This window comes from Thermus sp. KWY1 (genome assembly GCF_057547025.1).
The window spans coordinates 194,643-245,782 of the sequence record NZ_BAAJPG010000023.1 but is presented as its reverse complement, the minus strand read 5'-3'; the positions used below and the strand labels follow the sequence as shown (position 1 = coordinate 245,782).

The window sequence follows — 51,140 nt, the reverse complement described above, 5'->3', positions numbered from 1 at the left end:
CGGGGCGTCCTTGCCCCGGTAAACCAGACGTCGCTTCAGCTCGGAAAGGGAAGGGGGCAGGAGGAAGATGAGGACCGCCTCCGGTACCTTCTTGCGCACCTGCAGGGCTCCCTGGACCTCGATCTCCAGGAGGACATCCTCCCCCCGGGCCAAGGCCCGCTCCACCGGAGCCTTGGGGGTACCGTACAGGTGCCCCACGTACTCGGCGTGCTCCAAGAACCCATCCTCCCGCAACAGGGCCTCAAAGGTGGCCCTGTCCACAAAGTAGTAGTCCACCCCATCCCGTTCCCCGGGACGCGGGGGACGGGTGGTCATGGAGATGGAGTAGAAGAGGCGGGTGCGCTCCAGCACCTTGGCCCGCACCGTGCCCTTCCCCACCCCGCTGGCCCCGGTCATGACGAAAAGGCGGCCCCCCATACCCCTCACCCCGGGAGGATACCAAAGCCACCTGGAGGAGGCAAGGATTTTTGTGACCTATAACACACTACCCGCGTGGTACACTTGGCCCCGTGGCCTGGTACGAGGGCGCTTTCTTCTACCAGATCTTTCCCGACCGCTACTTCCGGGCTGGCCCTTTCGGAAAGCCTGCCCCGGCGGGTCCTTTGGAACCCTGGGAAGCACCCCCCTCCCTCAGGGGCTTCAAGGGGGGAACCCTCTGGGGCATAGCGGAGAAAATCCCCTACCTCAAGGACCTGGGGGTGGAAGCCCTTTACCTGAACCCCGTCTTCGCCTCCACCGCCAACCACCGGTACCACACCACGGACTATTTCCAGGTGGATCCCCTCCTGGGGGGGAACATGGCCCTAAGGCACCTCCTGGAAGTCGCCCACGCCCACGGCATGCGGGTCATCCTGGACGGGGTCTTCAACCACACGGGTAGGGGCTTTTTTGCCTTCCAGCACCTTTTGGAAAACGGAGAACAAAGCCCCTACCGGGACTGGTACTACGTGAAGGGTTTTCCCCTAAACCCCTATAGCCGCCACCCCAACTACGAGGCCTGGTGGGGCAATCCTGAGCTTCCCAAGCTCCGGGTGGAAACCCCGGCGGTGCGGGAGTACCTCCTGGAGGTGGCGGAGCACTGGATCCGCTTCGGCGCGGACGGCTGGCGGCTGGACGTGCCCAACGAGATCCCCGACCCCGAGTTCTGGCGGGCCTTCCGCAGGAGGGTCAAGGGAGCCAACCCTGAGGCCTACATCGTGGGGGAGATCTGGGAGGAAGCCGACTTCTGGCTCCAGGGGGATATGTTCGACGCCACCATGAACTACCCCTTGAGCCGGGCCATCCTGGGCTTCGTGGGGGGAGAGGTCCTGGACCAGGAGCTATCCTCCCGCTCGGGCCTGGGGCGGATCGAACCCCTGCAGGCCCTGGCCTTCAGCCACCGCCTGGAAGGCCTCTTCAGCCGCTACCGCCCGGAGGTGGTGCGGGCCCAGATGAACCTCCTCACCTCCCACGACACCCCCCGCCTCCTCACCCTCCTTAGGGGAAGCGTGGAGCGGGCTAAGCTGGCCCTTTCCCTGCTTTTCCTCCTGCCCGGAAACCCCACGGTGTACTACGGGGAAGAGGTGGGGATGGAAGGAGGCCATGACCCGGAAAACCGGGCGGGCATGGTCTGGGACCCGGCCCGCTGGAAGGAGGAGATCCGCCAAACCGTGCGGCGTATGGCCCGCCTGCGCCAGGAACACCCCGAGCTCCGCACCGCCCCCTACCAGCGGGTCTATGCCGCAGACGGGCACCTGGCCTTCACCCGGGGGCCCTACCTGGTGGTGGTGAACGCCTTTTCCGAGCCTTTCCGCCAGGATTTTCCCCTGCATGGCGCCCTGCCTCGAGGGGCCCAGGCCGTGGACCTCCTCTCCGGGAAAACCTGCACCCCGGCAGGAGGACGCCTTTGCGGGCCCGAGCTTCCCCCCTTTTCCGTGGCCATCTGGGTGGAGGTCTAGGGCCAGGCTCCTTCAAAGCGCAGGAGCCAGGCCTTAAGCCCTTCCTGCCCGGCAAACCCCCCAAGCCGCCCGTCGGCGTGGATCACCCGGTGGGCAGGCACCAGGAGGAAAAAGGGCGAGGCCCGCATCCCCGCCCCCACCGCCCTCGGGGAAAGGCCAAGCTCCCGCGCCAGGCTCCCATAACTTTCCGTGCGCCCGTAGGGGATAAGGCGCACCCTCTCGTAAAGGGCCACCCGTTTGGGGGAAAACCCCGTGTAGTCCAGGGGGATGTCCAAAAAATCGGGCTTTTCCCCGGCAAAGTAGGCCAGCACCCGCTCCCGCACAGCTTCCGCCAAGGGGCCCCTGGCCTCGAGGCCCCGGGGGAAGAGGGTGGGCTCCAAACGCCGCACTCCCCCAGGGCTCACCTCGAGCCACAAAGGACCGATGGGCGTGGGAATCAACATGGCTCCTTAGCGGGGTCGGCCGAGGCTATCTTGTGGCCCAAGCCTCCTCGGGGTCCGAAATCCCACCCAGCAAAAGGTCGGAGAGGAAGGTGCCGGGGAAGTAATGCCCGAGGATCTCCCGGTACCCGTACCCTGCCTCCGCCATGCCCTTGGCCCCCCACTGGGAAAGCCCCACCCCGTGCCCTGCTCCCCGGCCCTCCGCCTGCCAGCCCCTAAACTCCACCAAGGCCGAAGGCAGGCCCAGGTTCCGCACCAGCCGCTGGGCCTCCGGGCCCTGCACCTCCACCCCCAAAAGCCGCAGGCGCCACACCCTTCCCGAGGCGCTTCGCTCCAGCACCACCGGGGAATCCCCAGGGGAGCCAGCCTGGGGCGTACGGCCCATGGCCCTCAAGGCCGCCGCCGCCCGCTCCGGGCTCACGGAAAGCTGCCACTGGCTTTTGGGACCCCGGGCGTAGGGGTCCGGCCTCGGCCGCAAATAGGGCAGGGCCTTCTGAAAGACCTCCTCGCTCCCTGCGGTCATACCCCCGGAGTCGGCGTGGTAGAGAGCGGAAATGGCCCTTCCCTGGTAGCTGAGGACCTTCCCCCGGGTACCCCTCACCGCCTCAGTATGCCTGGGGGTTTCCACGGCCAAGCCCAGGTAGACCTGGCAGATCTCGCTGGCGCAGAGGTCGTAAGGAGCCCGGGGATTCAAGCGGTTCACGGCGAAGGTGCGGGCCACCACCGCCTGGGCCTTTAAAGCCTCCTGGGGGAAGCCCTCGGGCATCTCGGCAGGGAGGACGCCGAGGAGGTAGTCCTCCAAAAGGACCTGGTTCACCACCCAAAGCCTCCCCCCCTGGGCAAGAAGGCGCACCCCACCCCTATAGGTGCGCCCATCAAGGCGGAAATAGGGTCCGGGAAACTCCCAAAAGGGCTGGAGCCTGCCCTCCACCCAGACCCCTTGGGCCTCCCCCCTGGCCCGCACGGTTCCCTGGCCCTCCGGCAGGAGAAGGGATACCTCCTGGCCCTCCGGCACCTCCTTAAGGAGCACCCTGAGGAGGAGGTCCTCCTTCTGGCCCCGGGAGGGCAGGAGCCAGACCAGCAAAAGGAGGCATGCCAGAAGGGCACCCTTTAACCCATGCGTCATATACTGCCCCCATCCTACCACCTAGCCCAAAACCAAGGTGGCCTTTCCCGAGATGGGTGCCTCCTGGAGCTTAAAGAGGGCCTCCGGGTGGCGCAAGGCGTACATGGCGAAGGGGTAGACCCGTTCCTGGGGCAGGCCTCGAGGCAAAAGGTGCCGCTTGAGGCGCTCCAGGTGATGCAGAAGGACCGCATCCCGCCCCATGCGGGCGCGAAGGAGCTTCTTCAAAAGCCTTTCCCCCTCCCCCTTCAGCCTCGCCTGGAAGCGGCGGAAAGGCCTTTCCAAGGTGGGCTCCAGGGCATGGGCCTTCTGGCCCAGGGCCTCCACCTCCTCCAAGAGGCGCAAAAGCTCGGCCTCGAGGCCCCTGAACCCTTCCAGCACCTCCTTGACAGCCTTAAGAAAGGCATCCTCCCCCCCATCCACAAACGCCCAGGGATCCAGGCGGTACCTCTCCACAATGCGGCGGATGGGAGGCTCCAAAACCACCGCCCTCAGGCGAAGGAAGAGGGCAGGCATGGGGATGCCGTAAAGGGCGTAGACCCCGGAAAGCTCGGCCACATACCGGAACTCGTTGGGACCCACCACGAAGCCCGCCGTGGGCAGAACCAGGTCCTGGAATACCGGCCTCAAGCCCGCTGCGGGGGTGAGGCGGCTGGGATCGGTCCTGAGGATCTCCAGAAGCTCCTTTTTGCCGTAGCGGCGCACCCCGTCGGTAAAGGCACCATCCTGGTAAAAAAGCAGTCTTCTCTGGTCTGTTTCTAAAAAAAGATTGGTGGCTCCTGGCTTGCGCTTCAAAGGAGGCTTGCCCCCCAAAGCGCGGATGCGCTCCGCCTCCTGGTTGATGGCCTGGGCGCTGGCCAGGGGGTCCTCCAACTCCCTTTCCAGGGCCTTTTGGAAAAGGGGGGCAAGCTCCGGGGCCATGGGGTCAAAGGGAATGAGGCCCCGCTCCCCCAGAAAGGCCAAGAGGGTGCGGGCGAAAAACTCGGACAGGGTTTCCCCCTCCAGGGCGTAGGCTACCCGGGCATCCCGGGACCAGGGGCCCAGAAACTCCCTCACCGCCTCTCGGTAAGGGGCAAAAGGAATCCGCCCTGCGGGAAGGGGCGGCAGGGGCAGGGACAGGGTACGCACCTCCTCCTCCAGGAGAAGGTGAAGGTGGCGCACCTCCTCCACATCGTGGTCCTGGGAAGCCACCCAGAAGAGGGAAGCCGCCCCCACCTTTTCCGCCAGGCCCAAGGCGGTGTGGGCCTTGTAGAAGGTCAGGGCCGGCCCTCCCAGAAGCCCTGCCTGCTGGCCCGTGACCACCGCCCCCTGCCCCAGGCCCTCGAGGGCCGCCAGGACCTCCCGTGGAGCCTGCAGACGCTTCAGGTAAGCGGTAAGCGCCGAAGAGAGTTGGGGATGTCCTTCCCGGCCCAAGCGCTCTTTGAGGACCTCTTCCCCCTGGGGTAGGCCCAAAAGCTGGGCCAGGACCTGGGCTTCCATGCTTCAAAGCCTAAAGCGCCTCGGCCAGGCGGGCAAGGGCCTGGGGTTCCCGGACCTCCACCCTCCGGTAGCCCAGGTCCACCACCCCCGAAAGGGCCCACTCCCCCAGGAGCTTGGTCACGGTCTCCCGGGTGGCCCCCACCATGCGGGCCAGGTCCTGGTGGGAAAAGGCCACCTCCCCCGCCTGGCTTAGCCTCAGGAGAAGCCGGGCCAAGCGCTGGCTCACGGAGAGGTGGCGCAGTTCCCAAAGCCGCTCCTCCGCCTCCTTCAGCCGGGCGTAGAGGGCCTCCAGGAGGAAGCGCTCCACCTCGGGAAAACGCGCCCGCACGGGGGCCAGGGCTTCCTGGGGGGCGAAGAGGAACTCGGCGTAGGTCAGGGCGGTGGCCCCCGAAGTGCGCCTTCCTCCCCCCACCAGGGCCTCCTCCCCAAAAAGCCCCCCAGGCCCCACCACCCCCAAGGTGGCGGGCTCCCCTTCCGCCGAGCGGGGTCCCTCCAGCCAGACAAGCCCTTCCCGCACCAGGTACACCCCGTCCGCCCGGTCCCCCAGGGCGTAGAGGGGGGTACCCCGCAAGACCCTCTTGGGCTGGAACACCCTGGCCATCTCCCGCCGGGCCTCGAGGGAAAGCTCCTGGAACATGCCCCGAGTTTACAAAAAGAGGGGGGCTTCGGAGGAAGGGATAAGCCCCCGGGCCTCGGCCTCAGCGAAGAGCCTCTCCACCGCCTTTTCCCCTTCCTCCCCCACGTCCTGGCTGAACCCGTTCACATAGGTGCGCACATGGGCCCAGATCACCTCCTCCGAAAGCTCCTGGGCATGGGCTTTCAAGTAGGGAAGGGTTTCCTCGGGATGGGCAAAGGCGTATTCCAGGCTCCGCCGCACCGCCTCGTCCAGGGCCTGGATGAGCTCCTTCCCCAGGTCCCGCCAGGCCAGGATGGCCCCCAAGGGAAGGGGCAGGCCCGTTTCCCCCTCCCACCACTCCCCCAGGTCCAGGACCTTGACCAGGCCGTACTCCGGGTAGGTGAAACGGCTTTCGTGGATGATGAGACCCGCCTCCACCTCCCCTTGGGCCACCAGGGGCATGATGCGGTCGTAGCGCACCTCCACCGGCTCAAACCCTTCCGCGTACAGGGAAAGGAGCAAAAAAGCCGTGGTGTTCCGCCCGGGGATGGCCACCCGGGCTCCCTTCAGGCTCCTCAAGGGCTTCTTGGCCACCACCAAAGGGCCCACCCCTCTTCCCAAGGCTCCCCCGCTCCTTAGGGCCACATACCGGTCCCGCACCCTCCCATAGGCGGCATAGGAGAGCTTGGTCAGGGGTAGCCTCCCCTCCAAAGCCCAGCGGTTCAGGGTTTCCACGTCCTCCAAAACCGCCTCCACCGGAAGGGGGCTTTCCACAAGGCCATGGGTGAGGGCGTAGAAGATGAAGGTGTCGTTGGGGCAGGGGGAGTAGCCCAGCTTCAGAACCGGCGCCTCCATGAACCCTACTGTACCCCCTTGAGGGCCCGTTTGAAGAGCTCGGGGGCGAAGGCCTTGAGGGCTCTCAAAAACCCCGTGGCCCCCCGGGCCCGCCCCGGGATCACGTAGACCGGAACCCCCAGGCGCTCCGCCTCGAGGCGCACGGGCTCGGAGAAGTCGTGGCCCACATAGCTGGAAACCACCATGAGGCCATGGGCCTTCTCCAGGCGGTTCTGGATACGCCTCAGGGCCTCCTTGCCCACCCCGGCGGTGTCCGCATCAAACCAGTCCACCTTGAGGCCCCGGGCCTCGAGGAGGGGAACCAGCCGGCTCCTGAGCTGGGTGTGCCCGCCCACCACCAGAAGGTGCTCCCCGTGGAACTGGGGCAGGCCCTCCTGCAGGAGCTCCTCCTTGGTCTCGGGCAGGGCCTTTGGGCTTTCCCCCAAGGCCTCCAGGCCCCGGCTCACCGCCTTAAGCTCCTCCAGGTAAAGGGTAAGGCTCTCGTCGTGGGGCCTCAGGAAGAGGAGGTTTCTTAAGACTTCCCGGGAAAGGTCCAGGTCCTTTTCCCGGTAGAGGGCTACCTCCAAGGCCTTCTGCCAGTGCTCCGCCGCCTTCCGCCAGTTGCCCTGGGCCTCGTAGTGCTCCGCCAGGTCAAAGAGCACCTCCAGGGCCTGGGGGTCAGCCTTCAGTTCCTCCAGCAAGAGCCTTTCCACCTCCTCCCCCCGCCCCTCGGCATACAGGGCTGCCAGGTACTGCCCCCGCACCTCCGAGGCCTCGGGGCTTTCCCGGAAACCACGGGAAAGCCGGTAGGCCAGGGCCAGAAGCTCCAGGGGGGGCTTGGGCGTGCGGCCCAGGGCCTGGTAGAGAAGGCTGAAGGCAGCCCAAGGACCCTCCAGCCTCTCCAGAAGGGCAAGGAGCCCCATGAGGTCCTCCTCGGCCACCTCGGAAAGCCCGGCATCCCGGGCCCGGGAGAGAAGCTCCCGGGCCAAGACCTCCTCTCCCCCCTTCAGGGCCTCCTGGGCCAGCTGGAACAGGTAGGGGGCAGGGTAGGCCCTCAAGGCGTGGGCCCGCTTGTGGTCCCCCAGGATCTCCTTAAGGGGCCGCCTGAGGGCCCTCTTCACCTGGGCCAGGTGGTGGTAGGCTAGACCCGCCACCTCCCCTTCCCCCCGCTCCGCCGCCCGCTCCAAAAGGCGCAGGGCCTCCAGGTGGCGCCCCTCCCGTTCCCGGAGCATCCCAAGAAGCAGCAAGGCCTCGGGGATCTCCGCCCGGGCCAGAGCCTCGGTGAGGTAGGGCTCCACCGGCTTTAAGTCCTCTAGAGGCCGCACCTCCAGAGGGGAGCGCACCCTCAGGGCCACCAGGGCAAGCCCCAAGAAGCCCTCGGCCTCGTCCAGATCCGCAAGCCTCCTGGCATACCGCTCCGCCCGGGCAAAAAGCCCCTGGATCAGGGCGGCCTTTAAGCCAAGCCGGAGCATCTCCCGGGTCAGGAGGGTTGGGGAAAGGTCCTCCACAAACTCCGCCCGGCGGCTTACCTCCGCCCACTCCCCTTCCCGGGCGAAGCGGCGCATGCGCTCGGTGATCCGCTCCAGGGCCTCCCGCACGTACCCTTCCGCCTCGGGCAGGCCCGATTCCACAAACTGCCTGAGGGCGTCCGCATACCGCCCCAGGCTCAGGTAGACCCGGCCCAGGTAGATCCGGTACCTTCCTCCCCTCCCGGCCAGGGCCTCGAGGCGGGGCCTGGCCCGCTCGTACTCCCCGAGCTCCACCAGCACCATGGCCCTCAGGTCCTCCGCCTCCTCGGAAAGGGCCCGCCTTAAGACCTCCTCCGCCTCGGCATAGCGGGAAAGGGCGAAAAGGGCCCGCCCCCTCAGGCAGGCCGCCTCCCCTTCCACTCCCTCGGGCAGATGGGCCAGCACCTCCGCATACCGCCCCGCGGCCAGAAGCTCCCGCACCTCGGAAAGATCCCCCTCAACCAGAACGGGAACCTGCAGGGGCGCCTCCTCAAGCTCCAGGGAAGCTTCCTCGTCCACCGCCAGGGACCAGGCCTCCTCTTTAACCTCCAGTGCCTCGGGCCTTCTCGCCAGCACCAGAAAGTACTCCCCTTCCCCCACCCGCTCCACCTGGTCAAACCCCAGGTGCTTCAGGCCTTCCTCCACACCTTCCGGGCTTTTGCCCAGGAAGGGTCCGTGGCCGTAGATCAAAAGCCCACCGGGCTTCAAAAGCCGGGCCAAAAGGGGAAGGCGATCAAAGAAGCCGAAGCGCTTCCAGAAGGAAGGAGCCTCGAGGCGGCTTTCCAGCTCCTGGTCCACAAAGCCCTCGGGGAACACGGAAAGGAGAAGCAGGGTGTCAAAGGGAGGAAGCTCCGCCTCCTCCGCCCAGGCCGCATGCCAGACAACCTCGGGCACTCGCTTTTTCCCAAGCTCCACGGCCTCCTCCACCCCGTCCAGGGCGTGGAAGGAAAGCTCGGGCCGCTTCCTTTGCAAATAGCCCACCAAGGCCCCGGTGAAGGCCCCCACCTCCAAAACCCGCCCCTCCAAGCGGGAAGGCACCTCCCGGGCGTAGAACTCCAAAAAGGGGAGGTGCATGCCGTAGACCAAGGCCTCCCCCTTGGGCACCTTGAGGATCTCCTGGTAGAAACTTCGCACCGCCTCCCTGCCGCCCCCCGAAAGGTAGGCCCGCCAGGCTTTGAGAACAGGCTCCCGCTTGGCGGGACTTCCCACCCGCTTGGCCAACTCGGCCTCAAAGCGCCCTGGGGAAACCGGCCCCAAGACGCCAAACCGCTCCTTCAGGTATAGCCTTAGCTCATCGGGCATTTGCCGGAAGTCTACCAAAGGGAGGGGGGGTTGGTCCAGCAGAAATCCCCCGCCCGGGCATAACCCCAAGCGGGGGGAACCCCAGCCCGCTAGGCGGGAACCTCCTCAGCGAAGAGGTCGGCGTAGCGCCGCTTGGCCCGCATGGGAGCCCGGTGGTAAACGTAGGAGGCCAGGAGGGGGAAGGCCAGGGTGGCCTCGGCAAAGACCATCTGGGAAAGGGCGGCGTCCACCTTGCCCCAGCTTTGGGCCTCGGAAAGGGTGGAGCCGGAAAGCCCCCCATCCCGCTCGTCGGCCACGGTGATCTGGATGGCGTACTTGTGCATCTCCACCTGGTGGCCCAAGACCTCCGCGGCCACCACGATGTCCTGGGCGAAGTTCTTGGGCACCCCACCCCCCAGCATCACCAGGCCCGTGGTGCCGGCTTTGAGCTTGATCTCGGTAAGCTCGCGGAAGTCGGCCACGGAGTCAATGGTCACGTGGGCCTTGGGGTTTTTCACCTGGTGGTAGACCAGGCCGAAGCCCGCGGAGGAGTCGGAGAAGGCCGGCACGAAGATGGGCACCCCCTCCTCGTAAGCAGCCCGGACGATGCTCTTCTCCCCCAGACCCCTTTCCGCCAGGTAGTGGCCCATGTGCCAGATGAACTCCCGGCTGGAGTAGGGCCTAGGCTCCAGGGAATCGGCGATCTCGGCGATGGTGTAGTCCGTGTGGCGGAGCTCCTCCTCGTCGATGTAGGTGTCGTAGATGCGGTCGATCCAAAGCCGCCTAAGGGTTTCGTCGTCAGCCTTGGGGTCCCCCTGGTAGTGGCGGTGGCCCAAGGCTTCAAAGAAGTCCTGGTCCACAATGTTGGCCCCGGTGGCCACGATGGCGTCCACCAGGCCCTTCCGGATGAGGTCGTGGATGATGAGGCCCTGGCCCGCGGAAACCAGGCTCCCCGCCAGGGTGAGGATGACGGCGGCGTCGTCCTCCAGCATCTTGAGGTAGATCTCCGCCGCCCGGTAAAGGTTCCGGGCCTGGAAGGCAGTCTTGCCCATGGCCTCGAGGATGGGCCCAGCGTCAAAGGCCTTGATGTCTATGGGAACCACGGGCGTAGAGAGGAGTTCTTTCTTCTCCATCCTTCTCCTTTCTACGCGGGGTGGGCGTCGGGCGGCTCCCCCCTTGTTCGCGCCCCCTGCCTTTAGGGCAGGACTTCCAGTATACCACCCCCGGCGATGGGGGGGTAGACCTCGAGGGGGCCCTCCACTTCCTCGTGGGGCTCCACCATCCTTCCACCCACCGCCAGAAGCCAGGCCTCCTCCAGGGGAATGCCCAGCTTCTCCAGGGCTTCCTTGGGCGTCTTGGCCTCCACCTCGAGGACTTCTCCAAACCGCCTAAGGTCCCCGTGAAGGACCACCTTCATCAGTATCCCTCCAAAACCACGTTCCTAAGGGGCTCACCCCGGAGGTACCGCCCCACCTGCTCCGCCAAAAACCGGGCCGCCCGGCGGTGGAAACCCTGGGAAAGCCCGGCCACATGCGGGGTGATGAGGACTCCGGGAGACTGCCAAAGAGGATGGTCGGAAGGCAGGGGCTCAGGGTCGGTGACATCCAAGGCCGCCCGAACCTTCCCCTCCCGTAGCGCCTCGAGGAGGGCTTCTGTGTCCACCACTGGCCCCCGGCCAGCATTCACCAAAAGGGCTCCCGGCTTCATCCAGGAAAGGAACTCCCGGCCCACCAGCCCCCGGGTTTCGGGGGTAAGGGGAAGGAGAACCACCACGGCATCCGCCTGGGGCAGAAGATGCGGGAGGTCCTGGGGAGTGTAGACCCCGGGACGGGCGTGCCTGGCCACGGGCAGCACCTCCACCCCAAAGGCCCTAAGCCTCTCCTCCACGGCTTTCCCAATGGAACCGTAGCCCAATAGAACCACCTTCTTGCCCTCGAGGTCGGCCAGCACCCTGGGAGCCCAGCGCCCTTCCCCCTGGGCCTGCAAAAAGGCAGGCAGGTCCTTAAGAAGGGCCAAAAGGCTCATCATCACCCACTCCGCCACGGGCACGTCGTGGATGCCCGAGCCATCGCAAAGCACCACCCCCTCGGGCACAAGGGGCAGGATCCAGTCCACCCCGGCGGAAAGGGTCTGGACCACCTTGACCTCTACTTGTTCCAGCACCCGCCGCACCACTGCCTCCTGGCCGAAAGGAGGCAGGAAGAAGTCCACCGCCTTGGGCCAAGGCTCGTCCAGGTAATGCACCTCCACCTCTTCGGGTAAAAGGGCGAAGACCTCTTCCCTAAGCCTTGGGCTCAAGATGCGCACGCTAGCCTTCCGGCTGACCACGGGTCACCTCCATGTACACATCCTCCCTTCCCTTAGGCCCCGGGCCCAGGCCCACCTGGCGGAAACCCGCCTTCTCAAAGGCCCGCCTGGCCCTAAGGTTATGGGCAAAGGTGCGGAGCTTTACCCGCGTAAGCCCCAAGGGACCGAAGGCGTAGGCCAAGGCCGCCCGCACCGCCTCCGTGCCGTAGCCCTGGCCCCAGCGGTCCTTCCGCCCGATGAGGATGCCCAAGGTGGCCTCCTCCGGGGTGAGGTCGTAAAGCTCGAGGGTGCCCAGATACTCTCCCCTCTCGTCCAGGATGACGAAGGCCAGGCGGTCCTTTCGGCGCATCTCTGCCAGGACGAAGCGCTTGAAAAGCCAGAAAGGCGAGCGCAAGGGGCTCGAGCCGTTCCACTCCGCCACCTCGGGGTCGCGGAAGGTCTCATAAAGCCCCTTCCACTCCTCCTCAGTGAGCCCCGCGCTAAAGGGCTTCAGGGTAACGCGGCCATAGCGGGGCCAGTCCACACGAATAGCCTAACGGAGGCTAGGGGTAAAGCCCCCTGAGGGCCCTGGCCTCGAGGACCCGGGTGGCGGCCACCACATAGGCCGCCGTGCGCAAGGGAATCTTCTTCTCCTGGCTCACCTGCCACACCGCCTCAAAGGCATTCCTAAGGACCCGCTCCAAACGAGCGTTGATTTCTTCCTCCGTCCAGAAGTAGGAGTTGAAGTCCTGCACCCACTCAAAGTAGCTCACCGTGACGCCCCCGGCGTTGGCGATGACATCGGGCACCACCAGGACCCCCTTCTCCAGGAGAATGTCATCGGCGGCCGGGGTGGTGGGGCCGTTGGCCCCCTCGGCGATGATCTTGGCCTGGATCCGCCAGGCGTTTTGCTCGGTGATCTGCTTTTCCAAAGCCGCAGGGATGAGAAACTCTGCGGGCACGGCCCAGAACTCCGGGTTGGGCAGGGGCTCGGCCTTGGGGTAACCCCGCACCCCCCCGAACTCCACCACGTGCTTGAGAAGGTCGTAGGGATCTATCCCCGCCTCGTTGTAGATGGTGCCCGTGTGGTCCTGGATGGCGATGATCCGGGCCCCGTGGTCGTGGAAGATGCGGGCAGCGGCGTTCCCCACGTTGCCGAAGCCCTGGAGGATGACCCGGCTTCCCTCTATGGGAAGGCCTATCTTCTCCGCCGCCGCCCTGGCGGTGACGAACACCCCCCGGCCCGTGGCGTCCCGCCTTCCCAAGGAACCCCCCAGGGCGATGGGCTTCCCCGTCACCACCCCCGGCACCGTGCGGCCCACGTTCATGGAAAAGGTGTCCATCATCCAGGCCATCTCCCGCTCCCCGGTGTTCACATCGGGAGCAGGGATGTCCCGATCCGGGCCCAAAAGGATCCCGATCTCCGAGGTGTAGCGGCGGGTCAGGCGCTCCAGCTCCCCCGGGGAAAGCTTCTTGGGGTCCACCCGGATGCCCCCCTTGCCGCCCCCATAGGGCAGGCCCACGGCGGCATTCTTAATGGTCATCCAGGCGGCCAAGGCCATCACCTCGGAAAGGGTCACCTCGGGGTGGTAGCGCACTCCCCCCTTGGCCGGCCCCCGGGCGGTGTTGTGGTGGACCCGGTAACCCTCAAAGTAGGCCACGGTGCCGTCGTCCAGATGGATGGGCACATCCACGATCAGGATCCGCTTGGGCCTCTTAAGGCTCTCCGCCAAAGGGGCATACCGCCCCAGGTAGGGGACCACCCGGTCCACCTGCTCCACGAAGATCTCCCAAGGACCGCCGTCCTTGCCCAGGTAGGAAAGGGGTTCGCTCTTCATAGACACTCCTCTTAGGGGTAGACGCCTCTTAGCCGCGTGGCCTCGTTCACCCGTTCCAAGGCCAGGGCCATGGCCCCGGTGCGCAGGTCGGTGGAAAGAACCTCGGCCCGATCGCACACCTCAGCCACCGCCTTGGCCACGCTTTTAGCGAAGCTTTGCCGCACTTCCTCCTCGCTCCAGAAGAACATGTTGAGGTCCTGCACCCATTCCAGATAGCCCGCCAGAAGCCCCCCGCCCCCCGTGAGGAGGTCCGGCACCACCAGGACTCCCTTGCCCAGGAGGTAGGCCTCCCCCTCGGGGGTCAGGCCGAAGTTGGCGGCCTCCAGCACCACCTGGGCCCGCACCGCCTTGGCTGTGTCCCCGTTCAAAGCCCCCTCGAGGGCCGCCAGGACCAGGTAGTCCACATCCAAGGCGAAAAGCTCCTCCGGGGCAAGGTCGTAGCGGGGAAGTTCCCCCGTGGCCTCGTAGTGGCGCAGGACCTCGGCCACCTCGAGGCCCTCTTCCTGGTACATGGCCCCCCGGGCCGTGGATACCGCCACCACCTTCAAGCCCATCCCTTCGGCATGCAAGGCGAAACTGCCTCCCACCTGGCCGAAGCCCTGCACCGCCACCCTGGCCCCTTCCAGGGGAAGCCCCCGGCGCCCGGCAAGCTCCTTGAGCACCAGGGCCACCCCAAGCCCAGCGGCATCGTCCCGGCCCTCGCTCCCCCCAAGGGCATGGGGCTTGCCCGTCACCACCCCCGGCACCGTGGAGCCCACGGTCATGGAGTAGGTGTCCATGATCCAGGCCATCACCTGCTGGTCGGTCCCCAGGTCGGGGCCCAAGATGTCGATGTCGGGCCCGATCAGGTTGACCAGCTCGGCGGTGTAACGGCGCACGAGCCGCTCGAGCTCCCTCCGGGAAAGGAGCCTGGGGTCGGCGGCAATCCCCCCCGCCGCCCCGCCAAAGGGCAGATCGTAAACGGCAGCCTTCAAGGTCATCCAGGCGGCCAGGCCCGCCGTCTGGCCCAGGGTTACCTTGGGATGGATCCTCACCCCCCCCTTAGCGGGCCCCCGGGCGATATCGTGCACCACCCGATAGCCCTGGAAAACCCGCACCTTCCCGTCGTCCATGACCACGGGCAGGGAAACCGTGACCAGGCGCTTGGGGTGAGCCAGGTACTCCACCGTGGTGGGGTGGATCGCCGCCACCCTTAAGGTCTTTTCCAATCGCTCCAGGAAGGCCTCCCAGAGGCCTGGGTCCTCCGGGGACCTGTATGCGGGAATAGCCATAGCCTCACCGGAGGGGATTATACCCTGCTCGGGGAGGGACGGCTGCCCCACCCGGCTCCAGGTTCCAAGAAGTCAGGAAAGGCGCTCGGCTTCCTTTAAGGCCAGGGCCTCGAGGGCCTCCTTGTAGGGGGAGGGAGGAAGGGGCTTGAGGGCCGCGGCGGCCAGAAGCGCCCTCTCCCGGATACGCCTTTCCACCTCCTCCGCCACCCCGCTTTCCCAAGCCAGCATGCGCAGGCGGTCCAGATCCCCTTCACGCCTTCCCTTACGCCTCAGAACCTCCCGCACCTCGGGAAAGCGCTCCATGAGAAGAAGGGTGACCAACGTGGCCTTTCCCTCCCGCACATCCCCCCCCACCGGTTTGCCCAAGGCCTCGGGGGTGCCCATGAGGTCCAGGTAATCGTCCCGCATCTGGAAGGCCTGGCCATAGTAAAGGCCAAAGCGGGCCAAGGCCTCCCGCACCTCCCCATCCACCCCCTTGAGGAGGGCGGGGCCTTCCGTGCTGAGTTCCATAAGCACCGCCGTTTTGGCGGTGATGATGCGCTCGTAGTTCTCCAGGGAGTAGTCCTCCAGGGCCGCCACCTGGAACTGCAACACCTCCCCTTCGCTCAAGGTCTTGGCCACCTGGGCGAAGCGCTCCACCAGCTCCATCCTCCCGGTCCTGGCGATCACATGGAGGAGCCGGGAAAGCAGGAAGTCCCCCGACAACACGGAAACCGCATTCCCGTACCGGCGAAACGCCGCCTCCTTGCCCCGGCGGGTTTCCGCATCGTCGATGAGGTCATCGTGGAGAAGCGTGGCGGAGTGCAGAAGCTCCACCGCCAAGGCCAGCTCCATCTCGAAGGGAGCGCCCCCGATGGCCCTCGAGGCCAGAAAGACCAAGCGGGGGCGGATGCGCTTGCCCCCCGCCGTCACCAGGTCCTGATGAATCACGCGCACGAAGAGGACGTCGGAGGCAATCAGCTCGGAGAGAGCCTCCTCAAACCGGTTAAGGGGGGCCTCGAGGTCGGGAAGAACCACCACGCCCCCCAGTATAGCCTTCGATGAGAGAGCAAAGTCCAGGCTAGGCTATTGGCCCCTTAAGGGGTACTTAATCTGGTACTCCTGGACCCAGGAAATCTCCTTTCCATTAGAGGTCCGGGCATGCCAAGTAACCTGATAGCGCCAATTCAAGGGTGCTCCCTGGGCCAGATGCTCTTGTGCAACCCTTCCATCCAAGCTGAACGTAAACGGATCGGACTTGGTTGTTTCGTACACAAAGTTTCCGCCGCCAACTTCTTTCCGTCCTGGCGGAATTCTTATGCCTACAGTCCCACTTCCCAGCGACTCTCCCGGGAAAACCTCGTTACCCGCATCATCTAATACCGTGTACTCATAACTCTCCAGGAATCCTTCCGGGGCCCCTGGTGCCACCTGAACGTAAGCCTTGTTGACCACAATGATTATTTGGCCTGTCTGATCAACCTCATAACCCAACTGGGCGGGCTCCAAATACACCTGGTAGCTTTGGAAGGCTGGCTTAAAAATCACATCTGAACACGCGGACAGCGCCAGCGCCCCAACCAATCCGACAAGAAGTCTCATACCCCTCATAGTCTCACCCCATCATTTCCTCGCGCCACTTGGGATTCAGTATAGCAAAGCTAAGCCTAGCTAGGCCCGCCAGGAAGTCCACGTTCTCCACCGCCACCTCCTTGGGCACCTCCAGCACCGTGGGAGCGAAGTTCAGGATGCCCTTGATCCCCGCGGCCACCAAGCGATCGGCTGCCTCCTGGGCTGCCTCCCGGGGCACGGTGAGAAGGGCGATCTCTATGCGGCCGGGCACCCTTTGGGGAAGCAGATCCATGGGCTCCACCACCCCGTCCCTCACCCGGCGGCCGATTTTCTCGGGATCCACGTCGAAGAATCCCCGTAGCTCAAAGCTTTCTCCAAACCCGGGGTAATCGGCCAAAGCGCTACCCAGACGGCCCATACCCACGATGCACAAGCCCCACTTTCGGTTCAGGCCCAGGATGTGGCGGAGTTCCCGCTTGAGCACGGGCACCGTGTAGCCCACCCCCCGGGTGCCGTAGGAACCGAAGTAGGAAAGGTCCTTCCGCACCTGAAACGCCGTGACCTGGGCTTCCTCCGCCAGCTGCTCGGAGCTGGTGCGGTGAACCCCTTTGGCCTCCAGCTCCTCCAGAATGCGCAGGTACGTGACCAACCGGCTGATGGCTGCACTGGGAACCTTCATCGCACCTCCAAGGCCTCGAGGCCCAAGGCCTGCACCTTGGCCTTGACGGCCTCCTTTTCCCCCTCGGCCACCGGGCCCACCCGCACCCGGTAGACCCCATCCTTCACCAGAACCACGGGCAGGCCCACTTCCCTGAGCTTCGCGGCCAGGGCCAGGGCGTTTTCCTCCTTCTGGAAAGCTCCCACCTGGAGGTAAAGGGTGCCCGAGGCCGGCGGGGCCGCTCCCTGGCCGCGGTACACCTGAGCCCCGTAGGCGGCCAAGGCCTCCGCTACCCGTTTGGCCTCGGCCTCGGTGGCGTAAGGACCCACCACCACCCGGGTCAGGTTTCCCGAAGGCTCCAGGCGAGCCGGGTACCCCTTCTGGGCCAGCTCCTGACGAAGCCTGGCCGCGTTTTCCGGATTGGCAAAAGCCCCCACCGCCACCCGGTAGGTTCCCCCCGGCGCAGGTGCCGAAGGAGCAGGTTCGCTTGGAGGGGATCCTCCAGGCGAGGCTGTGGGTTTTTCCTGGGGTGCTGGCTTGGACTCCGCTGGAGCCTGGGGTAGGGGGAGCACGGTGACCACGGGTTCAGGGGCCGGTTTGGCCTCAGGGGAGGGTGCCTGGGGAGCAGGCTCCACCTTGGGAGGCTGGACCGGGGAAGGAGGGGGCGAGGAGGTGACCGAAGGCCCGGGCATGGGCGAGGCACTCTCCCTTGGCCGGGCAAAGGGATTGATGCCGGTCAGGTAAAGGACAATGCCCGCCGCCACCAGAGCGATGAGAAGAAAAATGAGGAAGTCCAGCCAGTTTTCCCGTAGCCAGCGCATTCTACCTCCGAAGCAGGGCCCGCGCCTCCCTCGAGCCCAGGGCCGCCGCCTGGTTCAAGGCCCGCTCGGCTTCTGCCTCCCGGCCCAGGCCCCTTAAGGCCAGACCCAGGTTGTACCAGGCTGCCGCCTGCCTGGGGGCTCTTCCCAGCACCTCCCTGAGGACCAGTTCCGCCTCCCCGAAGCGCCCCAGGGCCACCAAGGCTGCTGCCAGGTTCACCCCCACCCCTGGATCGCGGCCGGACTCGTAAAGGGGGCGCAGGAGGGCCAAGGCCTCCTCCAAGCGGCCCATCTCCAGCAACAACGTGCCCCTAAGGGCCTGGGCCTCCGGAGTGGTAAGCCCCTCGAGGAGCTTCAAAGCCTCCTCCTTCCGGCCCAAGGCGTAGGCAGCCTGGGCCTTGAGGAAGCTCCCCGGAGGTCCTGCCTCCTCCGCATACCGGTAGGCGTTCTTATAGTCCTTAAGCCGCAGGTAGGCCGCCGCCAGGGCCAAGGCCACCTGGGGCTCGGGGCTGGCCCGGTAGGCGGAAAGCAGGTACCCCAAGGCCCCCTTGGCATCCCCCGCCTCGAGGCGGGCTTGCCCCAGGAGGTAGGCGGCCTCCCAAAGGGAAGGATCCAGGGCGTAGGCCTCCTTAAGCAGGGGCTCCGGGCGGGAGGAAAGAAGGGCCTTGCGCAGAAGGAGTCTCGCCCTAGCCTTCCCCTCCACCGCCTTAAGACCCCGGTCCAGCTCCCTCAGGGCCCTTTCCTTCAAGCCCTCCTCCGCCAGGATGCGGGCCAGCAGGTCCCAGCCCTCGGCCGACCTGGGTTCCCGGTTGAGAAGCCCATAGAGCACCGGCACCGCCTCGGCCCGGGCCCCTGCGGCGTAAAGGGCCTGGGCCAGGGCCAGGTGGTAGGCGGGGCTCCGCTCCGGGGTAAGCCCTTTGCGCAAAACCTCTGCTGCCTCCTTGGCCTGGCCTGCCTCGGCGAGGGCGCTGGCCCACCCCAGGTAGGCTTCCTCCGTGGGGGAAAGCTCCGCCGCCTTGGCAAAGGCCTCCGCTGCCTCCTTAGGCTTTCCCAGGCGCAGGTACACCTGGCCCAGGTTGTAATGGCCCTCGTAACGGTCGGGGAAAACCCGGACCATCTGGTCAAAGGCGAAGCGGGCCTCCTCGAGGCGGCCCAAGCGGAAGAGGCTCACCCCAAGGCCCAGATGGGCCTCGAAGCGGCTATAGTCCTGGGCCAAAACCTCCTCATAGGCCAGGACGGCTTGAGCATACTCCCCGGCCTTGAACAGCGATTCCGCCCGTTCCAAGGAGGTCTGCGCCAAAGCCAGACCCAGCCCCAGGAGAAGGGTGAGGGCTTTGGGAAAAGGTCTCGTCATAAGGGCCTCCAAACCCGTCGTTGCCTTAAGCATAGCACAGCTCCAGGGGAAGGGTCTTTGTTATTCTAAGGGCGTGGGTCCTGCGTTGGGCAAGGCCCTGGACCTGGACGCCCCCCGGGTCTTGGTCCTGAACGCCGCCTACGAGGTCTTGGGGCTTGCCAGCATCAAGCGAAGCGTCCTCCTGGTGCTTTCCGGGGGGGCGGAGATGCTCTCGGAAAGCGGGCGCTACCTGCACACTCCCTCCACCCGGATCCCGGTCCCCAGCATCATCCGCTTGAAGCGCCTGGTGCGGCGGGGGCCAAGCCGCATCCCCCTAAACCGCCGCAACATCCTGAGGCGGGACCGCTACACCTGCCAGTACTGCGGCCGCCAGGGAGGGGAGCTCACCGTGGACCACGTGCTTCCCAGAAGCCGGGGAGGCAGGAGCACCTGGGAGAACCTGGTGGCCGCCTGCCGCTCCTGCAACCTGAAGAAGGGGGACCGCACCCCCGAGGAGGCGGGGATGCGCCTGCTAAAGCCTCCCCGGGCGCCCAAGGCGCCCCTTTTTCTTTCCGACCTGAAGGAGGTCCCCGAGGACTGGCAGCCCTACCTTCAAGCCTGGTTGTCCTAACCCCTAGCGCCGCACCGTGAGGACCACGGCCAAAAGCACCAAGCCTGCCCCCAGGTAGGCCCAGAGGGAAAGCACCTCCCTAAAGAGGAGGAAGGCGAACAGGTTGGCCACCACGGGCTCGAGGGTAGCCACCACGCTGGCCCGGGTGGCGGGAAGGCGCTTCAACCCTGCGTAGTAGGCCAGATAGGCCCCGTATGTGGAAAATACCCCCAAAAAGAGCAAGGCTTCCATGGCCCTTGGGCTCAAGGGAGCAAACTCCACCCAGGGCAGAAGCCCCAAGGCCCCCACGGGCAGGGCGTAGAGGAAGAGGGTGGGGGTGGCGTAGCGGGGAAGGTAGAGCTTGCCGAAGATGTAGTAAAGCGCATAGGTGAAGCCGGAAAGGAGCCCAAAGAAAAGGGCAAGGGAGAGGACCCTTACCCCGCTTCCCCCTCCCACGCCCATAAGCCCCACCCCCAGCAGGGTCAGGGCCACCGCCAAAAGGCCGGTGCGGTCCAGGGGCTCCTTCAGGACCACCAGGGAAAGGAGGGCCACCCAGGCCGGGGCCGTGTACAGGAGGACGGAGGCCAAGGCCGCCCCCCCGTAGACCACCGCCAGCTGATAGGAACCGTAGAAGAGGGAAACCCCCACCAGGCCGAAAAGAAGGAGGGGCAAGGCATCCCGCCTTTCCACCCTGACCTGGCGCAGGAGCAAGGCGTGCAGGCCGAAGAAGACCCAGGCAATGCCTGCCCGGAAGAAGGCCACGGCCAGGGGAGTAAGCCCCTCCTGAAAGGCCAGGCGGCTTACGGGGCCGATGAGACCCCAAAGGAAGGCAGCCAGGAGCAGGTACAGGTAGCCCATGGGGAAGAGTGTATAATCCCCCCAGTGCCCTATGGAGGCTGACCTATGAGCGCGCGTACCCTTTTTGCCCTCCTTGTCCTCCTTCTTTTGGTCCTCTTCTCCTGGCTCAACTGGGGGGAGATCACCAAGCCCACCTCCCTTTCCCTGGGCCTCACCCGGGTGGAAGCTCCCTTGGGCCTGGTTCTGGTGGTGGCCCTGGGGGTGGTTTCCCTCCTCTACCTCATCTTCACCATCGGCCTGGAAACCGCCGCCCTTTTGGAGGTGCGGCGCTACGCCCGGGAGCTTCTCCATTACAAGAAGCTGGCCGAGGAGGCGGAGCAGAGCCGATACACCGAGCTTAGAGGCTACCTGGAGGCGGAGTTCAAGCGCCTGGCGGAGGCGGAGAAGGAGGAGATCCGGGCCCTCGAGGCCCGCCTGGCGGAAACCCTGGAAAAGCACGGGAACACCCTGGCCGCCTACATCGGCGAGCTGGAAGACCAGCTCCTCAGGCTCCTTCAGGGGCGGGGAGGAGAGAACACGTAAGCGCCGGCACCCCATCCCGGGGCCCGACGCTTAGGGGCATCCTTCCCTTTTTTCGGCGCTCCTACTCCACCAGCTCCACCAGGGCCAAGGGCGCCCCATCCCCCCGCCGGCGTTCCGCCAGCTTGAGCACCCGGGTGTACCCTCCGGCCCGGTTCTGGTACTTGGGGGCGATCTCATCGAAGAGCTTCCGCACCAGCTTCACGTCCTGCAGGTCCCTCAGCACCAGGCGGCGGGCGTGCAGGTCCCCCCGCTTGGCCAGGTGGATGAGGTGGTCCACGAAGCCGGTGAGCTCCTTGGCCTTGGGCACGGTGGTGGTGATGCGACCGTGGATGAGAAGGCTTTTGGCCTGGTTGCGGTAAAGGGCCAGGCGGTGGGAAGAGTGACGGTTCAGCTTTCTTCCAGACTTCAGGTGGCGCATGGTCTCACTCCTTTAGGGCGAATCCCTTTTTGGCCAAAGCCTCGCGGATCTCCTCGAGGCTCCTTTCCCCGATGCCGGGGATGTTCTTAAGGTCCTTGAGGTTCAAGGCCAAAAGCGCCCGCACCGACTCGATCCCCTCCTCCTTGAGGCTGTGGAGAACGCGGGTGGAAAGGCCAAGCTCCTCCAGGGGCAGGTCCAGGTCCTCCTCCCCTTCCGCACGCTCCACAGAAGCGGGTTCCGGGGCAGGGAGGGCGGTGGCCTGTGGGTTGGCGAAATAGGAAAGGTGCTCCTTGAGGATCTCCACCGCCTGGTTCAAGGCCTCCAAGGGGGTGACGGAGCCATCCGTCCAGATCCGCAGGGTCAGCTTGTCCAGGTCGGTGCGCTGGCCAAGCCGGGTATCCTCCACCTGGAAGGCCACCCGGCGCACGGGGGAGAAGATGGCGTCCACGGGGATGGAGTTGATGCGGTCCTTGATGCCGTGGCGCTCGGCGGGCACGTACCCCACACCCCGATCCACCCGCACCTCCATGTAAAGCTTGCCCCCCTTGTCCAAGGTGGCGATGGTGAGGTCCGGGTTCAGGATCTCCGCATCGGGGGGCACCACGAAATCCCCCGCCTTGACCACCTTGGGCCCTTCCGCCTTCAGGACCAGGGTGGTGGTCTGCATCTTGGGGTCCAGGAAGCGCACCACCAGCTCCTTGAGGTTCAGTATGATCTCCACCACGTCCTCCTTGACCCCAGGAATGGTGGAGAACTCGTGAAGGACATCCTCAATGTAGACGCTGGTGACCGCGGTCCCGGGAATGGAGGAAAGGAGAATCCGCCTCAAGGGGTTGCCCAGGGTGACGCCGAATCCCCGCTCCAGGGGCTCCAGGACAAACTCCCCGTACTCCCGCCCCTGGGTACGCACCGTGAAGACCGGGGCTTTCAGCTTGCTCTCTAACATAGACCTCCTTGCCGGCAACACATGGGCCCGGTCCAGCCGGGCCCCTTTAGGGCTACCTGGAGTAGAACTCCACCACCAGCTGCTCGTTCACGGGAAGCGCCAGGTCCTCCCGATCGGGCAGGCGCAGGAACTTACCCTTCATCCCCTCCACATCCAAGGAGAGCCAGGGGCCCACCTTGCGGCCCTTCATGGCCTCGAGGTTCTCCCGGATGAAGGCCAGGTTGCGGCTACCCTCGGCGATGGCGATCTCATCCCCAGGCTTCACCCGGTAGGCGGGAAGGTCCACCCGGCGGCCGTTCACGGTGATGTGGCCGTGGCGCACCATCTGCCGCGCCTGGCGGCGGCTGGCGGCGAAGCCCAGCCGGTAGACCACGTTGTCCAAGCGGGACTCCAAAAGCCCCAGGAAGACAGTACCCGTAACCCCCTTCTTGCGGCTGGCCTCCTCAAAGAGGTTGCGGAACTGGGTTTCGGAGATCCCGTAGATGCGGCGGAGCTTCTGCTTCTCCCTCAGGCGCACCGCGTAGTCGGAAGGGCGGCGGGTGCGCTTCTGCCCGTGCTGCCCCGGAGGGTAGGGGCGGCGCTCCATGGCGCACTTGGGGCTGTAGCAACGCTCCCCCTTCAGGTAGAGCTTGACTCCTTCCCGGCGGCAAAGACGGCAAACTGGACCAATGTAACGACCCATCTTCTCCTACTCCTTATGAAGCCTTGCGGAACTTCTTCTTAGGCCGGCAGCCGTTGTGGGGCACAGGGGTGTCGTCCACGATGGACTTCACCTGCAAGCCCGAGGCCTGGAGGGCCCTGATGGCCTGCTCCCGGCCTGCCCCGGTGCCGCGCACGATCACGTCCACGCTCTGCATGCCGTAGGCCATGGCCTTCTTGGCCGCATCCATGGCCGCCAGCTGGGCCGCATACGGGGTGCCCTTGCGGCTTCCCTTGTAGCCGATGACCCCACCCGAGGACCAGGTGATGGGGTTGCCGTCCGGGTCGGTGATGGTGACGATGGTGTTGTTGTAGGAGGCGTGGATGTACGCCTTCCCACTGGCCACCTGTCGTTTGACTTTCTTCTTGGTCGCTTTTCTGGCCATACTCTCCCTCAGCTTTAGGAGTATCCACTGGCCCTAGAACTACTTCCTAGGGGCTTTCTTCTTGCCCGCCACGGTCTTGCGGGGACCCTTGCGGGTACGGGCATTGGTGCGGGTGCGCTGCCCCCTCACCGGCAATCCACGGCGGTGGCGGAGGCCCCGGTAGCAGCCGATATCCATGAGGCGCTTGATGTTGGCGGCCACCTCAGCCCTGAGCTCACCTTCCAGCTTCCAGGTGTTCTCCACGTACTCCCGAAGGCGCACCACCTCCGCCTCGGTGAGGTCCTTCACCCGGGTCGCCGGATTGATGCCCGTCTTCTCCAGAGCCTCCTTGGCCCGGGCCGGCCCCACCCCGTAGATGTAGGTGAGGGCCACGTCCACCCGCTTGTTCCTAGGAATCTCCACACCTGCAATCCTCGCCACGTTCCCTCCTTACCCTTGCCGCTGCTTGTGCTTGGGGTTCTCGCAGATCACGTACACCCGGCCGTGCCGGCGCACCACCTTGCACTTCTCGCACATCTTTTTAACCGATGCCCGTACCTTCATCTCGCCTCCTACTTCCTGTACACGATGCGGCCCCGCGTGGGGTCGTAGGGGGTAATCTCCACCACCACCCGGTCCCCGGGCAGGATGCGGATGTAGTGCATGCGCATCTTGCCCGAGATGTAGGCCAGGATCTCCGGTCCCGAGTCCAGCTTTACCCGAAACGTGGTGTTGGGCAAAGCCTCGGTAACCACGCCTTCCGCCCGAATGGTGTCCTTCTCCTTCGCCATACCCCTCCTACCGCGCCCGCACCAGGGAAACCCCGGTGAGAAGCTCCGGGCCCTCCTCCGTCACCAAGACGGTGTTCTCGTAGTGGGCGGCGAGGTTGCCAGGTCCGGCGCTCGCCGTCCAGCCATCTTCCAATATTACCACAGAAGCCGGGCGTAGGGTGACCATGGGCTCGAGGGCCAGGGTCATGCCAGGCCGGATCTTGGGGCCCGTTCCCGGTTTGCCGAAGTTGGGCAGCTGCGGGTCCTCGTGGATCTCCCGCCCCACCCCGTGCCCCACGAACTCCCGCACCACCCCATACCCACGGCTTTCCAGAAACGTCTGCACCGCATGAGCCACATCCCCGATGCGGTAGCCGGGCCTAAGGTACTTCATCCCCTCCCAGAAGGCGGCCTCGGTATCCTGGATGAGCCTTTCCGCCTCCGGGGAAACCCTGCCCACGGGAAAGGTGCGGGCCATGTCGGCGGCAAACCCCCCGTAGATGAGGCCCACGTCCACGGAAAGGATATCCCCTTCCTTCAGGGGCTCCTCCGAGGGGATGCCGTGGACCACCACCTCGTTCACCGAGGTGCACAGGGTGGCGGGAAACCCGTAAAGGCCCAGGAAGGCTGGCTTGGCCTTGCGCTTTTTTATGGCCTCGTAGGCGATCCGGTCCAGCTCCTTGGTGGTGATGCCGGGCTCCACATGCCGGCCCACCTCCTCCACCACCTCGGTGAGGAGGGCCCCCGCCTCCCGCATGCGCTCAATCTCCCATGGACTCTTCAGCTTGATGGCCATCAGATTCCCAGGGCTGCCCGGATGCGGGCGTAGACCTCATCGGGTGTACCCAGGCCGTCCACCCGCCTCAAGGCACCCGTTTTTTCATAATACTGCACCAAGGGCTCGGTTTTCTCCCGGTAGACCCGGAGCCGGTGCCGGATGGTCTCCTCGTTGTCGTCCGAGCGCCCCTCGAGCTCCGCCCGCTTGAGCATCCGGGCGATGAGCTCCTCCTCCGGCACCTCCACCAGCACCACCCCAAGGAGCCGGGTCCCGGTAGCCTGAAGCAGGTGGTCCAGGGCCTCCGCCTGGGCCAGGGTGCGGGGAAAGCCGTCGAAGATCACCCGCTCCGAAAGCTCCTCCCGGATAAGGGCCAGGATGAGCTCATCCGGAACCAGGTCCCCCCGGTCCATTATGGGCTTCACCTGCTGCCCCAGGGGCGTGCCCCGGGCCACATGGTCCCGCAGGATGTCCCCGGTGGAGAGTTTCTTAAAGCCCAGCTCCTCCGCCAGCCTGGCCGCCTGGGTGCCCTTTCCCGCCCCCGGCGGCCCCAAGAAGATCACCGCTTCCCCCATCCTCCCTCCTAGCGCGTGCGGCCGCGGATGCGGCCCTTGGAAAGGAACCCCTCGTAGTTCCTCAGCATCAGCTGGCTCTCAATCTGCCGCAAGGTATCCAGGGCCACGCCCACCACGATGAGAAGGCCAATACCGGAAAAAGCGATGCTCTTCACCCCGGTGAGGTTCTGGATGATCTGGGGCAACGCCGCCACCAGGCCCAGGAAGAGGGCCCCCCAGAGGGTCAGGCGGGAAACGATATGCTCCAAGAACTTCACCGTGGGCTCGCCTGGGCGGATGCCCGGGATGAACCCCCCGTATTCCCGGAGGCTTTCCGCAATCCGCTTGGGATCAAACTGGACCGCGGTGTAGACGTAGGTGAAAAGGACGATGAGCACCACCTCGATGAGGAGGCCGGAGATCCGGGTGGGGTTGAAGAAGTTGGCGATGGCCTGGAGCACCTGGTTGTCCTGGAAGGGGGCGGTGAGGAAGATGGGGATCTGCAAAATGGCGGCGGCAAAGACGATGGGGATGACGCCGGCAGCGTTCAGCTTGATGGGGATGTAGGTGGCCTGCCCCCCGTAGACCCTCCTGCCCACCACCTTCCTGGCGTACTGGACGGGAATGCGCCTTTCCGCCTGCTGCACCGCCGCCATCCCGGCGAAGGCCAAGACGATAAAGGCCAGGAAAAAGAGGAAGGCCACCAGGTTGACCTCCCCGGTGCGAATAAGGCCAGCGGTGCGGAAAAGTTGCGGCAACCAGTCCACCACGATCCCCGAAAAGATGATCATGCTGGTGCCGTTGCCGATGCCGTACTCGGTGATACGCTCCGCCATCCAGAGAAGGAGGGCGATGCCCGCCACCTGGGTGACCACCACCACCAGCCAGAAGAAGGGACCGGGTGCCCAGCCGGGCAGCAGGAAACGCCCCCCCTCCGCCCCCAGGAAGGCGGTGGCCAGAAAGAAACCCTGGAAAGCCCCCAGAGCGATGCCGCCGATGCGGGTGTACTGGTTGATGATGCGGCGGCCCTCCTCACCCTCCTTGGAAAGCTTCTCCAGCGTGGGAATCACATTGACCAAAAGCTGCATGATGATGGCAGCGGTGATGTAGGGCATGATTCCCAGGGCGAAGATGGAGAAGCGCTCAAAGTTACCGCCCGAAAAGAGGTTGATGATGCCGAAAACCCCTCCCTGGGTGGTGCGCAGGAACTCCTGGATCTTGTCCAGGTCCACCCCCGGGGTGGGGATAAAGGCCCCCAGGCGGTAGGCGGCCAACACCAGCAGGGTGAAGAGGATCCGCTGGCGCAGTTCGGGAATGGCCAGGGCGCTCCGGAAGGCCTTAAGCATCCTAAGCCTCCTTGGGTGCTTGCCCTTCGGGCAAGGGAGCCAGAAGGACGGCCTCGCCGCCCGCAGCCTTCAGCTTCTCCAGGGCGGTCTTGGAAAAGGCGTGGGCCACCACCCTAAGGGGCTTGGCCTCCCCTTCTCCCAGCACCTTAAGCCGGTAGCCCTTCTTCAGGATTCCAGCCTGGACCAGCACCTCCGGGGTCACCTCCCCGTCGAAGCGGGCCAGGTCCCTCAGGTTCACCCCCTGGTACTTGGGCCTCTTAATCTCCCCGGGCACCTGTCCCTGCATGCCCCGCTTGGGCAGGCGCATCAGGGTGGTGGAGCGCCCCCCCTCAAAGCGGCGGGGATCCTTGAGGCCACCGGAGCGGGACTTCTGCCCCTTGTGACCCCGGGTGGCCGTCTTGCCGTGGCCGGAGCCAGGGCCCCGCCCCACCCGCTTCCGCCTCTTGTTGGCCCCAGGATTGGGTTTTAGATCGGTAAGCTTCATTCCAGCACCTCCACCCGCACAAGGTGGGCCACCTTCTTGATGTTGCCCAGTATGGCGGGATGGTCCTCGAGGACCTTTTCCCTGTGGAGCTTGGTCAGCCCCAGGGCTTTCAAGGCCGCCTTCTGGTCCTTGGGATAGCCGATGGGGCTCTTCACCAGCTTAACCTTGAGCTTGGCCATCACTCCTCCCCACCCTTCCGCAGGCGCTCCACATCCTGCTTGGTCTTAAGCTGCCTGAGGGCCTCCATGGTGGCGTAGGCGATGTTGATGGGGTTGCGGCTCCCCAGCTCCTTGGTGAGGATATCCGTGATCCCCGCAAGCTCCAGGATGGCCCGGGGCACTGCCCCCGCAATCACCCCCGTGCCCGGGGCTGCGGGCTTCAGGAGGATCTTGGAGGCCCCGTACTCCACCTCGATCTCGTGGGGAATGGTGCCGTTTTGGATGGGCACCTCCACCATGTTGCGACGGGCGTAGTACCCCGCCTTCTGCACCGCCAGGGGCACCTCCTTGGCCTTGCCCAGGCCCAGGCCCACCCGGCCCTGCCGGTCACCCACCACCACCAAGGCCCCGAAGCGGAAGCGGCGGCCACCCTGGTAGGTCTTGGCGGTGCGCCGCACCAGGATCATCTTCTCTTCAAAGTCGGTCTCGGGCATGCTTCCTCCTCGCTAAGCGACCTAGAACTCCAGGCCCCCTTCTCTGGCCCCTTCCGCCAGAGCCTTTACCCGGCCGTGGTACTTGTAGGGGCCACGGTCAAAAGCCACCTTGGTGATCCCCAACGCCTTGGCCTTCTCCGCCAGGGCCCGCCCCACCTGCCGGGCCACCTCGGTCTTGTTGCCCTTCAGCTTCAGGGCCAGGCTGGACTCGGCCACCAGGGTATGGCCCTTCTCGTCATCGATGATCTGGGCGTAGATGTGGTTAAGGCTCCGGAAGACGGACAGGCGGAGCCGGCCCGTGCGCTTGATGCGGTTACGCACCCGGAACTTGCGGCGTTCGTATACGGTAAGCCGTGCCATGGTTCCCCCTACTTCTTGGCCCCGGCCTTGCCGGGCTTAAGGCGGACGGGCTCGCCCGCGTAGTAAATGCCCTTCTCGTGGTAGGCGCTGGGCTTCTTGATGGCGCGCAGGTTGGCGGCCACCTGGCCCACCTTCTGCTTGTCTATGCCCAGAACGCGGATCTTGGTGGGCTCGGGCACCTCGAAGGTGATGCCCTCCGGGGGCTCCACCACCACGGGGTGGCTAAAGCCCACGGTGAGCTCCACCGCCCGTCCCGCAAGCCGGGCCCGGTAGCCGATACCCTTGATGAGGAGCTCCTTCACGTACCCCTCGGAAACCCCCTTGATGGCGTTGGCGATGAGGGTCCGGGTGAGGCCGTGCAGGCTCTTGTGCCGGCGCTCATCCGAGGGCCGCTCCACCCGCACCACCCCTCCGTCCACCACCACCCGCATCTCCGGGGAGATGGGCACGGAAAGTTCGCCCTTGGGGCCTTTCACCTTGACGAGCCCCGGGGTCACCTCCACAGTGACCCCCTTGGGCAAGGGAATGGGAAGCCGGCCAATCCTAGACATCACCACACCTCGCAGATAAGCTCCCCGCCCACGCCCAGACGCCGGGCCTCCCGGTCGGTAAGGACGCCCTTGGGCGTGGACAGGATGGCAATCCCCAGGCCGCGGCGCACCCGGGGAATCTCCTTGACCCCCACGTACACCCGTCGCCCAGGACGGCTGATGCGACGGATGTGGTTGATGACCTGTTCGGGCCGGGGATCAGGTCCCTGGCGCCTGGGCCCATACTTGAGGTGGATGCGCAAAACAGGCTTGCCGTCCACCTCCACCCGCTCGTACCCCTTGATGAAGCCCTCCCGCGCCAGGATCTTGAGGATCTCCTCCTTGAAGCGGGAGGCGGGTACCTCGGTGCTCTCCTTGTAGACCCGGGTGGCGTTCCGAATCCGGGTCAGCATGTCGGCAATGGGGTCCGTCAACATTTCCTCTCTCCTTTTACCTCACTCCTGGACCATGCGGTCTCGAGGGAACCCCCTCGACCGGCCACGGCCTACCAGCTGGCCTTCTTCACCCCGGGAAGCTGCCCCTTGTGGGCCAGCTCCCTAAGGCAAATCCGGCAGAGCCCGAAGTAGCGGTACACGCTCCTGGCCCTCCCACAGCGCACGCAACGGGTGTAGGCCCGCACCTTGAACTTGGGGGTACGCTTGGCCTTTTCGATCAACGCTTTTCTCGCCATGCTCGCCTCACTTGCGGAAGGGGAAGCCCAGAAGCTCCAAAAGGGCCCTGGCCTCCTCGTCGGTCCGGGCGGTGGTCACCACCGCGATGTCCATTCCCCGAAGGGCGTCCACCATATCGTAGGTGATCTCCGGGAAGATGAGCTGCTCCCTCAACCCCAGGTTGTAGTTGCCGCGGCCGTCAAAGCTGTTCGGGTTCACCCCCCGGAAGTCGCGGATGCGGGGAAGGGCCACGGAAAGGAGCTTCTCCAGGAAGATCCACATCCGGTCGCCGCGCAGGGTAACCCTGAGGCCGATGGGCATCCCCTTGCGGAGCTTGAAGTTGGAGATGGACTTCTTGGCCCGGGTTATGGCCGGCTTCTGGCCGGTGATGAGGGCAAGCTCCTGGGAAGCCTTCTCCAGGATGCGGGCATCCTCCTTGGCCTCCCCCAGCCCCTGGTTGATCACCACCTTCTCCAGCCGAGGCACCTCCCAGATGTTCTGGTAGCCGAAGCGGCGGATGAGCTCGGGCCGTACCTCCTCGTAGTACTTTTTCTTCAGCGCAACCTCTAGCGGCATCTTATCCCTCCACGTCCAAAGCCCCGCCGCACTTGGCGCACACCCGGATCTTGCGGCCGTTTTCCAGGAGCTTCTTCCGCACCCGGGTGGGCTTGCCGCACGCGGGGCAGATGGGGCGCACCTTGGAGGCATGCAGGGGAGCTTCCTGCTCCACAAAGCCACCCTGGGGGTGCTGGGGGCTCACCCGCACCGCCTTCTTAACGATGTTCACCCCCTCCACGATGACCGCCCCCTTCTTGGGCAGCACGGCCTTCACCTTGCCCACCTGGCCCTTGTACTTGCCGGAGGCCACCAGAACCGTGTCCCCCTTCTTCACATGTAGCTTGACCTGCATCAGAGCACCTCCGGAGCCAGGGAGACGATCTTCATGAAGCCCTTTTCCCGGAGCTCCCGTGCCACGGGGCCGAAGACGCGGGTGCCCCGGGGCTCTAGCTGGTTGTTGATGATGACGGCGGCGTTGTCGTCAAAGCGGATGGCGGAGCCATCGGGGCGCTTGACCTCCTTTTTGGTGCGCACCACCACCGCCTTCACCACGTCGCCTTCCTTCACCGCCCCCCGGGGGATGGCCTCCTTGACGCTGGCCACGATGATGTCCCCCACGGTGGCGTACTTGGCGTTGGAGCCCTTAAGCACGCGGATGCACATGATCTTGCGGGCCCCGGTGTTGTCGGCCACCTCCAGGTAGGTCTGGGGCTGGATCATGCCTTACCTCCCCGCTTGGAAAGGCTGGCGTAGTTCTGCCTACGCACCAGGTACTTCTCCACCAGGTCCAGCCTGCCCCCCTCCACCAGGCGCAAGACCCTAAAGCGCTTGCGCTTGGAGATGGGGCGGGACTCGATGATCTCCACCACGTCCCCCACCTTGTACTTCCCCTCGGGGTCGTGGGCCAGGTACTTTTTGGAGCGCTTGATCACCTTGCCGTAGAGGGGGTGGGGAAACTGGCGCTCCACCAGTACCGAAACGGTCTTCTGCATCTTGTCGCTCACCACCACCCCGGTCAGCACCTTCTTAGGCATTGGCTCTCCTCCTCTCGTTCAGGATCGTGAGGAGCCGGGCGATGAGGCGCCGGGTCTCCCGGATCCTGTGGTTCTGGGAGAGCTGGCCGATGGAGGCCTGGAAGCGAAGCTCCATCAGCTCCCGCTTCTTCTCCCGAACCAGCTTCTCGATCTCACTGGGAGAGAGCTTGCGGATCTCACTGGGCTTCATCGTAGGCGTCCCTCCTCACGATCTTGGTCTTGATGGGAAGCTTGTGGCCGGCGATGCGCAAGGCCTCGAGGGCCTGCTCCTCGGTGACGCCCGCCACCTCGAACATCACCCGGCCCGGCTTCACCACCGCCACATACCCTTCCACGTTGCCTTTACCCTTACCCATCCGCACCTCGAGGGGCTTCTTGGTGTAGGGCTTGTCGGGGAAGATGCGGATGAAGATCTTGCCCCCGCGGCGGAAATGGCGCACCATGGCCACACGGGCCGCCTCAATCTGCTGGGAGGTGATCCAGGCGGGCTCCATGGCCACCAGGCCGAAGTCCCCGAAGGCCACGTAATCACCCCCCTTGGCCGCCCCCTTCATGCGACCCCGGTGCTGCTTGCGGTACTTCATGCGCCTGGGCATCAACATGGCCTATTCCTCCTTCTTCACGCGCACCGCTGGGCGGCGGCGGCGGGGCTTTTCCTCCGCCCTCGGCCCCTCGGGGCGGGCCTTGGGCTTCTGTCCGCCGATCACCTCGCCCAGGAACACGTAGGCCTTGACCCCCAGCACCCCGTAGGTGGTGCGGGCCAAAGCGAAGCCGTAGTCTATGTTAGCACGAAGGGTGTGAAGGGGCACCCGGCCCTCGGCGGCCCACTCCGTGCGGGCCTGCTCGGCGCCGCCGATGCGGCCGGAGACGATCACCTTGGCTCCCTTGGCCCCCGCCTCCATGACCCGCTGCACTGCCTGCTTGATGGCCCGCCGCACGGCAAAGCGGCGCTCGATCTGCTCCGCCACCCGCTGGGCCACCAAAGGAGCGGAGAGGTTGGGGTTGTGGATCTCCTGGACGTTCAGGGCCACGTTCTTGCCGGTGAGCTGGGAAAGGGTGTCCCTCAGGACCTTGATCTTCTCCCCGCCCCGGCCGATGACCACACCCGGCTTGGCCACGTGCACGGTCACGGCCACGTTGTCCGCGGCCCGTTCGATGTCGATGCGGGCCAAACCAGCCGGGTAGAGCTCCTTGGTGAGGACCTCGCGGATCTTCTGGTCCTCCACCAGGAGGTGGCGGTACTGCTTCTTGCCCGCATACCAGCGGGACTCCCAGTCCCGGGTGATACCGAGCCTGAACCCAATGGGGTGGATCTTATTTCCCATGTTTCTCTCCCAAGATCACGGTGATGTGGCTGGTCCTCTTCTTGATGATGTCCGCCCGGCCCCGGGCCCGGGGAAGCACCCTTTTCAAAGCGGGCCCCTCGTCCACAAAGGCCGCCTTCACGAAAAGCCGGTCCTCCAGCATGTCGTGGTTGTTGACCGCATTGGCGGCGGCGGACTCCAGCACCTTGGCCACGTAATAGGCCCCCCGCTTAGGGGTGTAGCGCAGGATGGCGCGGGCCTCCTCGAGGCTCTTCCCCCGGATCAGGTCCACCACCAACCGGACCTTCCTGGGGGAGATGCGCACGTAACGGGCAATGGCTTTCGCTTCCATGGCTACTTCTTCTTGGTGGCCTTAGCCTCTTTCCCGTGCCCCCGGTAGGTGCGGGTGGGGGCAAACTCTCCCAGCTTGTGCCCCACCATGTTCTCGGTGATGTAGACGGGCACATGCTGCTTGCCGTTGTAGACCGCAATGGTATGGCCCACCATCTCGGGAACGATGGTGGAGCGGCGGCTCCAGGTCTTGATGAGCCGCTTTTCCCCCTTGGCGTTGAGCTCCAGCACCTTCTCCAAGAGGTGGTCATCTACGAAAACGCCCTTCTTCAAGCTACGCGGCATGGCTCACCTCACTTCTTGCGGCGGGCGATGATGAAGCGGCTCGAGGGCTTCCGCCGCTTCCTGGTCTTAAGCCCCTTGGTCTGCCAGCCCCAAGGGGAGGCCGGGGGACGGCCCCTGGGTGCCCGGCCCTCACCACCGCCGTGGGGGTGGTCCACCGGGTTCATGGCGGCGCCGCGCACATGGGGCTTGCGGCCCAACCAGCGGGTGCGCCCCGCCTTGCCCAGGACGATGTTCTTGTGGTCGGCGTTGCCCACGGTCCCGATGGTGGCGTAGCACTCCCCGTGCACCTTCCTAAGCTCCCCCGAGGGCAGGCGCAGGATCACGTAATCCCCTTCCCGGCCCTGGATCTGGGTGCTGGTGCCGGCAGAGCGGGCCAGCTTGGCCCCCTTCTTGGGCTCCAGCTCCACCGCATGGACCACGGTGCCCACGGGGATGAAGCGGAGGGGAAGGGCGTTGCCCACCTGGATGGGAGCATCCGGCCCCGCCACCACCTGCTGGCCCACCTGCAGGCCCTCGGGAGCGATGATGTAGCGCTTCTCCCCGTCGGCGTAGTGCAGAAGGGCGATACGGGCGGAGCGGTTGGGGTCGTACTCTATGGCCGCCACCTTGGCGGGGATGCCCGCCTTATCCCAGCGCTTGAAGTCGATGATGCGGTAAAGCCGCTTGTGGCCGCCCCCCCGGAAGCGCACGGTGATGCGGCCCTGGTTGTTGCGCCCTCCCGTCTTCTTCAGGGGCTTGACCAAGGACTTCTCCGGCTCGGTCTTGGTGATCTCGGAGAAGTCCGCCACCGTCATGAAACGGCGGCTTGGGGTGTAGGGTTTGAACTTCTTAACAGCCATCCTCTATGCCTCCCTTGCCGGATCGGGGCCGGGCCCCCCTCCCGGCTTAGGTTTAGATGAGGCCCTCCAGGGCCTCGATCTTCTGCCCGGCGGCCACCTGCACGATGGCCTTCTTGCGGTCGGGGCGCTTGCCCAGGTAGCGGCCCAGGCGCTTCTTCTTGCCCCGCACCGTCATGGTGTTCACCCCCACCACCTTGACCTTAAAGGCCGCCTCCACGGCGTTTTTGATCTCCGTCTTGGTGGCCTTGGGGTGGACCCAGAAGGTGTACTTGCCCTCGGCGAAGCCGGCGTAAGCCTTTTCGGAAAGCACCGGGGCCAGGATCACGTCAAAGGCGGTCTTCATGCCTCACCCCCCATGCGGGCCTGGAAGGCCTCCCAAGCCGCCAGGTCCATGACCAGGCGCTCGGTGCGCAGGATGTCGTAGACGTTTAACCCCTCCGGCGCCAGGGTCACCACCCAAGGGAGGTTCCGGGCAGACCGGCGCACCAGCTCGCTGGCCGTCACCAGGAGCACGCTTTCCGAGCCGTCTAGCCCCGCACCCTTAGCCCAGGCCAGAAACTCCTTGGTCTTGCCGTTAACCCCGGCGAAGTCCTCCACCAGAAGGAGCTTACCCTCCTTGGCTCGATCGGCCACGGCCATGGCCAACCCCGCCTGCCGCACCTTCTTGGGCAGGGTGTAGCTGTAGTCCCGGGGCTTGGGTCCGAAGACCGTACCCCCGCCCACGAAGATGGGGGCGCCGATGTCCCCGTGGCGGGCCCGCCCGGTGTGCTTCTGGGGATAGATCTTGCGGCTGGAGTAAGCCACCTCGCCCCGGGTCTTGGTGCTGGCCGTCCCCCGGCGCCTTTTCGCCAGCTGCCAGCGCACCACCTCCCATAGGAGATGGGGGTTAACCTCCTGGGGGAGATCGGCGGCAAGCTCCCGCTTGCCGGAAGAGGAGAGAACAGGAATCTGGTACACCATGCCCTCCTTTACTTGGCCACCTTCTTGGTCTGGCGCACCAGCACCAGGCCCCCGTTGGGTCCCGGCACGGCCCCCTTGACCAAGAGGAGGTTCTCCTCGGGGATGACGTCCACCACCTCGAGGTTCATCACCGTGACCCGCTCGGCCCCGTAGCGGCCGGCCATCTTCTTGCCCTTGTAGACCCGGCCCGGAGTCTTGCGGTTCCCGATGGACCCGGGGTGGCGGTGGATCTTGTGGGCGCCGTGGGAATCGGGGCCGCCAGCGAAGTTCCAGCGCTTCATCACCCCCGCCGTGCCCCGGCCCTTGGAGGTGCCGGTCACGTCCACCCGCTCGCCAGCCTTAAAGATTTCCACGGTCACCACGTCGCCCTCAGGGTTGAAGTCGCGGATCTCCTTCAGGATGCGCACCGGACCCACCCCGGCCCGGGCGAAATGCCCCTTCATGGGCCGGTTGACCCGCTTGGGATTCTGGGGCAGGAACCCCAGCTGGACGGCCGTGTACCCGTCCTTCTCCGGGGTCCGCCGCTGGACCACAGGGCAGGGCCCAGCCAGGATCACGGTGACGGGAATGGCCCGGTCCTCCCGGTAAATCCGGGTCATGCCCACCTTCATGCCCAGGATGCCCTTCATTTGCCACCCCCCACGGTCTTGATCTCAATCTCCACCCCGGTGGGCAGGTCTAAGGACATGAGGCTCTCGATGGTCTTGCGGTTGGGGTTCAGGATGTCCACCAGGCGGTGGTGGGTGCGAAGCTCAAAGTGCTCCCGGGAGTCCTTGTGCTTGAAAGGACCCCGGATCACGGTGAAGCGCCGCACCCGGGTGGGCAGGGGCACGGGACCCGAGACCTGGGCCCCGGAGCGCCGGGCGGCCTCCACGATCTTCTGGGCCGAGGCGTCCAGGGTCTTGTGGTCAAAGCCCCGTAGCTTGATGCGGATCTTGGGCATGCTTCACCTCACTCCAGGATCTTGGTGACCACGCCGGCGCCCACGGTCCGCCCACCCTCACGAATGGCAAACCGCAATCCCTCCTCCAGCGCCACCGGCTTGATCAGCTCCACCGTAAACGTCACGTTGTCCCCCGGCATCACCATCTCCACCCCAGAGGGCAACTCCACCACCCCCGTCACATCCGTCGTCCGAAAGTAAAACTGCGGACGGTACCCAGAAAAAAACCCCGTGTGCCGCCCGCCCTCCTCCTTCTTCAAGATGTACACCGAGGCCTCAAACTTCGTGTGCGGCGTAATGCTCCCGGGCTTCGCCAGCACCTGGCCCCGCTCCACTTCCTCCCGGCTTACACCCCGGAGCAACAAACCCACGTTGTCCCCAGCAATCCCCTCCTGCAGCGTCTTACGGTGCATCTCCACACCCGTCACCACCGTCTTCCGCGTCTCAGGAGCCAAACCCACAATCTCCACCTCGTCCCCAACCTTCACCTTCCCACGCTCAATACGACCCGTGGCCACCGTCCCACGACCCGTGATCGTAAACACGTCCTCCACCGGCATCAAGAACGGCTTGTCCACGTCCCGCACCGGCGTGGGAATGTACTCGTCAATCGCGTCCAACAACTCCCAAATCTTATCCACCCACTCGTTCTCCCCACGCTTCGTCTGGGGGTTCTTGTGCATCTGCTCCAGCGCCAGCAGCGCGCTCCCACGGATCACCGGAACCTCGTCCCCAGGAAATTCGTACTGGTTCAGGAGGTCCCGCACCTCCATCTCCACCAGGTCCAGAAGTTCCGGGTCGTCCACCATGTCCACCTTGTTCATGAACACCACGATGTACGGCACCCCCACCTGGCGAGCCAGCAAAATGTGCTCCCGCGTCTGCGGCATCGGTCCGTCCGCCGCCGACACCACCAGAATCGCCCCGTCCATCTGTGCCGCACCCGTGATCATGTTCTTGATGTAGTCCGCGTGCCCAGGGCAATCCACGTGCGAATAGTGCCGCTTCGCCGTCTCGTATTCCACATGCGCCGTGTTGATGGTAATCCCCCGCGCACGCTCCTCCGGCGCCTTGTCAATCTCCCCGTAGTCCTTCACCTCCACGTTCGGGTTCTCCGCCGCCGCCACAAACGTCAAAGCCGCCGTCAGCGTCGTCTTCCCGTGGTCCACGTGCCCAATCGTCCCCACGTTCACGTGAGGCTTCGTACGGATAAACTCGCCCTTGGCCATCTTCGCTCTCCTTTCCGTATGCGGGGCAGGCCCGAAGGCCCACCCCCAGGCATTCCTACTGACCCTTGATGAGCTTCTCCTGCACCTGCTTGGGGACTTCCTGGTAGTGGTCGAAGAACATGACGAAGGAGCCCCGGCCCTGCGTCTTGGAGCGCAGGTCGGTGGCGTAGCCGAACATCTCCGCCAGGGGCACGTAGGCCCGGATCACCTGGGCGTTCCCCCTGGGCTCCATGCCCAGGATCTGGCCCCGGCGGGAGTTCAGGTCGCCGATCACGTCGCCCATGTACTCCTCGGGGGTGGTGACCTCCACCCGCATGATGGGCTCGAGGATCACCGGGTCCCCCTTCTGCACCGCCTCCTTGATGGCCATGGAGCCGGCGATCTTGAAGGCCATCTCGCTGGAGTCCACCTCGTGGTAGGAGCCGTCGTAGAGGGTCACCTTCACGTCCACCACGGGAAAGCCGATCAGGGGGCCCGACTGCATGGCCTCCTCAATCCCCTTCTGCACCGCAGGGATGTACTCCTTGGGGATCACCCCGCCCACGATGGCGTTGACGAACTCAAAGCCGCTACCCCGGGGCAAAGGCTCGGCCTTGATCTTCACGTGGCCGTACTGACCGCGGCCACCGGTCTGGCGGATGAACTTACCCTCCACGTCCACGGGTCGGGTGATGGTCTCGCGGTAGGCCACCTGGGGCTTGCCCACGTGGGCGTCCACCTTGAACTCCCGCTTCAGGCGGTCCACGATGATCTCCAGGTGGAGCTCGCCCATCCCGGAGATGATGGTCTGGCCGGTCTCGGGGTGGGTGGAGACGCGGAAGGTGGGGTCCTCCTCCGCCAGGCGGGCCAGGGCCTGGGAAAGCTTGTCCTGGTCCGCTTTGGTCTTGGGCTCGATGGCCACGTCGATGACCGGTTCGGGCACCTCAATGGACTCCAGGACGATGCGCGGGGCATCCTCGCCCACCAGGGTGTCCCCGGTGATGGTTTCCTTGAGGCCCACCACCGCCCCAAGGTCGCCGGCTTTGAGCTCCTCCACCTCCTCGCGGTGGTTGGCGTGCATCCTGAGAAGCCGGGCCACCCGCTCCTTGCGGCCTTTGGTGGTGTTGTAGACATAGGAGCCCGAGGTGAGGGTGCCGGAGTAAACCCGGATGAAGGTGAGGCGGCCCACGTAGGGATCGGCCATGATCTTGAAGGCCAAGGCCGCCAGGGGGCCGTCGGGGTCGGGGTAGATCTCCACCTCCTCCCCTTCGGGGGTGGTGCCGCGAATGGGGGGGATGTCCAAGGGGGAGGGCAGGTAATCCACCACCGCATCCAGGAGAAGCTGGACCCCTTTGTTCTTCAAAGCGGATCCCAGGAACACGGGGGTAATCTGGATGGCGATGGTGCCCTTGCGGATGGCCGCCACCAGCTCCTCCTCGGTGGGCTCCTCGCCCTCGAGGTACTTGAGCATCACGTTCTCATCGAAGTCGGCGGCCACCTCGATGAGCTTCTCGTGGTACTCCCGGGCCTGGGGCAGGTACTCCTCGGGGATGGGAACCTCGCGGATATCCGTGCCCAGGTCGTTGCCGTAGGTGTAGGCCTTCATCCGGAGCACGTCAATGATCCCCGAGAAGGTATCCTCCCGGCCAATGGGAAGCTGCATCACCACCGGCCTGGCCCCCAGGCGCTCCTGCATGGTGCGGATCACCAGCCAGAGGTCGGCCCCCGTCTTGTCCATCTTGTTGGCGAAGGCGATGCGGGGAACCTTGTACTTCTCCGCCTGGCGCCAGACGGTCTCGGACTGGGGCTCCACCCCCTGGCTGGAGTCGAAGACCACGATGGCCCCGTCCAGAACCCGCATGGAGCGCTCCACCTCGATGGTGAAGTCCACGTGGCCCGGGGTATCGATGATGTTGATGCGGTGGTCCTTCCAGAAGCAGGTGGTCACGGCGGCGGTGATGGTGATGCCCCGCTCCCGCTCCTGCTCCATGAAGTCCATGGTGGCCGCACCCTCGTGCACCTCACCGATCTTGTGGATCTTGCCGGTGTAGTAAAGGATGCGCTCCGTGGTGGTGGTCTTACCGGCATCGATATGGGCGGCGATGCCGATGTTGCGGAGCCTCTTTAGGTCGTACTCTACCTTAACCGCCATGGCTTACCACCGGTAGTGGGCGTAGGCGCGGTTGGCCTCGGCCATGCGCTCCACGTCCTCCTTCTTCTTGACCGCTCCGCCCTTGCCCTCGGCCGCATCCATGAGTTCATGGGCGATGCGCACGGCAGCCCCCCGCTCGGAACGGGCGTTGGCCGCCTGGACCAGCCAGCGCAGGGCCAAGGACTGCTGCCTCCTGGGGGAGACCTCCATGGGCACCTGGTAGTTGGCCCCACCCACGCGGCGGGAACGCACCTCCATCCGGGGCTTCACGTTCTCCACCGCCTGCTTAAAGACCTTCAAAGGCTCCTGCCCGGTCTTCTCCTGGATGATGCGGCAGGCATCGTAGAAGATGCGGGCGGCCAGGTTCTTCTTGCCATCCCGCATGATCTTGTTGATGAAGGCCGACACCACCACATCCCCGTAGACCAGGTCGGGCTGGAGTTGGCGTACCTCTGCTCTTCTTCTCCGTGCCATAGCTCACCTACTTCTTCTTGGCCGGAGCCGCGCCCTTGGTCTCCTTGGGCTTCTTGGTTCCGTACTTGGAGCGGCTCTTCTTGCGGTCCTTCACGCCCTGGGTGTCGTAGACCCCGCGCACGATGTGGTAGCGCACACCCGGCAGGTCCTTCACACGGCCACCCCGGATGAGGACCACGGAGTGCTCCTGCAGGTTGTGCCCCTCGCCGGGAATGTAGGCGGTCACCTCGTACCCGGAGGTAAGGCGCACCTTGGCCACCTTACGCAAGGCGGAGTTGGGCTTCTTGGGGGTTACGGTGCGCACCACGGTGCACACCCCCCGGCGGAAGGGCGAGCCCTTCAAGGCCGGAACCTTGCTCTTCTTCTGGACCTTCTCGCGGCCCTTTCTGACCAGCTGGTTGATCGTCGGCAGTGCCACCACTCCCTTCTTCTTGGACTTGCCCCCGTGTTCTCAAGATCCACCCGGGGGAAGCGCCTTCCCCCGACGTTCGCCCACACAGGGCAGCACCCTCAGGACCAGGGGGCTGGCCCTGAGGGCCCTCAACTTGACTAGTGTACAGGGCAAGAGGCATTTTGGCAAGCGAGGCAAAGGAAAACCCCGCCAGCCGGCGGGGCTTAAAGGGATGGGCTTGGCCTGGAGCCGGTGGCCGGATTCGAACCGGCGGCCTACCGCTTACGAGGCGGTTGCTCTACCGCTGAGCTACACCGGCCCGCCCTAAAGAGTCTAGGGCAGGAGGCTCTTTTTGGCAACTACCTGAGCACCACCCCGGGCTGGACCCTTAGGGCCCGGAAGAGGGGCAAAAGGGCGGAAAGGAAGGTGGCGACCAGGCTTGCGCCGCTCACCAGAAGGAAGTCGGAAAGGCGCATCTCCACGGGCAGGTGGGTGAGGAAGTAAAGCTCCCCGGGAAGGTCCAGCGGGCGCAAGGAGAGGTAAAGGGAAAGGAGATAGCCAAGGAGGTTTCCTAAAAGAACGCCTCCCGCGCCCAAAAAGACCCCCTCGAGGGCAAAGACCAAGCCCACGGTGAGCCTCGAGGCGCCCATGGCCCGAAGGAGGGCGATCTCCGGGGTCTTCTCCACCACCTTGAGCACCAGAAGGTTGGCCACCCCCAGGGCGGCCACCGCCACAATCAGGAAGATCAGGATGCCCAGGACCCGCTTCTGCAGGGAAAGCTGCTCCAAAAGGGTGCGCTGGGTGTCCTGCCAGGCCTGGGGGAAAAAGCGGGTGCCGGCAAGGGCCACCCCTATCTCCTTGGCCCGCCAGGGGTCCTTAAGGTGCACCTGGTACCCCTGGGCCCGTATGCCGGAAAGCCTCTCCACCGTTTTCAGATCCACGAAGGCATAGGCGGAGTCCAGGAGGTAGTTGCCCGTGCGAAAGGTGCCCAAGACCTTAAGCTCCACCCGCTCCTGGGTAGCGGACAGAGCGTAAAGCCGATCCCCCACAAAGGCCCCTAAGGATTGCTGCAAGGCCGAGCCCAGGTAGATGCCCCCGGGTTCCAGCCTTAAGCCCAGCTCCGGATAAAGGGCTTCCCCACCCTGGCCCAGGCCCACCAGGGTGGCGAAGTCCACCCCCGGGCCCCTGGCGCCCTCCGCCGGGCGGGTTAAAAGGGCCTTGGTGGCGGCGAAGGGGGCGTAGGCTTCCACCTCCGGGTGTTCCCGTGTGGGAAAGGGGGGAAGCTCCTCGCTCAGGCTGAAGAGGACCAGGTGGGGGTAGGCCTTCAAGGTGGCCCGCACCAGGCCGCTGACAAAGCCATTGGTGAGGGAGAGGGCGGTGAGGAGGACCGCCACCCCCACCCCCACCCCCAAAAGGGCCAGCCCCGTCTGCAGGGGTCTACGCCGAAGGTGGGCCAGGGCCAGGAAGAAGGCGAAGCGCACGCCCTAAGGATAAGGAAACTCTTGGCCTTTAGCGCCTGGGGTACTCCACCACCTCGAGGCTCACCACCCTGCGGCCAAAGCGCAGGGCTGTGGCCCGGTCGGGAAGCCAGACGTCCACCTTCTCCCGCATCCTGGGGTGCATCACGTCGGCCACCACGAAGATGCGGTCCCGGAAAAGGTAGTCAAACTGCCCGCGGCCCCGGCCGTACACGGAACCCAGGTCCTTAAGGCGCACCTTGGTGCCATAGGGCAGAACCTTGAGGAGGTCCGGGCTCACCGCCAGGACCCCCAGGCGGGTACGTATGCCGGTGGCGGTGATGAAGGGGGTGGAGTCGGTCTCCCGCACGCTGGAAGTGTAGGCGGTGGCCTCGAGGACCATGGTCTTCTGGCCCGCCATCTGGGCCCAGGCCCCGGCAACGGCCAGGGCGGAAAGGAGCACAATCAGCAAACCCCGCATAGCGCCCCTGAGTATGCGGGTCAAACCTGGAGGTTTCTGAGAACCATGAAGGGGGGGCCTCATCCAGGCCGCCCCCCAGCAGAGATGGAACGATTACAACAACTCAGGAACCCCGCAGGAAAGGGACAACTTTCGGATGCCTTGCATTAGAGATTCCTTAAGCCTCTTTACCCCACGCTAAGCCCTGTCAAAGAAGCCTAGGGGCAGGGGGTGGGGGAAATCTCCAGCTGGTACCGGCCGCTATTTTCCTCGTCAAACCCCGCCCGGGCCAGGCCCCTATCCCGCACCACCAGAAGGGTGGCGGGGGAGATGGGGGCACAGTTCATCACCGGGTCCAGGACCAGGGGGCTTGAGTCTTGGGGCGAAGAGTAAAGGAGGGCCACCAGGTCCAGGGGTCCGGAATAGGTGAAGCGGAGGTACCCCGTGGCGGCAGAAACGTTATACCGGTCAAACTCCCCCACGAACTCTATGGCCCCCTGCCTGGTTCCGGAGGTGAAGGCTTCCTCGTTCCCTGCCGGATTAGGGGTAAAGGGATCGGCGTAGAGGGTTACCCGATCCTGGCTTAGGGCGTAGTTCTCCACCCGCAGGTAAAAGACCTGGCCCGCCTGCCCCTTGAAGTTCAGGCGGTACCCGGGGTCGGTGGTGATCTGGGGGCGCAGGGAAAGGGGAGCAAGCTCCTGCCTGGCGGCAAACCAGTTCCGGGCCACGCTCACCGCCTGCACCACTCCCCTGTCGTCCAGAAGCACCAGGCGGAGCCGGGCCCTCCCTTGAAGGTCCGCAGAAACCGCACTCACCCTCACCGCTTGGTTCTGGTCTAGGGCTATGCGGTATACCTTTACCCCCGGCCTTAGCTCCCCACCGCTCTCCTGGGCTGGGGGCAGGTCAGCGATCTTCGAATCTCCCACAGACAGGTCCCCGCTCACGGGCGGGGTACCCTGGAGATTGCAAGCCCCTAGGGCGAGAACCACCAAGCCCAGAACCACTCCTCTGGTCATCCACCACATAAAACCCCCCTTTCCCTCAGCATAGCCCGGGAAAGGGGAAAGGAGCTTAGGCTTTCTTTAGGCTACTCCAAGACCCCCAGGTAGGCGTAGAGGTCGGGACCACCGGGAAGGATCTCCACCACGAGCCCCGGGAACTTCCTGGCCACTTCCTCGGCCTTTTCCTTGGGGGTGTTGGGGCCCAGGAAAAGGGTGAGGATCTCCTTGTCTTCTCCGGCCAGGCGGATAAGGCCCTCCAGCACCTCCTCGGGGGTTTCCCCCATGAGGACCAGCCTTCCATCCAGAAGCCCGATGGGTTTATCCTTCAGGACCTTGACCCCATCCACCTCGGCGTCCCGGCTGGCCCAGGTGACCTCGAGGGTCACCGCCCCCTTCAGGGCCTCCTCCATCTCGGGAAGAAGCTCCTCCACCTCCGCCTCGGGCAGGTAGCGCACCGCCGCCGCCAGGCCCTGGCCCAGGGTGCGGGTTTTGAGCACGTACACCTCTTTGCCCTGGGCTTTGGCCAGCTCCGCCGCCTTCTCCGCCGCCAGGAAGACGTTCGGGTTGTTGGGCAGGAGGATTACCTTGGGGCTGGCCACGCTCCTTATGGCGGCCAGCAGGTCCTCCACGCTGGGGTTTTGCGTCTGCCCTCCCGCCACCACCCGGGCCCCCAGGCTGCGGAAGACCCGACTCGGGCCATGCCCCAGGGCCACCGCCACCAGGCCCGTGGGAGGAGGGGCCTCCTCCCCTGCCCCCACCATGGCCAGGATCTCCGTGTGCTGCTCGGTCATGTCCTCCACCTTGGTGCGCACCATGCGGCCAAAGCGGGCCACGGTGGCCAGGAGGCCATCGGGGTCGTCGGTGTGGATGTGCCCCTTCACATACCCCTCGGCCCCCACCACCAGCAAGGAGTCCCCGAAGGGCGCCACCGCCTCCCGGATCCGCTCAATGGGCACCTCCACCCCCTCCATGAGGAACTCCGTGCAGTAGCCGAACTCCTCGGTGGCGAAGGCGGTCTGGGCGTAGCGCTCCACCTTGGGGGGCTCGGGCAGGGGAAGCCTAAGGAGATATCCCCGGATGCCTTCCAAAAAGCGCACGTACCCCGCACCCCCAGCGTCCACCACCCCCGCCTGCTTCAGCACGGGAAGGAGGTCCGGGGTCTTCTCCAGGGCCCTTTGGGCTGCGCCAAGGGCATTTTCCAGGGTTTCCTCGAGGGTCTCCCCTTGGGCTCCTTCCCCAGCCGCCCGGGCCACGGTGAGGATGGTGCCCTCCACCGGCTTCATCACCGCCTTGTATCCGGTTTCCGCCCCCAGGCGCAGGGCCTCGGCCAGGGTGGAAGCATCCAGCACCTCCTTTTTGCGGAGGGCCTCGCTGAACCCCTTCAGGATCTGGGAAAGGATCACCCCGCTGTTCCCCCGGGCTCCCAAAAGGCTCCCGTAGGCGATGGCCCGGGCCACCTCGGGCATCCTGGAGGTGTCGGCCAGATCCAGCTCCCGCCGGGCGGACTGGAGGGTGAGGTGCATGTTGGTGCCCGTATCCCCATCGGGGACGGGGTAGACGTTGAGGGCGTTGATCTCCTCTACGAACACGGAAAACCAGTCCGTGGCGTAGCGGAAGGCCTCGGCCACCTCCCCGGGGCTCAGGCTAGCCACGCCCCACCCCCACCACGTGCACCCGCACCTGGGAAAGCTCCACCCCGGCGAGCTTCTTGGCAGCAAAGGCCACCCTCTCCGCCAGGGACTCCACCACCGTGGGGATGCGGGTGCCCACCGCCACCACCACGTAGAAGTCCACGGCGTACTTGCCGGGGCTGGCCGGGTCCTGGCGCACCACCACGCCCTCGCTGGCCTCCTGCCGCCCCAGAATGCGCACCACCTGATCCTTAAGCCCTGCCGGAGCCATCCCCACCACCCCCGGCACCTCGTGGGCCGCCAAGGCCAGCAAGGAGGCCAAAGCCCCCTCGGTTACCGTCACCCGTCCTTGCATCCTACCTCCTTAGGGCCTCCTCCGGGGGAGTATAGGGCAGGCCGAAGGCCTCCGCCACCCCGGGATGGGTGAGAAGCCCTTGGTGGGTGTTCAAGCCCCTAAGAAGAGCGCCATCCTCCAGGAGGGCTTGAAGGCCCTTCTCCGCCAGCTTCAGCACGTAGGGGAGGGTCTGGTTGGTGAGGGCGAAGGTGCTGGTCCTGGGCACCGCTCCCGGCATGTTGGCCACCCCGTAGTGCACCACTCCCTCCACCACGTAGGTGGGCTCGGCGTGGGTGGTGGGGCGGATGGTCTCCACACACCCTCCCTGGTCCACGGCCACATCCACGATCACCGAGCCCTCCTTCATGAGGGGAAGCATATCCCGGGTGACCAGCTTGGGGGCCTTGGCCCCCGGCACCAAAACCGCCCCGATGAGGAGGTCGGCATGCTGGATGCTCTTCTTGATGTTGGCCTCGGTGGCGGTAAGGGTAACCACCCGGCCCCCGAAGATGTCGTCCAGGTACTGAAGGCGCTTATGGTTCACATCCAGGATGGTCACCTGGGCTCCCATGCCCAAGGCGATCTTGGCGGCGTTGGTGCCCACGGTGCCACCCCCCAGGATGACCACGCTGGCCGGGGCCACCCCGGGAACCCCCCCAAGAAGCACCCCCCGCCCCCCGTGGGGCTTCTCCAGGAACTGGGCCCCCACCTGGGGGGCCATGCGCCCCGCCACCTCGCTCATGGGCACCAGGAGGGGCAGGGAGCCATCGGGAAGCTGCACGGTTTCGTAGGCTATCCCCGTGACCCCGCTTCGCAGCATGGCCTCGGTGAGAACGCGGTCAGCGGCCAGGTGCAGATAGGTAAAGAGGATAAGCCCGGGGCGCAAAAAGGGATACTCCTCAGGGAGGGGCTCCTTCACCTTCACCACCATCTCAGCCCCCCAGGCCTCTTCCCGGCTCACCAGCTCGGCCCCCGCCCGCTCGTACTCGGCATCGGATAGGCCGGAGCCCACACCCGCCCCCCGCTCCACCAAGACGGTATGCCCCCGCTTGACCAGGCTTTCCACCCCACCCGGGGTCATGGCCACGCGGTTTTCCAGGGTCTTGATCTCCTTGGGTACGCCGATCACCATACTACGCCTCCTTTACAAAGACACGCCGTATCTTGAGCTTGAAGCCATCCCCCTCAGCGATGGCCAGAAGCCTTCTTCGGGAGTCCACCAGGGCCACATAGCCCAAGGCGGGGATGGGCAAGGGCACCCCCTCCAGCACCCGCCGGGCCTCGGTGTGGGATAGCTCCACCACCGGAAAGGGCAGGACATCGGTCTCGGGGATGGCCTTTTCCGGGGAGAGTTCGGAAAGCCTCACCGCCCGCTCCAGCCCCACCTTGCCGATGCGGGTGCGCACCAGCCCGGAAAGGAAAGCCTTGGTCTTGAGCTTCTCCCCCAAGTCCCGGGCAAAGGCCCGCACATAGGTGCCGGGGCCCACCACCAGGCGAATCACCGCCGTGGGGTAGGGACCCAAGGGCTTGGGAAGCTCCACCTTGCGCCCGCCCTTTTCCGCAAGCCGCCAGCCCTTGGCCGAAGGAGCGATGGGATGGGGTATGGGCTCGGGGTCCAAGGCCAGGAGTTCCACCTCCAGGTACTTTACCGGCCTCGGGCCAAGCTCCAAGGGCTTCCCCTCCCGAGCGGCCTCGTAGGCTCTTTTTCCTCCCACCTTGATGGCGGAGTAGAGGGGAGGCACCTGCTCCTTGAGCCTCAAAAAGGAAGGGAGAACGCTTTCCAAGTCCTTGCGGTCAAAGCGCACCGGCGCTTCCTCGCTCACCGGCCCTTCCGCATCCAGGGTGGGGGTGGTGGCCCCGAAGGAAACCCAGGCGATGTACTCCTTGTCCTCCCCCGAGAGGAAGGGAACCAGCTTGGTGCTCTCGTCGGAAACCAGAAGGAGAAGGCCCGTGGCCAGGGGATCCAGGGTTCCGGTATGCCCCACCCGGCGGGTACCAAGAAGGCGCCTCGCCTCCTCCACCGCATCATGGGAGGTGAGGTGGAGGGGCTTGTCCACCGCATAGAGGGCCATGCCTAGGGGATTGTATCACCACCCGCCAGGGGAAAGAATGGAGGCATGGACCTAGAAGGCCGTTACCCCAGCCTTTCCTTCACCTGGCCCCGGCCCGGGGTGCTGGAGATCACCCTGCGGGGGGGAAAACTCAACGCCTTGGGCCCCGAAGCCCACCGGGACTTGGCCCGCATCTGGCGGGACTTAGGGGAAATCGAGGAGGTCAAGGCCGTTCTTTTGAGGGGCGAGGGTGGGGTCTTCTCCGCCGGGGGTTCCTTCGCCCTCATCGAGGAGATGCGCTCCTCCCACCAAGCCTTGATGCGGGTCTTTTGGGAGGCGAGGGAGCTGGTGCTCGGGCCCATGGACTTCCCCAGGCCGGTGGTGGCCGCGGTGGAGGGGGTGGCGGTGGGAGCGGGGCTGGCCTTGGCCCTGGCCAGCGACGTGGTGGTGGTGGGCAAGAAGGCCAGGCTTCTGGACGGTCACCTTAGGCTTGGGGTAGCGGCCGGGGACCATGCGGTCCTCCTGTGGCCCCTCCTGGTGGGCATGGCCAAGGCCAAGTACCACCTCCTCCTCAATGAACCCCTCACCGGGGAAGAAGCGGAGCGGGTGGGCCTGGTGGCCCTGGCCGTGGAGGATGAGAAGGTGTACGAAAAGGCCCTCGAGGTGGCCACGCGCCTGGCCGAAGGCCCCAAGGAGGCCCTGAGCCTCACCAAGCACGCCCTGAACAACTGGTTCCGCAGCTTCGTGCCCCACTTTGAGGTGTCCTTGGCCCTGGAGTTTTTGGGGTTCCAAGGAGAAGCACTGGAAGAAGGGCTACGGGCGCTTAAGGAAAAGCGCAAACCCCAGTTCTAGCATGGAAAAACCCCTGCGCCTACAGGCCTTCCTGGCCCGCGCCGGCGTGGGAAGCCGCAGGAAGGCGGAGGAGCTTATCCGCCAAGGCCGGGTGCGGGTGAACGGAAGGGTGGCCGTCTTGGGGCAAAAGGTGAACCCGGGGGACGCGGTGGAGGTGGACGGGAAACCCGTGGAACCCCCCCGGGAAAGGATCGTCCTGGCCCTCCACAAGCCCAGGGGCTACACCACCACCCGCCATGACCCCCACGCCCAAAAGACGGTCTTTGACCTTCTGCCCGATATCCCGGGTCTCCATCCCATAGGCCGCCTGGACCGGGACTCGGAGGGGCTCCTCCTCCTCACCAACGACGGCCACCTGACCCTCCGCCTCACCCACCCCCGCTACGGGGTCAGGAAGGTCTACCGGGTCTATACCGAAAGGGGCACCCTACCCCTGGCCATTTGTCAGCGGCTTTTAGAGGGAGTGGACCTCGAGGATGGCCCTGCCCGAGCCCTGGCCTGCCGGCCGGCTCCCGGGGGTGCCCTCCTCACCCTGGCGGAAGGCCGGAAGCGGGAAGTGCGAAGGATGCTGAAGGCCGTGGGCTACCCGGTGAAAAGGCTCATCAGGCTCCAGGTGGGACCCATCCACCTGGGCCACCTACCCCCGGGGAAGTGGCGGCAACTTTCGCCAAGGGAGGTGGAAGCCCTTTTACGGGAAACCCCGGTAGAATAAGGGCCATGTTCACTGCGGGGAACGGACCCGTGCAAATCCCGGCCGAGGCCATAGAGAAGCGGGTAAAAGAGCTGGGAGCCCAGATCGCCCAGGACTACCAGGGAAAAACCCCCCACCTCATCTGCGTGTTGAACGGGGCCTTCATCTTCATGGCCGACTTGGTCAGGGCTATCCCCTTGCCCCTGACCCTGGACTTCATCTCCATCAGCTCCTACGGGAACGCCTACCGCAGTAGCGGCGAGGTGGAGCTTTTGAAGGACCTCCGCCTGCCCATCCACGGCCGGGATGTCATCGTGGTGGAGGACATCGTGGACACCGGGCTCACCCTCTCCTACCTCCTGGATTACCTCGAGGCCCGCAAACCCGCCTCGGTGCGGGTGGCCGCCCTCCTCTCCAAGCCCAGCCGGCGCCAGGTGGAGGTGCCCATCCACTACCTGGGGTTCGAGATCGAGGACGCCTACGTCTACGGCTACGGCCTGGACCGGGCCCAGTTTGACCGCAACCTGCCCTTCATCACTTCCATCCGCCCGGAGGAAGAATGAAGTACCTGGACCTGATCGCCGTTCTCTTCGCCGCCGTGCTTTTGGTTTCCAACGTGGCCTCCACCAAGCTGGTGGTGTTGGGGCCCCTTACCTTTGACGGCGGTACCCTGCTTTTCCCCTTGGCCTACATCTTCGGGGACGTGCTCACCGAGGTCTACGGCTATAGGCGTAGCCGCCGGGTGATCTGGCTCGGCTTTTTTGCCCTTCTCCTGGCCACCCTCACCTTCCAGGGGGTAGCCGCCCTCCCCGCCCCCAAGGATGAGGAAAGCCAGCGCTTCGCTCAGGCCTTCGGCCTCCTTCTGGGCCTTACCCCCAGGATCGTCCTGGGAAGCCTCCTGGCCTACTTCGTGGGGGAGTTCGCCAACGCCTATGTCCTGGCCAAGCTTAAGGTGAAGACGGAAGGGCGCTTCTTTTGGCTTAGGGCCCTCACCTCCACCCTGGTGGGCCAGGGGCTGGACACGGGCATCTTCCTCCTGGTGGCCTTCTACGGGGTTTTCCCTCCGGAGGTGCTTTGGGCGGTCTTCCTCTCCAACTACGTGTTCAAGGTGGGGGTGGAGGCCCTCATGCTCCCCATCACCTACGGGGTGGTGGGCTTCCTTAAGCGGGTGGAAGGGCTTGACGTCTACGACCGGGACACGGACTTCAATCCCTTCCGCTTGGCGTAAGCTTTAAGGGGATGCCGGGAGTCGCCATCATAGGAGCCCAGTGGGGGGACGAGGGCAAGGGTAAGGTGGTGGATGCCCTCGCTCAGGAAGCCGATTACGTGATCCGCTACCAAGGCGGGGCCAACGCTGGCCACACGGTGGTGGCGGAGGGGCGGGTTTTCAAGCTGAACCTTCTACCCTCGGGGGTCATCCATCCCCATGCGGTGAACATCCTGGGGGACGGGATGGTCATAGATCCCTTCCGCTTCCAGGAGGAGCTTGAAGCCCTGAGGAAGGAGGGGTTTAACCCTCAGGTGCTGGTTTCGGAACGGGCCCACCTGGTCCTTCCCCACCACAAGCACGTGGAAAGCCGCCATAACTTCGTGGGTACCACCGGTCGGGGCATCGGCCCCGCCTACTCCGACCGGGCCAGGAGGGTGGGGATCCGGGCTGGGGACCTCCTAAAGGAAGAGGTGTTGAGGGAACGGGTGCGCCGCCTCCTTTTGGAAAAACCCAACTCCACCCGGGAAGCGGGCTGGGACACGGAGGAAAAGGCCCTGGCCGACCTCTATCGGATGCGGGAGATCCTGGCCCCCTTTGTGGCGGACACCGGAAGCCTCTTGCGGGAGGCCCTAAAGCGGGGCAAGCGGCTTCTCTTTGAGGGGGCCCAGGCCACCCTTTTGGACCTCAACTACGGCACCTACCCCTATGTGACCAGCTCCCACCCCACGGTGGGAGGCATCCTGGTGGGCACAGGGCTAAACCACAAGGCCATCACCAAGGTGTACGGGGTGGCCAAGGCCTACGCCACTCGGGTGGGGGAGGGTCCTTTCCCCACGGAGCTCCAAGGGAACTTGGCCCATTACTTAAGGGAAAGGGGCGGGGAGTACGGCACCACCACGGGCAGGCCCAGGCGGGTGGGCTGGCTGGACCTGGTGGCCCTCAAGTACGCCTGTGAGGTGAACGGCTTTGACGGCCTGGCCATCACCAAGCTGGACGTGCTCTCCGGGTTGGACAGGATCAAGGTGGCGGTGGAATACCTGGATGGGGCCCGGCCCGGGGAGGCAAGCCCCGAGGCCGTGCGCTACCTGGACCTCGAGGGCTGGGGGGACCTTTCCGGGGTGCGAAGCCGGGAGGACCTTCCCCCATCCTTAAGGCGCTACCTGGAGCTCATCGAGGAGTACACCGGGGTACCGGTGGTCCTCTTTTCCACAAGCCCGAGACGGGAGGACACCTTCGGGGCGGTGAGCTGGGTCTAAGGCCACCCCACCCCCCCTGGCGAAAGCCAGGGTAGGGGGCCGGCAGATCCCTTCCGCAAGCCTGCCTCCAGGACCCTACCCCCTTAGGAAGGCCACGTACCGCTCCAAAAGCCCGTAGGCCTCCCCGGAGGCCAGGACCTCCTGGGCCAGGCGCACCCCCTCCCG

The 51,140-nt window shown here is 65.3% G+C and carries 69 protein-coding genes and 1 tRNA gene (1 of these 70 only partly in view); 8 read left to right on the top strand and 62 right to left on the bottom strand.

The window, feature by feature from the left end; all coding sequences use genetic code 11:
* On the bottom strand, nt 1–417 hold the 5' portion of the coding sequence (gene gmk / locus AC27GT_RS07960; RefSeq protein WP_015718060.1) for a guanylate kinase. It extends 246 nt beyond the left edge of the window; only the first 417 of its 663 coding nucleotides appear in the window; the start codon lies at nt 415–417; its stop codon lies beyond the left edge, outside the window.
* 92 nt (nt 418–509) lie between these two features.
* Between gmk and AC27GT_RS07955 the strand changes: the two genes are divergently transcribed.
* Nucleotides 510–1,937, top strand: coding sequence for a glycoside hydrolase family 13 protein (locus AC27GT_RS07955; protein WP_054392219.1), 1,428 nt, complete (start codon nt 510–512; stop codon nt 1,935–1,937).
* Here the strand turns inward: AC27GT_RS07955 and AC27GT_RS07950 are convergent.
* The 17 genes from AC27GT_RS07950 to AC27GT_RS07870 all read right to left on the bottom strand — a co-directional run bounded on the left by AC27GT_RS07950 (nt 1,934) and on the right by AC27GT_RS07870 (nt 18,994).
* Complete coding sequence (locus AC27GT_RS07950) at nt 1,934–2,380, bottom strand: methylated-DNA--[protein]-cysteine S-methyltransferase (RefSeq protein WP_041438722.1); 447 nt, start codon at nt 2,378–2,380, stop codon at nt 1,934–1,936. The two genes, AC27GT_RS07955 and AC27GT_RS07950, sit on opposite strands and share 4 nt — an antisense overlap.
* A gap of 25 nt (nt 2,381–2,405) precedes the next feature.
* On the bottom strand, nt 2,406–3,503 hold the full coding sequence (locus tag AC27GT_RS07945; protein ID WP_015718063.1) for a SpoIID/LytB domain-containing protein: 1,098 nt from the start codon (nt 3,501–3,503) through the stop codon (nt 2,406–2,408).
* A 21-nt stretch (nt 3,504–3,524) separates the two neighbouring features.
* The gene (gene bshC, locus AC27GT_RS07940; RefSeq protein WP_038030034.1) at nt 3,525–4,979 is read right to left on the bottom strand and encodes a bacillithiol biosynthesis cysteine-adding enzyme BshC; all 1,455 of its coding nucleotides are present in this window, start codon (nt 4,977–4,979) and stop codon (nt 3,525–3,527) included.
* Between the two features lie 10 nt (nt 4,980–4,989).
* Complete coding sequence (locus AC27GT_RS07935; protein WP_015718065.1) at nt 4,990–5,616, bottom strand: Crp/Fnr family transcriptional regulator; 627 nt, start codon at nt 5,614–5,616, stop codon at nt 4,990–4,992.
* A 9-nt stretch (nt 5,617–5,625) separates the two neighbouring features.
* Nucleotides 5,626–6,450: a menaquinone biosynthesis family protein gene (locus AC27GT_RS07930; protein WP_487223899.1), complete on the bottom strand. Its 825-nt coding sequence runs from the start codon at nt 6,448–6,450 to the stop codon at nt 5,626–5,628.
* A 5-nt stretch (nt 6,451–6,455) separates the two neighbouring features.
* A complete protein-coding gene (locus tag AC27GT_RS07925; RefSeq protein WP_487223898.1) occupies nt 6,456–9,239 on the bottom strand; it encodes a tetratricopeptide repeat protein in 2,784 nt (927 codons plus the stop codon).
* A gap of 89 nt (nt 9,240–9,328) precedes the next feature.
* Entirely contained in the window at nt 9,329–10,351 is a 1,023-nt protein-coding gene (locus AC27GT_RS07920) for a 1,9-bis(guanidino)-5-aza-nonane synthase (RefSeq protein ID WP_487223897.1), read from the bottom strand.
* A gap of 62 nt (nt 10,352–10,413) precedes the next feature.
* Nucleotides 10,414–10,635 carry a hypothetical protein gene (locus AC27GT_RS07915; RefSeq protein WP_015718069.1) on the bottom strand — a complete coding sequence of 74 codons (222 nt, stop codon included), beginning with the start codon at nt 10,633–10,635 and terminating at the stop codon, nt 10,414–10,416.
* Complete coding sequence (locus tag AC27GT_RS07910; RefSeq protein ID WP_487223896.1) at nt 10,635–11,525, bottom strand: 2-hydroxyacid dehydrogenase; 891 nt, start codon at nt 11,523–11,525, stop codon at nt 10,635–10,637. Before AC27GT_RS07910 ends, AC27GT_RS07915 begins: the two co-directional genes overlap by 1 nt.
* A 1-nt stretch (nt 11,526) precedes the next feature.
* Nucleotides 11,527–12,048 carry a GNAT family N-acetyltransferase gene (locus tag AC27GT_RS07905; protein ID WP_015718071.1) on the bottom strand — a complete coding sequence of 174 codons (522 nt, stop codon included), beginning with the start codon at nt 12,046–12,048 and terminating at the stop codon, nt 11,527–11,529.
* A gap of 19 nt (nt 12,049–12,067) precedes the next feature.
* Nucleotides 12,068–13,342, bottom strand: a complete 1,275-nt coding sequence (locus tag AC27GT_RS07900) for a Glu/Leu/Phe/Val family dehydrogenase (protein ID WP_487223895.1) — start codon at nt 13,340–13,342, stop codon at nt 12,068–12,070.
* Nucleotides 13,343–13,353: 11 nt separating this feature from the next.
* The gene (locus AC27GT_RS07895; RefSeq protein WP_487223894.1) at nt 13,354–14,613 is read right to left on the bottom strand and encodes a Glu/Leu/Phe/Val family dehydrogenase; all 1,260 of its coding nucleotides are present in this window, start codon (nt 14,611–14,613) and stop codon (nt 13,354–13,356) included.
* Nucleotides 14,614–14,685: 72 nt separating this feature from the next.
* Nucleotides 14,686–15,630: a polyprenyl synthetase family protein gene (locus tag AC27GT_RS07890; RefSeq protein WP_487223941.1), complete on the bottom strand. Its 945-nt coding sequence runs from the start codon at nt 15,628–15,630 to the stop codon at nt 14,686–14,688.
* A gap of 48 nt (nt 15,631–15,678) precedes the next feature.
* On the bottom strand, nt 15,679–16,194 hold the full coding sequence (locus AC27GT_RS07885) for a hypothetical protein (protein WP_487223893.1): 516 nt from the start codon (nt 16,192–16,194) through the stop codon (nt 15,679–15,681).
* Nucleotides 16,195–16,207: 13 nt separating this feature from the next.
* A complete protein-coding gene (locus AC27GT_RS07880) occupies nt 16,208–16,843 on the bottom strand; it encodes a redox-sensing transcriptional repressor Rex (RefSeq protein WP_015718077.1) in 636 nt (211 codons plus the stop codon).
* Nucleotides 16,840–17,643 carry an SPOR domain-containing protein gene (locus tag AC27GT_RS07875; RefSeq protein ID WP_038030039.1) on the bottom strand — a complete coding sequence of 268 codons (804 nt, stop codon included), beginning with the start codon at nt 17,641–17,643 and terminating at the stop codon, nt 16,840–16,842. Before AC27GT_RS07875 ends, AC27GT_RS07880 begins: the two co-directional genes overlap by 4 nt.
* Before the next feature lies 1 nt (nt 17,644).
* On the bottom strand, nt 17,645–18,994 hold the full coding sequence (locus AC27GT_RS07870; RefSeq protein WP_487223892.1) for a tetratricopeptide repeat protein: 1,350 nt from the start codon (nt 18,992–18,994) through the stop codon (nt 17,645–17,647).
* A gap of 97 nt (nt 18,995–19,091) precedes the next feature.
* Here AC27GT_RS07870 and AC27GT_RS07865 point away from each other — a divergent pair, with 97 nt between their 5' ends.
* Nucleotides 19,092–19,604 (top strand): HNH endonuclease, encoded by a 513-nt coding sequence (locus tag AC27GT_RS07865; RefSeq protein ID WP_038071884.1) that lies wholly within the window; start codon nt 19,092–19,094, stop codon nt 19,602–19,604.
* 3 nt (nt 19,605–19,607) lie between these two features.
* Here the strand turns inward: AC27GT_RS07865 and AC27GT_RS07860 are convergent, their stop codons facing one another.
* Nucleotides 19,608–20,441 carry a DMT family transporter gene (locus tag AC27GT_RS07860; RefSeq protein WP_487223891.1) on the bottom strand — a complete coding sequence of 278 codons (834 nt, stop codon included), beginning with the start codon at nt 20,439–20,441 and terminating at the stop codon, nt 19,608–19,610.
* A 45-nt stretch (nt 20,442–20,486) separates the two neighbouring features.
* On the opposite strand from AC27GT_RS07860, the gene AC27GT_RS07855 reads away from it, so the two are divergent.
* Nucleotides 20,487–20,963: a hypothetical protein gene (locus AC27GT_RS07855; RefSeq protein WP_038070442.1), complete on the top strand. Its 477-nt coding sequence runs from the start codon at nt 20,487–20,489 to the stop codon at nt 20,961–20,963.
* Between the two features lie 61 nt (nt 20,964–21,024).
* Here AC27GT_RS07855 and rplQ read toward each other — a convergent pair whose 3' ends face one another.
* From rplQ to truB, 43 genes are all read right to left on the bottom strand, one after another.
* The gene (gene rplQ / locus AC27GT_RS07850) at nt 21,025–21,381 is read right to left on the bottom strand and encodes a 50S ribosomal protein L17 (protein WP_015718083.1); all 357 of its coding nucleotides are present in this window, start codon (nt 21,379–21,381) and stop codon (nt 21,025–21,027) included.
* 4 nt (nt 21,382–21,385) lie between these two features.
* Nucleotides 21,386–22,327: a DNA-directed RNA polymerase subunit alpha gene (locus AC27GT_RS07845; RefSeq protein WP_038070443.1), complete on the bottom strand. Its 942-nt coding sequence runs from the start codon at nt 22,325–22,327 to the stop codon at nt 21,386–21,388.
* Nucleotides 22,328–22,379: 52 nt separating this feature from the next.
* A complete protein-coding gene (gene rpsD / locus AC27GT_RS07840) occupies nt 22,380–23,009 on the bottom strand; it encodes a 30S ribosomal protein S4 (RefSeq protein ID WP_015718085.1) in 630 nt (209 codons plus the stop codon).
* 13 nt (nt 23,010–23,022) lie between these two features.
* Nucleotides 23,023–23,412, bottom strand: a complete 390-nt coding sequence (gene rpsK, locus AC27GT_RS07835) for a 30S ribosomal protein S11 (RefSeq protein ID WP_015718086.1) — start codon at nt 23,410–23,412, stop codon at nt 23,023–23,025.
* Nucleotides 23,413–23,451: 39 nt separating this feature from the next.
* On the bottom strand, nt 23,452–23,832 hold the full coding sequence (gene rpsM / locus AC27GT_RS07830) for a 30S ribosomal protein S13 (RefSeq protein ID WP_015718087.1): 381 nt from the start codon (nt 23,830–23,832) through the stop codon (nt 23,452–23,454).
* 9 nt (nt 23,833–23,841) lie between these two features.
* Nucleotides 23,842–23,955, bottom strand: a complete 114-nt coding sequence (gene rpmJ, locus AC27GT_RS07825; protein WP_014514895.1) for a 50S ribosomal protein L36 — start codon at nt 23,953–23,955, stop codon at nt 23,842–23,844.
* A gap of 8 nt (nt 23,956–23,963) precedes the next feature.
* Nucleotides 23,964–24,182 (bottom strand): translation initiation factor IF-1, encoded by a 219-nt coding sequence (infA, locus tag AC27GT_RS07820; RefSeq protein WP_003043942.1) that lies wholly within the window; start codon nt 24,180–24,182, stop codon nt 23,964–23,966.
* A 7-nt stretch (nt 24,183–24,189) separates the two neighbouring features.
* The gene (gene map / locus AC27GT_RS07815) at nt 24,190–24,957 is read right to left on the bottom strand and encodes a type I methionyl aminopeptidase (RefSeq protein WP_038030045.1); all 768 of its coding nucleotides are present in this window, start codon (nt 24,955–24,957) and stop codon (nt 24,190–24,192) included.
* Nucleotides 24,957–25,511 carry an adenylate kinase gene (locus AC27GT_RS07810; protein ID WP_038030047.1) on the bottom strand — a complete coding sequence of 185 codons (555 nt, stop codon included), beginning with the start codon at nt 25,509–25,511 and terminating at the stop codon, nt 24,957–24,959. The genes map and AC27GT_RS07810 overlap by 1 nt, the downstream gene beginning before the upstream one ends.
* 8 nt (nt 25,512–25,519) lie before the next feature.
* A complete protein-coding gene (secY, locus tag AC27GT_RS07805) occupies nt 25,520–26,836 on the bottom strand; it encodes a preprotein translocase subunit SecY (protein ID WP_038030049.1) in 1,317 nt (438 codons plus the stop codon).
* A gap of 1 nt (nt 26,837) precedes the next feature.
* Nucleotides 26,838–27,320 carry a 50S ribosomal protein L15 gene (rplO, locus tag AC27GT_RS07800; protein WP_487223890.1) on the bottom strand — a complete coding sequence of 161 codons (483 nt, stop codon included), beginning with the start codon at nt 27,318–27,320 and terminating at the stop codon, nt 26,838–26,840.
* Complete coding sequence (gene rpmD, locus AC27GT_RS07795) at nt 27,317–27,499, bottom strand: 50S ribosomal protein L30 (protein WP_015718092.1); 183 nt, start codon at nt 27,497–27,499, stop codon at nt 27,317–27,319. The genes rplO and rpmD overlap by 4 nt, the downstream gene beginning before the upstream one ends.
* A complete protein-coding gene (gene rpsE / locus AC27GT_RS07790) occupies nt 27,499–27,972 on the bottom strand; it encodes a 30S ribosomal protein S5 (RefSeq protein WP_015718093.1) in 474 nt (157 codons plus the stop codon). Before rpsE ends, rpmD begins: the two co-directional genes overlap by 1 nt.
* A gap of 21 nt (nt 27,973–27,993) precedes the next feature.
* Complete coding sequence (gene rplR / locus AC27GT_RS07785) at nt 27,994–28,332, bottom strand: 50S ribosomal protein L18 (protein ID WP_487223889.1); 339 nt, start codon at nt 28,330–28,332, stop codon at nt 27,994–27,996.
* Nucleotides 28,333–28,340: 8 nt separating this feature from the next.
* Entirely contained in the window at nt 28,341–28,883 is a 543-nt protein-coding gene (gene rplF / locus AC27GT_RS07780; protein ID WP_038030051.1) for a 50S ribosomal protein L6, read from the bottom strand.
* Nucleotides 28,883–29,299, bottom strand: a complete 417-nt coding sequence (gene rpsH / locus AC27GT_RS07775) for a 30S ribosomal protein S8 (protein WP_015718096.1) — start codon at nt 29,297–29,299, stop codon at nt 28,883–28,885. The genes rplF and rpsH overlap by 1 nt, the downstream gene beginning before the upstream one ends.
* A gap of 68 nt (nt 29,300–29,367) precedes the next feature.
* On the bottom strand, nt 29,368–29,553 hold the full coding sequence (locus AC27GT_RS07770; protein WP_003043922.1) for a type Z 30S ribosomal protein S14: 186 nt from the start codon (nt 29,551–29,553) through the stop codon (nt 29,368–29,370).
* 7 nt (nt 29,554–29,560) lie between these two features.
* Complete coding sequence (rplE, locus tag AC27GT_RS07765) at nt 29,561–30,109, bottom strand: 50S ribosomal protein L5 (protein WP_015718097.1); 549 nt, start codon at nt 30,107–30,109, stop codon at nt 29,561–29,563.
* A gap of 1 nt (nt 30,110) precedes the next feature.
* On the bottom strand, nt 30,111–30,443 hold the full coding sequence (gene rplX, locus AC27GT_RS07760) for a 50S ribosomal protein L24 (RefSeq protein WP_487223888.1): 333 nt from the start codon (nt 30,441–30,443) through the stop codon (nt 30,111–30,113).
* Entirely contained in the window at nt 30,443–30,811 is a 369-nt protein-coding gene (gene rplN, locus AC27GT_RS07755) for a 50S ribosomal protein L14 (RefSeq protein ID WP_015718099.1), read from the bottom strand. The genes rplX and rplN overlap by 1 nt, the downstream gene beginning before the upstream one ends.
* The gene (rpsQ, locus tag AC27GT_RS07750) at nt 30,808–31,125 is read right to left on the bottom strand and encodes a 30S ribosomal protein S17 (RefSeq protein WP_015718100.1); all 318 of its coding nucleotides are present in this window, start codon (nt 31,123–31,125) and stop codon (nt 30,808–30,810) included. The genes rplN and rpsQ overlap by 4 nt, the downstream gene beginning before the upstream one ends.
* Entirely contained in the window at nt 31,118–31,315 is a 198-nt protein-coding gene (gene rpmC / locus AC27GT_RS07745; RefSeq protein ID WP_015718101.1) for a 50S ribosomal protein L29, read from the bottom strand. The genes rpsQ and rpmC overlap by 8 nt, the downstream gene beginning before the upstream one ends.
* Entirely contained in the window at nt 31,302–31,727 is a 426-nt protein-coding gene (gene rplP / locus AC27GT_RS07740; RefSeq protein ID WP_015718102.1) for a 50S ribosomal protein L16, read from the bottom strand. The genes rpmC and rplP overlap by 14 nt, the downstream gene beginning before the upstream one ends.
* A 3-nt stretch (nt 31,728–31,730) precedes the next feature.
* Nucleotides 31,731–32,450, bottom strand: a complete 720-nt coding sequence (rpsC, locus tag AC27GT_RS07735) for a 30S ribosomal protein S3 (RefSeq protein ID WP_038070446.1) — start codon at nt 32,448–32,450, stop codon at nt 31,731–31,733.
* Nucleotides 32,440–32,781 carry a 50S ribosomal protein L22 gene (gene rplV / locus AC27GT_RS07730; protein ID WP_015718104.1) on the bottom strand — a complete coding sequence of 114 codons (342 nt, stop codon included), beginning with the start codon at nt 32,779–32,781 and terminating at the stop codon, nt 32,440–32,442. The genes rpsC and rplV overlap by 11 nt, the downstream gene beginning before the upstream one ends.
* A 2-nt stretch (nt 32,782–32,783) precedes the next feature.
* A complete protein-coding gene (gene rpsS, locus AC27GT_RS07725) occupies nt 32,784–33,065 on the bottom strand; it encodes a 30S ribosomal protein S19 (protein ID WP_011173711.1) in 282 nt (93 codons plus the stop codon).
* 8 nt (nt 33,066–33,073) lie between these two features.
* A complete protein-coding gene (gene rplB / locus AC27GT_RS07720; protein WP_015718105.1) occupies nt 33,074–33,904 on the bottom strand; it encodes a 50S ribosomal protein L2 in 831 nt (276 codons plus the stop codon).
* Nucleotides 33,905–33,956: 52 nt separating this feature from the next.
* Nucleotides 33,957–34,247 carry a 50S ribosomal protein L23 gene (locus AC27GT_RS07715; protein WP_015718106.1) on the bottom strand — a complete coding sequence of 97 codons (291 nt, stop codon included), beginning with the start codon at nt 34,245–34,247 and terminating at the stop codon, nt 33,957–33,959.
* On the bottom strand, nt 34,244–34,864 hold the full coding sequence (rplD, locus tag AC27GT_RS07710; RefSeq protein ID WP_487223887.1) for a 50S ribosomal protein L4: 621 nt from the start codon (nt 34,862–34,864) through the stop codon (nt 34,244–34,246). Before rplD ends, AC27GT_RS07715 begins: the two co-directional genes overlap by 4 nt.
* A gap of 8 nt (nt 34,865–34,872) precedes the next feature.
* A complete protein-coding gene (gene rplC, locus AC27GT_RS07705) occupies nt 34,873–35,493 on the bottom strand; it encodes a 50S ribosomal protein L3 (protein WP_019550493.1) in 621 nt (206 codons plus the stop codon).
* On the bottom strand, nt 35,490–35,807 hold the full coding sequence (gene rpsJ, locus AC27GT_RS07700) for a 30S ribosomal protein S10 (RefSeq protein ID WP_015718109.1): 318 nt from the start codon (nt 35,805–35,807) through the stop codon (nt 35,490–35,492). Before rpsJ ends, rplC begins: the two co-directional genes overlap by 4 nt.
* Before the next feature lie 8 nt (nt 35,808–35,815).
* On the bottom strand, nt 35,816–37,036 hold the full coding sequence (tuf, locus tag AC27GT_RS07695) for an elongation factor Tu (RefSeq protein WP_015716104.1): 1,221 nt from the start codon (nt 37,034–37,036) through the stop codon (nt 35,816–35,818).
* A 55-nt stretch (nt 37,037–37,091) separates the two neighbouring features.
* Nucleotides 37,092–39,167 (bottom strand): elongation factor G, encoded by a 2,076-nt coding sequence (fusA, locus tag AC27GT_RS07690; RefSeq protein ID WP_487223886.1) that lies wholly within the window; start codon nt 39,165–39,167, stop codon nt 37,092–37,094.
* Between the two features lie 3 nt (nt 39,168–39,170).
* Nucleotides 39,171–39,641 carry a 30S ribosomal protein S7 gene (gene rpsG / locus AC27GT_RS07685; RefSeq protein WP_015718111.1) on the bottom strand — a complete coding sequence of 157 codons (471 nt, stop codon included), beginning with the start codon at nt 39,639–39,641 and terminating at the stop codon, nt 39,171–39,173.
* A 7-nt stretch (nt 39,642–39,648) separates the two neighbouring features.
* Nucleotides 39,649–40,062 carry a 30S ribosomal protein S12 gene (rpsL, locus tag AC27GT_RS07680; protein ID WP_019551715.1) on the bottom strand — a complete coding sequence of 138 codons (414 nt, stop codon included), beginning with the start codon at nt 40,060–40,062 and terminating at the stop codon, nt 39,649–39,651.
* Nucleotides 40,063–40,276: 214 nt separating this feature from the next.
* Nucleotides 40,277–40,351: transfer RNA gene (locus AC27GT_RS07675), tRNA-Thr, on the bottom strand.
* Nucleotides 40,352–40,391: 40 nt separating this feature from the next.
* Entirely contained in the window at nt 40,392–41,513 is a 1,122-nt protein-coding gene (locus AC27GT_RS07670; RefSeq protein ID WP_487223885.1) for an ABC transporter permease, read from the bottom strand.
* Between the two features lie 28 nt (nt 41,514–41,541).
* Nucleotides 41,542–41,970, bottom strand: a complete 429-nt coding sequence (locus AC27GT_RS07665) for a 3D domain-containing protein (RefSeq protein WP_487223884.1) — start codon at nt 41,968–41,970, stop codon at nt 41,542–41,544.
* A gap of 197 nt (nt 41,971–42,167) precedes the next feature.
* Nucleotides 42,168–42,965, bottom strand: coding sequence for a hypothetical protein (locus tag AC27GT_RS07660; RefSeq protein ID WP_487223883.1), 798 nt, complete (start codon nt 42,963–42,965; stop codon nt 42,168–42,170).
* 71 nt (nt 42,966–43,036) lie between these two features.
* Nucleotides 43,037–44,602, bottom strand: coding sequence for a DAK2 domain-containing protein (locus tag AC27GT_RS07655; protein WP_487223882.1), 1,566 nt, complete (start codon nt 44,600–44,602; stop codon nt 43,037–43,039).
* On the bottom strand, nt 44,595–44,936 hold the full coding sequence (locus AC27GT_RS07650; RefSeq protein ID WP_038070455.1) for an Asp23/Gls24 family envelope stress response protein: 342 nt from the start codon (nt 44,934–44,936) through the stop codon (nt 44,595–44,597). Before AC27GT_RS07650 ends, AC27GT_RS07655 begins: the two co-directional genes overlap by 8 nt.
* Before the next feature lies 1 nt (nt 44,937).
* Nucleotides 44,938–46,047 carry an alanine dehydrogenase gene (ald, locus tag AC27GT_RS07645; RefSeq protein ID WP_487223881.1) on the bottom strand — a complete coding sequence of 370 codons (1,110 nt, stop codon included), beginning with the start codon at nt 46,045–46,047 and terminating at the stop codon, nt 44,938–44,940.
* 1 nt (nt 46,048) lies between these two features.
* Nucleotides 46,049–46,987 carry a tRNA pseudouridine(55) synthase TruB gene (gene truB, locus AC27GT_RS07640; RefSeq protein WP_038028385.1) on the bottom strand — a complete coding sequence of 313 codons (939 nt, stop codon included), beginning with the start codon at nt 46,985–46,987 and terminating at the stop codon, nt 46,049–46,051.
* A gap of 45 nt (nt 46,988–47,032) precedes the next feature.
* On the opposite strand from truB, the gene AC27GT_RS07635 reads away from it, so the two are divergent.
* From AC27GT_RS07635 to AC27GT_RS07615, 5 genes are read left to right on the top strand one after another with little or no spacing between them, the layout of a single operon-like run.
* Nucleotides 47,033–47,818: an enoyl-CoA hydratase/isomerase family protein gene (locus AC27GT_RS07635; protein ID WP_487223880.1), complete on the top strand. Its 786-nt coding sequence runs from the start codon at nt 47,033–47,035 to the stop codon at nt 47,816–47,818.
* Nucleotide 47,819: 1 nt separating this feature from the next.
* A complete protein-coding gene (locus AC27GT_RS07630; protein WP_487223879.1) occupies nt 47,820–48,530 on the top strand; it encodes a pseudouridine synthase in 711 nt (236 codons plus the stop codon).
* Nucleotides 48,531–48,535: 5 nt separating this feature from the next.
* Nucleotides 48,536–49,072: a hypoxanthine phosphoribosyltransferase gene (gene hpt, locus AC27GT_RS07625; RefSeq protein WP_015718122.1), complete on the top strand. Its 537-nt coding sequence runs from the start codon at nt 48,536–48,538 to the stop codon at nt 49,070–49,072.
* Complete coding sequence (locus tag AC27GT_RS07620; RefSeq protein WP_015718123.1) at nt 49,069–49,737, top strand: queuosine precursor transporter; 669 nt, start codon at nt 49,069–49,071, stop codon at nt 49,735–49,737. Before hpt ends, AC27GT_RS07620 begins: the two co-directional genes overlap by 4 nt.
* 11 nt (nt 49,738–49,748) lie before the next feature.
* Nucleotides 49,749–50,975, top strand: a complete 1,227-nt coding sequence (locus tag AC27GT_RS07615) for an adenylosuccinate synthase (RefSeq protein WP_015718124.1) — start codon at nt 49,749–49,751, stop codon at nt 50,973–50,975.
* Nucleotides 50,976–51,140 lie beyond the last annotated feature (165 nt).

What these genes read in the sequence shown, in the direction of transcription:
- AC27GT_RS07950 (WP_041438722.1), bottom strand. Translation starts at nt 2,380, where the DNA reads ATGTTGATTCCCACGCCCATCGGTCCTTTGTGGCTCGAGGTGAGCCCT.
- AC27GT_RS07945 (WP_015718063.1), bottom strand. Translation starts at nt 3,503, where the DNA reads ATGACGCATGGGTTAAAGGGTGCCCTTCTGGCATGCCTCCTTTTGCTG.
- bshC (WP_038030034.1), bottom strand. Translation starts at nt 4,979, where the DNA reads ATGGAAGCCCAGGTCCTGGCCCAGCTTTTGGGCCTACCCCAGGGGGAA.
- AC27GT_RS07935 (WP_015718065.1), bottom strand. Translation starts at nt 5,616, where the DNA reads ATGTTCCAGGAGCTTTCCCTCGAGGCCCGGCGGGAGATGGCCAGGGTG.
- AC27GT_RS07930 (WP_487223899.1), bottom strand. Translation starts at nt 6,450, where the DNA reads ATGGAGGCGCCGGTTCTGAAGCTGGGCTACTCCCCCTGCCCCAACGAC.
- AC27GT_RS07925 (WP_487223898.1), bottom strand. Translation starts at nt 9,239, where the DNA reads ATGCCCGATGAGCTAAGGCTATACCTGAAGGAGCGGTTTGGCGTCTTG.
- AC27GT_RS07920 (WP_487223897.1), bottom strand. Translation starts at nt 10,351, where the DNA reads ATGGAGAAGAAAGAACTCCTCTCTACGCCCGTGGTTCCCATAGACATC.
- AC27GT_RS07915 (WP_015718069.1), bottom strand. Translation starts at nt 10,635, where the DNA reads ATGAAGGTGGTCCTTCACGGGGACCTTAGGCGGTTTGGAGAAGTCCTC.
- AC27GT_RS07900 (WP_487223895.1), bottom strand. Translation starts at nt 13,342, where the DNA reads ATGAAGAGCGAACCCCTTTCCTACCTGGGCAAGGACGGCGGTCCTTGG.
- AC27GT_RS07895 (WP_487223894.1), bottom strand. Translation starts at nt 14,613, where the DNA reads ATGGCTATTCCCGCATACAGGTCCCCGGAGGACCCAGGCCTCTGGGAG.
- AC27GT_RS07885 (WP_487223893.1), bottom strand. Translation starts at nt 16,194, where the DNA reads ATGAGACTTCTTGTCGGATTGGTTGGGGCGCTGGCGCTGTCCGCGTGT.
- AC27GT_RS07880 (WP_015718077.1), bottom strand. Translation starts at nt 16,843, where the DNA reads ATGAAGGTTCCCAGTGCAGCCATCAGCCGGTTGGTCACGTACCTGCGC.
- AC27GT_RS07875 (WP_038030039.1), bottom strand. Translation starts at nt 17,643, where the DNA reads ATGCGCTGGCTACGGGAAAACTGGCTGGACTTCCTCATTTTTCTTCTC.
- AC27GT_RS07870 (WP_487223892.1), bottom strand. Translation starts at nt 18,994, where the DNA reads ATGACGAGACCTTTTCCCAAAGCCCTCACCCTTCTCCTGGGGCTGGGT.
- AC27GT_RS07860 (WP_487223891.1), bottom strand. Translation starts at nt 20,441, where the DNA reads ATGGGCTACCTGTACCTGCTCCTGGCTGCCTTCCTTTGGGGTCTCATC.
- AC27GT_RS07855 (WP_038070442.1), top strand. Translation starts at nt 20,487, where the DNA reads ATGAGCGCGCGTACCCTTTTTGCCCTCCTTGTCCTCCTTCTTTTGGTC.
- rplQ (WP_015718083.1), bottom strand. Translation starts at nt 21,381, where the DNA reads ATGCGCCACCTGAAGTCTGGAAGAAAGCTGAACCGTCACTCTTCCCAC.
- AC27GT_RS07845 (WP_038070443.1), bottom strand. Translation starts at nt 22,327, where the DNA reads ATGTTAGAGAGCAAGCTGAAAGCCCCGGTCTTCACGGTGCGTACCCAG.
- rpsD (WP_015718085.1), bottom strand. Translation starts at nt 23,009, where the DNA reads ATGGGTCGTTACATTGGTCCAGTTTGCCGTCTTTGCCGCCGGGAAGGA.
- rpsK (WP_015718086.1), bottom strand. Translation starts at nt 23,412, where the DNA reads ATGGCCAGAAAAGCGACCAAGAAGAAAGTCAAACGACAGGTGGCCAGT.
- rpmJ (WP_014514895.1), bottom strand. Translation starts at nt 23,955, where the DNA reads ATGAAGGTACGGGCATCGGTTAAAAAGATGTGCGAGAAGTGCAAGGTG.
- infA (WP_003043942.1), bottom strand. Translation starts at nt 24,182, where the DNA reads ATGGCGAAGGAGAAGGACACCATTCGGGCGGAAGGCGTGGTTACCGAG.
- map (WP_038030045.1), bottom strand. Translation starts at nt 24,957, where the DNA reads ATGGCCATCAAGCTGAAGAGTCCATGGGAGATTGAGCGCATGCGGGAG.
- AC27GT_RS07810 (WP_038030047.1), bottom strand. Translation starts at nt 25,511, where the DNA reads ATGGGGGAAGCGGTGATCTTCTTGGGGCCGCCGGGGGCGGGAAAGGGC.
- secY (WP_038030049.1), bottom strand. Translation starts at nt 26,836, where the DNA reads ATGCTTAAGGCCTTCCGGAGCGCCCTGGCCATTCCCGAACTGCGCCAG.
- rplO (WP_487223890.1), bottom strand. Translation starts at nt 27,320, where the DNA reads ATGAAGCTTACCGATCTAAAACCCAATCCTGGGGCCAACAAGAGGCGG.
- rpmD (WP_015718092.1), bottom strand. Translation starts at nt 27,499, where the DNA reads ATGGCCAAGCTCAAGGTTAAGCTGGTGAAGAGCCCCATCGGCTATCCC.
- rpsE (WP_015718093.1), bottom strand. Translation starts at nt 27,972, where the DNA reads ATGCCCGAGACCGACTTTGAAGAGAAGATGATCCTGGTGCGGCGCACC.
- rplR (WP_487223889.1), bottom strand. Translation starts at nt 28,332, where the DNA reads ATGGCACGGCTTACCGTATACGAACGCCGCAAGTTCCGGGTGCGTAAC.
- rplF (WP_038030051.1), bottom strand. Translation starts at nt 28,883, where the DNA reads ATGTCTAGGATTGGCCGGCTTCCCATTCCCTTGCCCAAGGGGGTCACT.
- rpsH (WP_015718096.1), bottom strand. Translation starts at nt 29,299, where the DNA reads ATGTTGACGGACCCCATTGCCGACATGCTGACCCGGATTCGGAACGCC.
- AC27GT_RS07770 (WP_003043922.1), bottom strand. Translation starts at nt 29,553, where the DNA reads ATGGCGAGAAAAGCGTTGATCGAAAAGGCCAAGCGTACCCCCAAGTTC.
- rplE (WP_015718097.1), bottom strand. Translation starts at nt 30,109, where the DNA reads ATGCCGCTAGAGGTTGCGCTGAAGAAAAAGTACTACGAGGAGGTACGG.
- rplX (WP_487223888.1), bottom strand. Translation starts at nt 30,443, where the DNA reads ATGCAGGTCAAGCTACATGTGAAGAAGGGGGACACGGTTCTGGTGGCC.
- rplN (WP_015718099.1), bottom strand. Translation starts at nt 30,811, where the DNA reads ATGATCCAGCCCCAGACCTACCTGGAGGTGGCCGACAACACCGGGGCC.
- rpsQ (WP_015718100.1), bottom strand. Translation starts at nt 31,125, where the DNA reads ATGCCTAAGAAGGTGCTGACCGGGGTGGTGGTGAGCGACAAGATGCAG.
- rpmC (WP_015718101.1), bottom strand. Translation starts at nt 31,315, where the DNA reads ATGAAGCCCAGTGAGATCCGCAAGCTCTCTCCCAGTGAGATCGAGAAG.
- rplP (WP_015718102.1), bottom strand. Translation starts at nt 31,727, where the DNA reads ATGTTGATGCCCAGGCGCATGAAGTACCGCAAGCAGCACCGGGGTCGC.
- rpsC (WP_038070446.1), bottom strand. Translation starts at nt 32,450, where the DNA reads ATGGGAAATAAGATCCACCCCATTGGGTTCAGGCTCGGTATCACCCGG.
- rplV (WP_015718104.1), bottom strand. Translation starts at nt 32,781, where the DNA reads ATGGAAGCGAAAGCCATTGCCCGTTACGTGCGCATCTCCCCCAGGAAG.
- rpsS (WP_011173711.1), bottom strand. Translation starts at nt 33,065, where the DNA reads ATGCCGCGTAGCTTGAAGAAGGGCGTTTTCGTAGATGACCACCTCTTG.
- rplB (WP_015718105.1), bottom strand. Translation starts at nt 33,904, where the DNA reads ATGGCTGTTAAGAAGTTCAAACCCTACACCCCAAGCCGCCGTTTCATG.
- AC27GT_RS07715 (WP_015718106.1), bottom strand. Translation starts at nt 34,247, where the DNA reads ATGAAGACCGCCTTTGACGTGATCCTGGCCCCGGTGCTTTCCGAAAAG.
- rplD (WP_487223887.1), bottom strand. Translation starts at nt 34,864, where the DNA reads ATGGTGTACCAGATTCCTGTTCTCTCCTCTTCCGGCAAGCGGGAGCTT.
- rplC (WP_019550493.1), bottom strand. Translation starts at nt 35,493, where the DNA reads ATGAAGGGCATCCTGGGCATGAAGGTGGGCATGACCCGGATTTACCGG.
- rpsJ (WP_015718109.1), bottom strand. Translation starts at nt 35,807, where the DNA reads ATGCCCAAGATCCGCATCAAGCTACGGGGCTTTGACCACAAGACCCTG.
- tuf (WP_015716104.1), bottom strand. Translation starts at nt 37,036, where the DNA reads ATGGCCAAGGGCGAGTTTATCCGTACGAAGCCTCACGTGAACGTGGGG.
- fusA (WP_487223886.1), bottom strand. Translation starts at nt 39,167, where the DNA reads ATGGCGGTTAAGGTAGAGTACGACCTAAAGAGGCTCCGCAACATCGGC.
- rpsG (WP_015718111.1), bottom strand. Translation starts at nt 39,641, where the DNA reads ATGGCACGGAGAAGAAGAGCAGAGGTACGCCAACTCCAGCCCGACCTG.
- AC27GT_RS07665 (WP_487223884.1), bottom strand. Translation starts at nt 41,970, where the DNA reads ATGCGGGGTTTGCTGATTGTGCTCCTTTCCGCCCTGGCCGTTGCCGGG.
- AC27GT_RS07660 (WP_487223883.1), bottom strand. Translation starts at nt 42,965, where the DNA reads ATGACCAGAGGAGTGGTTCTGGGCTTGGTGGTTCTCGCCCTAGGGGCT.
- AC27GT_RS07650 (WP_038070455.1), bottom strand. Translation starts at nt 44,936, where the DNA reads ATGCAAGGACGGGTGACGGTAACCGAGGGGGCTTTGGCCTCCTTGCTG.
- ald (WP_487223881.1), bottom strand. Translation starts at nt 46,047, where the DNA reads ATGGTGATCGGCGTACCCAAGGAGATCAAGACCCTGGAAAACCGCGTG.
- truB (WP_038028385.1), bottom strand. Translation starts at nt 46,987, where the DNA reads ATGGCCCTCTATGCGGTGGACAAGCCCCTCCACCTCACCTCCCATGAT.
- AC27GT_RS07635 (WP_487223880.1), top strand. Translation starts at nt 47,033, where the DNA reads ATGGACCTAGAAGGCCGTTACCCCAGCCTTTCCTTCACCTGGCCCCGG.
- AC27GT_RS07630 (WP_487223879.1), top strand. Translation starts at nt 47,820, where the DNA reads ATGGAAAAACCCCTGCGCCTACAGGCCTTCCTGGCCCGCGCCGGCGTG.
- hpt (WP_015718122.1), top strand. Translation starts at nt 48,536, where the DNA reads ATGTTCACTGCGGGGAACGGACCCGTGCAAATCCCGGCCGAGGCCATA.
- AC27GT_RS07620 (WP_015718123.1), top strand. Translation starts at nt 49,069, where the DNA reads ATGAAGTACCTGGACCTGATCGCCGTTCTCTTCGCCGCCGTGCTTTTG.
- AC27GT_RS07615 (WP_015718124.1), top strand. Translation starts at nt 49,749, where the DNA reads ATGCCGGGAGTCGCCATCATAGGAGCCCAGTGGGGGGACGAGGGCAAG.